The sequence below is a fragment of the Candidatus Limnocylindrales bacterium genome (assembly GCA_035626395.1).
Taxonomy (GTDB): domain Bacteria; phylum Desulfobacterota; class Binatia; order UBA1149; family CAITLU01; genus DASPNH01.
The window spans coordinates 514,591-571,942 of record DASPNR010000007.1; the positions used below are offsets into that span (position 1 = coordinate 514,591).

The window sequence follows — 57,352 nt, forward strand, 5'->3', positions numbered from 1 at the left end:
CTCAAGTCTGCCAAGGAAGACCTCGAGCGCACCGCGCACAAGCTGGCCGAAGCCATGTACAAGAAGGCGCAGGCCGAGCAGGCGGGCGCCGGTGGCGCACCGCATGATGGCGACGGCATGGGCGGCGGCATGGGTGGTTCCCAGAGTGGAGCCGGCGGCGCTGCCGGACGCGGCGGCGACGACGTGGTGGACGCCGACTTCGAGGAAGTGAAGCCCAACTGATTGAACGGCGGGCTCCGGTCACACGATCGGGGCCCGTCGTTTTTGAGCCGGGCGGTCCCGCCACGCACCGACAGGGACGGGTGTGAGAGCGGGACCAGGGATAGGAATGGGATCGGGTGCTGAATCGGCGAGTCTTCCACCCGCGGATTCAGAACCCGACTCCGAAGAAGCAGCGGGAGCGGTACGGTCTTGGCCAGGGACTACTACGAGATTCTGGGTGTCGCTCGCGATGCCTCCACCGACGACATCAAGAAGGCGTACCGCCAGTGTGCGCTGAAGTACCATCCCGACCGCAATCCGGACGACAAGGAAGAGGCCGAGCGCAGGTTCAAGGAAGCGAGCAAGGCCTACCAGGTCCTGTGCGATCCGGAGAAGCGCGCGCAGTACGACCGCTACGGTGAAGCCGCCTTCGAAGGCGGGGCCGGTGGCTTCGACTTCTCGTCCGCCTTCGCCAGCGGAGCATTCGAAGACGTCCTCGGCGACCTGTTCGGCGACTTCTTCGGCGGCGGGCGCCGCCGAAGCGGCGGCCGGTCGCGCGGCGACGATCTTCGCTACGATCTGGACATCACGTTCGAGGAAGCTGCGCGAGGCTGCGAGAAGCAGATCTCGATTCCCCGCACCATCACCTGCGACACGTGCTCGGGCAGCGGTGCCAAGCCCGGCACGTCACCGGAGACCTGCCCCGCCTGCCGTGGCGCAGGTCAGGTCCGTTTCCAGCAGGGGCTGTTCCACATCGCCAAGACGTGCGGGCAGTGCAACGGCGAAGGCAAGATCAATCGCACGCCGTGCCCGACCTGCCGCGGCCGCGGCCGCAACCGCACGATGCGCGAGATCAAGGTCAAGGTGCCGGCGGGCGTCGACACCGGCTCGCGCCTGAAGCTGCGCGGCGAGGGCGAGGCCGGCGTCCGCGGCGGCCCCTCCGGCGATCTCTATGTTCTGCTGACCGTGCGCCCGCATCCGCTGTTCCAGCGCGACGGCGCCAACATCGTCTGCCAGTGCCCGATCTCGATGGTCGATGCCGCCCTCGGCGCCGAGATCGAGGTGCCCACGCTGGACGGCATGGTGAAGCTCAAGATTCCCGCCGGCACCCAGCACGGCAAGATCTTCCGACTGGCCGGCAAGGGCGTGCCCGACCTTCGGCGCACCAACAGCAACGGCGATCAGTACGTGGTCGTGCAGGTCGAGATCCCGACCAAGCTCACCAAGAAGCAGAAGAAGCTGCTCGAGCAGATGCGCGAGGATGGCCCGGCCGAGGAGCACGAATCGCTGGTGACGCAGTTCGCCAACAAGGTGCGCGAGCTGATGAGCTGAAAAGCCGCGGCCGCCTTCGCGACTCCGCGCCCGCCGGATGCGAACTGCTTCGCAATCCGCTTCGTCTCCGTCGACGGAACCCGACGGGCCTCCCGCTCCTGGTGAGGCACTCTGCCGAGAGCGGGCGTGCGCCCGCGCGCTCGGGCGCTACTGCTGAAGAAGGCTTTCGATGGCCGCGCCGATCGCCGACGACGTCTGCGCCAGCGCCATGGTGGTGAACGCTGCAATGATGTCGCCGTGGCTGGACGTGTTCGAGCAGCCAGAATACGTGGCGCTTTCATCGAAGGCGACGTTGACCAGCGTGATGCTCCCGTCGTGTGCGAAAAAGAACTCATACTCGGAGAGATGATCGACCATTTCCCATTGGGCGGTGCACGGCGGGACGAACGGCGAATCGATCGGCACCGAAGACGAGAGGTCCGATCGCACGCTGACCCGCAGCTTTCCCTCGGCAAGCCAGGAAGCGTCCACGGAGTCTATCGACATGCTCACCGCACAACCCGGCGTGCACGCGCCGTCGTTGAGGTAGCAGAACTCGGAGCCGTTGATTTCCGCGCGCGGCACACAGTGCGGCTGCGCCGCCGCTTCCGCGACCTCAGCGGGCAGCAACGAGAAAACCTTCGCCTCCTCGATGCACCGCGACTGCCAGCACAACTCTTCTTCGGCGCAGCCCTGGTAGCTGGAGCAGATCGGAGCAGCACAGGGGCCGACCGCGATGCCGTCCCGACACACGAGCTTTGCGCCGGTGTCGCCTGCGATTGGCGAGTAGGTGCACGCGCCGGCGGGAAACTCCGTGCAATGTCGACTGGTGACATTGCCGTTGGTGACTTCGTAGTTGACGAGCACGCTGTCTGCAGGTGCACCCGCGCCGATAAGATCGAGCATCCGTTCGCCGAGCCCCTTGGCCTTCAGAGTCAGCAGCCTGCCGGGTTTCACGATGGCCAGGCTGGTCTGCGTCGGTGCGAGCGGCGCCTGGGGGTTGAGAAACTTGGCGACCGTCGCATCGTTGACCCGCCAGCCGGTAGCGCCCGGCGGCACCTCGAGCTGGCCGGCGGCAGCGGTGTAGTCGATCACCAGGCGAACGCCGATGCCGGCCGGATTCGTTGCCGAGCCCTTGGTGATCGACCGATCCTTCGCCTTGAAGAGAACGGCGGCGGTCCCCGAAGTCGCGCGCTTGTCGAGAACCACGAGCTTTTTCGCACGTACGGGAATGTCGGCCGCTTCGACGATCGGTGCAGAAAGAAGGAGGATGGCGAGCATCAGTCGTAGGATCATACGATAAGCCTCCGGCCGGCGAGCGGCGCAGCGAAAGGACGGCGGTAGGGCGACAGCCGCGGAGTTGCGGAGGTACGAAGGCGCCCGCAGCCGGATGCGCCGTCCAACCCAAGCCTAGCGTTCGTTTCCCCGCGCAGGTAGACCGTCCGCGGCGCCGGCAGCAGAGGGCGGCTTGCGGCCCGACGGGCGATCGGCGAAGGCCCTTGGCCGCACGCCTCGGGTTCATCGGGCAGACGATTTTCGCTAGGAGCCACGCGTGAACGTTTTCATTGCGGGCGGATCGGGAGCCATCGGCCGCTACCTCGTTCCGATGCTCGTCGCTGACGGCCATCGCGTCACGGCGATGACGCGCTCGGCGGCCAATGCCTCGCGGCTGCAGGCCGCGGGCGCCGATGCAGTCATCGGCGACGTGTTCGATGCGAGAGGACTGACCGAGCTGCTCTGCAGGTCGGAGCCCGAGATCGTCATCCATCAGCTTACTGCGTTCGGAGCCACGGATGCCGATCCGCTCGCGGAGACGATACGGATCCGAAAAGAGGGCACCCGCAATCTGGTCGCGGCTGCGACGGCGGCCAGGGCGCGGCGGCTCATCACCCAGAGCATCTCGTTCATCTGCAGGCCGGTCGGCGACGGGCTGACGGACGAGGACACGCCTCTTCACCTCGATTCCTCTGCAGCGATCCGCCCTCTGGCAGAGGCCGTCTCCGAGATGGAGCAGCGTACCCTACAGAGCGCGATGGAGGGCATCGTCCTGCGCTATGGATGGTTCTACGGTCCAGGAACCAACTACGACCCGAGCGACGCGATCCCGCGTGCCATCAAGAAAGGCAGGATGCCGATCGTCGGCGAGGGTAACGGCACCTATTCCTTCATCCATCTCCAGGACGCGGCGGCGGCGACGATGAAGGCCCTGACGGGCGCAGACGCCGGCATCTACAACATCGTCGATGATGCTCCGGCCAGGCTTCGCGACTGGTTGCCTGCCGTTGCGCGGATGCTCGGCGCTCCGGCACCGGCCGTGATGGACGAGGCGCTGGCGCGACAGAAGCTCGGCGACATGATGGTGTACGTCTTCAACGAGCAATCGGGCGCATCCAACCGTAAGGCGAGGAACACGCTGGAATGGGAGCCTTCGATTCCATCGTGGAACGTGGGTTTCCCGCGTATGTACGGCGCCGCCTGAGTCCGACAGCGGCCATTCACTGGCTCACGGCCAGCGTCCTGCTCGGCACTGGGGAGCGCCGCGCTTTCATGGATACGCCGGCATGACCCCGTCCTCATCGGACGCCTGGCCGGCCGGCGGCGCCGCCTCGCGGTCGCCGAACTGACCGTAGACGTCCGGGAGCACTTCGAGCCGCCCCTGCGCATCCACCTGCGCCGGGATGTAGACGAGGTGCACCGGCATGGGCCGAGGAAGCTTCACCTCTTCGGTCGCGCCCGAGTCGATGGCCGACTGCAGACGCTCGCGTGTCCATTGCGGATCGCCCTTCATCACATACTCGGCGAGCTCGAGGGGCTGCGCCACACGGATGCAGCCGTGGCTGAGCGCGCGCCACGATGACTCGAAGTGCCGCTTGGCCGGCGTGTCGTGCAGGTAGATGTCCTCATCGTTCGGCATCATGAACTTGATGCGGCCCAGCGGATTGCGCGGCCCCGGCTTCTGGCGAAGCTTGCCGTCCTCGGTCACCTCGATCCCTTCACGCTTGAAATAGCCGGGATCCTTCTTGCGCTTCGGCTTCAGTTCCGCGTCGGCGATCGTATCGGGGATGCGCCACTCCGGATTCAGGACCAGATACTCCAGGCTCTCCGACATCTGCGGCGTGGGCCAGTCCGGCTGGCCGACGACCACCGGCATCCGCATCACTTCGCGCTGCCCTTCATAGACTGCCAGCTCGAATGCTGGGATGTTGACCAGCACGTAGCTGCCTGTCAGCTCGCCCGCCTTCTCTCGCCATCGCTGCAGCGCCTGATCGATCGTCTTCAGCAGATCCTGCGGGCTTTCGTGGAGACGCTCCAGCGTTCTAGCGCCAACTTCGCCGTCTACCTTGAGGCGCCGCGATGCCTGAAAGCTGCGAACGGCGTCGACGAGCGCGCCTTCATATCTGCACTGGCCGGCTGCCGGCGCTGCCGCCGGCGGCTGCGCTGCGGCGGGTGCCGCATCGTCTGCGCCCTCGAAGCCTTCTGCGGCGAGACGCTGCCGTAGCGCGTCCAGCCGCGCGCAGTCGTACGACGAGCCCGGTGACATCGTCTCGCCGCCGGAAATGCGCGGCAGAGCGCTGCCGCTGTCAGCCATCTGCTGATAACGCTTCTGCGCCTCGAGCAGCTTCCCGTACTGCTCGTTCCCGGGCGGGCCCGCGCCGGCGGTCTGCGTCGCTGCCTGAGCTGCGGCATCCGCTGCGGGCGCACTGGCGGGCTGCGCCTGCGCGAGGCCTACGCAGCCGAGCACGAGCAGCGCGGCCGCGGCGACCTCGACGCGGCGGGTAAGCCCCATGGAGGCGCTGCGAGTCGTGAGTTCGGATGGGATAGCGATAGCTCGCTCGTCGGCATTCATGCCGTCAAGCGTAACCTCCGGATGTTCGGTGAGGTAGCGTGTTGCCTACCACCGCAGCCGCGCCATCGCTCACACGCCGAGCACGGCCGCTGCGATCCTGACGAGACCCCCGATGCTGACGACGAACGCGACTGTGCGCAGGTAAGGCACGCCGGCGATGTACAGAACCCCGTGGGCGATGCGTGCCCACAGGAAGATCGTTGCGCCGAGGAGCACGGGCACCTGCGGCGCCTGCGCGATCTGCGCCGCCAGCACCAGCGCCAGGAAGACCGGGAGGTTCTCGATCATGTTGCGGTGCGCCCGCAGCGCCCGCCCTCCCCACGCCGGCAGCTCGGGAACGTCATCCCGGTTGTAGAAGCCGATCTTGAGACCGCCGGCCATCATGAGAGCGATGGTGCCCGGAAAGGTGAGCAGCACGGTCCAGATCGCCAGATACACGATGATCGCCGAAAGAGTCATGGACGCTCCTGGGACGCGATGACCGAAGGATCCCGGGACATTCCGGGCTCTGCTGTACCCGCTACCGCCGCCCCCGCCGCGCGCGAACAGCCGCGAAGTCCACGACCCTGTCGCGCACATCGCCGGAGGCCTGACGCTCGACCGGCGCCACGCCGGTCGCCGCGTCGTATCTCTGCGCGCTGCGCGCCGTCACGGGCCGCGCCAGATGACGGAGAATGACGTCGGCTTCTTCGGCGGTGATCGGCCGTCCGAACACCGCCGTTCCCTGCTCGCCGGCAGTGTTGGCCCATTGGCTGAATTCGCGCGCCGTGGGCTTGCGGCCGAGCTCCAGGGTGCAGCGTCGTACGACGAAACCGATTGCGATCTTCGGCAGGCGCGCCATGCGGGGAGATTGCGGTGCCGACGCGGTCAATTCAACCGGCGATGACGTGCTGTGCCGACCCCTCGTCGTCAGTTCCGAGCCGCTGGTCGGGGTGTCGCCGCAGGCGGGGCGTTTCGGCTACAGTGGCCGGAATGGGCCCGCTGCCGATCTTCATCGTCCAGCTCTGGTGGTTCGTCCTGGCGTGGTCGTTGATCGTGTATCTGGCGATCTGGCCGTGGTCGCGGCGGCTCTCGACGGACGCCCGGCTCTCGCTGTGGATCGCGCCGCAGATGTTTCGCATGCTCGGTCTGGGTCTGCTCTCGCCGGTGATCTCGCCGGGGATGCCTCGCGACTTCGCCGTTGCGACCGCGGTGGGCGACGGGGTGACGGCCACGCTGGCAGTCTTTGCGTTCCTCGGTCTTCATCGCGGCTGGCGCTCGGCAAGGCCTCTTACCTGGACCTGCGCGATCGTTGGGGCCGCCGATCTCCTGATCGCGTTCCCTCATGCCAATCACAGCGGCGCCATCGGTCACCTGGCGGGGCAATGGTACGTTCCCGTCTTTGCCGGGCCCATCATGGTCGTCGCGCACGCCGCATGTTTCGTCGAACTGTCTCGAAGCACCTGTTCCTCCGATGCGTGAGATGGACAGCGACGCCGGTACTGGTTGAGAGACTGATGGACTCTTTGCAAGCACGCGACCTGACGTGGTTTCATCCTCGTATTGCCGTAGCAGGGCGATGGATGTTCTCGCTCATTTTCTTTCTCTCCGGCATCACCCACTTCACCGACATGCAAGGGTACGTGCGTTTGATGCCGGAAGCCGTTCCCTTCCGCGCGTTTTGGGTCATCGTGTCCGCCATCGTCGAGCTGGCAGGAGCGATGATGATCGTCAGCAATCGCTTTCCCCGTCTCGGCGGCTGGCTGATCGTGCTGTTCCTGGTCCCGGTGACGATCGTGGTTCATGGGGTGGCCATGGTCACCGCCGCCGATCCGGCCACGCAGCAGGCGCAAATTTCATTCTTCCTGAAGGGCGTGGCGATGTGCGGGGCCGCTCTTCTCATCACGCAACTCGGCGTGGCGGCGCGGCGGCAGTGAGTCGAGCACGCAGTCGCCGAGACTACAGGATCGGCGAGAACCCGACGAAGGTGCGTGCCGCCTTCAGCACCGCCCAATAGGCTGCAAGCGCCGTCCACTCCTCGGGCGTGCAGTGGTCGCGCGGGCCGTAGGCGATCCGGACCTCTCCGTCATCGTCTCGCATGGCTCGACCATCGGCGTCACGCTGGATGCGGTATTCGAACACCTCCGGCTCGCCTCGCGCGATCAGGCTGCGCGCCTGCTCCTCGACGAGCGCCGCCAGCTCGCCCGACCACGTCACCGCCATGACTTCGCTGTTGAGCCGCATGCTGACGGGATCGAGGTTGTAGGTGCCGAGCATCGTCAGCACGCCGTCGAACGTGATCCCCTTCGTGTGAAGGTTGTGCCGCCCGCCGGCGACGATCAGCCGCAGCGTCGGCACACGCGCCATGATCTCCGGCCACTGCTCCAGGAAGAACGCCTGGCTCAGTGCATTGTCGCTCGAGACCGGACTGTTGGTCACGATGGTGATGGCAACGCCGCGGGCGGATGCCTCCTCGAGAGCCTGCACGCCGTCTTCGGAGAGAACGACGTACGGCGTCTGCACGAACACCTCGCGCTCGGCCGTCTGCACCAGGCGAAGGACGGCGTCGGTGATGGGATCGGCGGCGGCGGTCCGGCGAGTGTGGCTGTCGAGGATGCGCGTTTCGCCGCGCACCGGGCGGGGCGGCGGCGACTGCAGCGCGCCGAACAGCTGCGGGTAGGATCGAAGCTCGCGCAGCCACGGCGGCTCCGTCCCGCTCTCGACCGGCGTCGCCTCGGTCCCGTGCAGCCACTGGTCCATCGCCTCGTACGCGTGCAGCAGCTCCCGGCGAACCTCGCTGCCGCTGTCCCAGTCGCTGGCGGGCACCGCATCCTCGCTCTCGAACTGTCGCTCGAACGCGCCTGTGAGCGCCTCGGCGATGCGCGGGCTGTCGATGCGCAGATCGGCGTCGCGAAAAGCGCGATTGCCTGGCGCCGGCTGCTCGAAGTACTCGGCGGCGATGTTGCGTCCGCCGATCAGGCTCCTGCTGCGATCGATGACGAGGATCTTGTCGTGCTCGCTCGCCATGATGGCGCTCGCACGCAGCGTCAGCAGGCCCTCGGTCCAGCGGCGCCACAGCGGACGATACTTCCTCACCGTCACGCCGCGAGTGGCTGCCAGCTCTTCGAGATGATCGTTGCCGCCGATCTCCCGCAGCATCCTGGTGCCGTAGGCGTCGAGCAGGACGCGCACGGAGACGCCGGCCTGGGCGCGTTCGAGCAGATGTCCGAGGAATGCCAGCCCGAACACGTCCTCGTGAAGCAGGAAGTAGCTGACGTCGATCGCGTGCTGGGCGCTCTGCAGGAGCCTCCAGCGCTCGGTCCAGGCCTGGGTATTGTCGCCGTAGAAGCGAAGCGCCGCGACGTCGGGAGGATCGGCGAACGTCTCGAACGTCTGCCGCAAGGTGGCGGTCGCGGGCGGCGCAGCGCGCACCGGCGAACCGCCGGGCCGCTCGGCTCGCACGGGCCACAGCCCACAACCTGCAACCAGGGTGATGGCGGCGAGCATCGCAGCTGCCGCGGTCGTGCGCCGCCGCAACTTCATCCTTGGCCGCGATGCCGTCACACGCCTGCGAGCACGGCCGTGCGACCCCAGGCCGGACAGCGCGCGCTGCTCGGAGAATGGCAGGGCCACGCACTGATGATGCCCGTTGCCGCGGCGTTCGCCCAGACTGCGGCCGGAATCCGGAGCAGCTGGGCAGCCATGGTTTCGCGCGCTGTCGCCTCGCGGGCGGGTCGTGTTTTGCCGATGACGCGGCGATAGTTGCGCCCATGGCGAGCCGGCGCATGCAGCAGCCCTCGGCAAACGGCGAGCACGATTTCCTCGAGGGCATCCGCGGTCTCGTCGACGGTGGCGGTCGCGGCGGCGGCGTTCTCGTGGGTATCGGAGATGATGCGGCCGTCGTACGCACGAGTGGCCTGACGGTGCTGACCACCGACACCGTGATGGAGGGCGTGCACTTTCGTCCCGGCTGGCTGCGGCCCGGCGAGCTGGGCGTGCGCGCCTTCCGCGCCGCCGTCTCCGACGTCGCGGCAATGGGCGCGCGGCCGCGATACGTCCTTCTCTCGCTGGAGGTCCCGGTGCTGGCGCCGGGGCGTACGCGCTTCGATCCACGATTCGCGACCGCGCTGATCCGCGGCCTTGCCCGTGATGCCCGAGGCGCCGGCGCCGCGCTGGTCGGGGGTAACATCGCCGCCGCATCGTGCTGGGCCCTGACCGTGACGGTCGTCGGTGAGGCGCGCACGAAGCCGGTGACGCGAGACGGCGCGCGCGCGGGTGACGTCGTCGTGGTCACCGGAGAGCTCGGCGGTGCGGCAGCAGGCGTGGCCGCGCTCAGCGGCGGCGGCGCCTCGCCCGCTCTGACGCGCGGCTATCGGAATCCACCCACTCGTGTCGAAGTCGCAGCCGAGCTGGCCGAAGCCGGGTTGCTGCACGCGATGATCGATGTCTCCGATGGTCTTCTGCAGGACCTTGGACACCTCAGCCGCCGCTCGAGCGTCCGCGTCGAGGTCGACACCGATGCGGTGCCCATTCATGCGGCCGCGCGGCGGCTGACGGCAACGCGCGAGGCTGCGCTGGCGCTCGCCGTTACCGGAGGCGAGGACTACGAGCTCGCAATGACGGTCGCAGCCAGGCACGTTCCCGCGATCACTCGCATCGCCGCGCGTCATCGCTGCCGAGTCAGCGTGATCGGCCAGGTTCGCAGCGGTAAGCCGGCCGTGGTCGACGTCACCGGCAGGAAATGGCCGCAGGCGGGTTTCGACCACCTGCGTGCAAGGCGCCGGCGCTGATGGATCTCGACTGGCTACAGTGGCCGGCGATGGTGGTGACGGTCGCCGCCGCCTGGTTCGTCGGCTCCCAGCGCAAGTTCAAGCGCAACTACGGCTTCTGGCTGTTCCTGCTCAGCAACGTGCTGTGGGCGGTGTGGGGCTGGCACGACGGCGCGTGGGCGCTGATCGTGCTGCAGATCTGTCTGGCCGCGCTGAACCTGCGCGGCGTGCGCAAGAACACGACGTGAGCGCATTGCCGCTGGTGACGATGCGGGGCGCAGTGCGCGTGATCGGCGCCGTTCATGCCGGTCGCAGCGGTGACCGTCGATAGCGCTGGTACAGAGCGGCAGGATCTCGATAGACGGCACGCGCGCCTCGCAGGCTTTCGTTCGTCCAGCCGCCGCACCGGAATGCGATGACGGCAACGCCGGCGCGCCTGGCGGCCTCGACGTCGTAGGGAGTGTCGCCGATCATCAAGGCGCGTGCGGGAGCGCTGCGTCCCTTGCGCAGCGCCGCCTGAACGATGTCCGGGTCCGGTTTGGAATGCTCTGCGTCATCGGAGGATGTGGCCTTGTAGAGGAACGGCCGCGCGCCGGCGATCTCCAGCAGCGACTCGAGCTCATCGTCGCGCGCACTGCTGGCAACCACCAGGCGCAGTCCCTGGTCGCGCATGCGGTCGAGAAGCTCGCGCACGCAAGGGAAAGGGCGGATCCTGGCCAGGTAGCGCTCGCGAAAGATCTGCACGCGCCGCTCCAGGATCGCTCTGCCTTCGTCGGACTCGGGATCGAGACCGGTCAGAAGCGGCAGCATCTTGTCGCCGCCCATGCCCACCATCCGCCGGGCCTTGAAGTAGAGGCCCGGCCGTCCGTTTTCGGAGAGTGCGTCTGCCCACGACGACGCGTGCGCAGCGTTGCTGTCGATCAACGTGCCATCCACGTCCAGGAGCACGCACTCGATGCGCAGTGGTTGGTTCACCGACAGTCCGGAAGAGGAGTACGGGTGGCCGCACCGCACTCGGTGCGTAGGACCGAAGCAAGGAGCGGCCGCCGCCGTGGCAGCGGCCGCTCCTCACAGGCGCGCTAGCGGTGGCCGCGTCCAGATTTGCTGCTGGACCGGCTGCGCGACGTCTTGGATTTGTTCTTGGCGGCCGACGATCCGGACTTGGCGTTCTTGCCGCGCGACGAAGACTTGGGAGAGGCGCCTTTTGCCGCCACCGATGCCGAGCGAGGCGAGGTGGAGCGACCGGACCTGGCGGATTTGCCGGAGGTCGCCGACTTGCGCGAGCGACCGCCGGTACCGCCCTTCGACCCGGACTTGCCGGTGGAGCCGGATTCGCCGGAGCCGGTAGCCGCCACCGAGCGTGAACGCGAGCGCCCGCCGCCGCCCATCATCTTGTCCATTCCCGACTTGGCCGACAGCGCCGAGAGCAGCTCCTTGGGGCTCGGGATCCAGCCCTCGCCCTCGCTCTGAAGCTCACCCTTGCGCGCCTGGATCTGCGCGCCCAGCTCCTTGAGCTGCGCGGCGTCCATGGCTTTGCGGGCCTTGGGGAACATCGACTTCTCTTCCTCGCTGGCGTGGTGCTCGATCAGCTCCTTGAGCACCTTGCCCTTGGCCGAGAACTCCTCGGACTGCGCGTCCACGCCCTTGATTTCGGTCAGCACCACGTCGGCGACGTGATGCTCCTCGATCGCCTCCTGGTAGAGCTTGGCGTCCTGCTTCTTGGTGACGGCGTCGCGATAGGCAGGGTAGAAGATCTCCTCCTCGATGGTCGTGTGCATCTGGATTTCCTGCTCGAGCTGCGCGAGCAGCTTCTGGCGCTGGTCGCCGGAGCGCTCGGTGGTCTTCTCGAGCTTGGCCAGAAGGCCCTTCACCTTCTTGTGATCCTCCTTGAGCAAAGCGATGGCGTCCTTTCTGTTTCCTCGATTGGGCATGAGACCTCTCCTGTTCGAGTTGGTTGTTGGCTCGCGTCGCCTGCGCAACGTGAAGACGTGTCTGTGCGCCAGCATGGACACGAAAAGCGCATGTCGTACAGACGAAAGGCCGAGGCAGATGCATTCCCTGCGCCGCATTTGCACTCGTGGGGGCCACGTGAGTCCTCGATGCGGGGACAATCCGGTCATGTCGTGGCCGAATCGCGCTCGCGGGCGTTCTTGTTCCGTGACGGCTTCCGAGCGAGCGTGGTGGAGAAGACACGCCTCCAGCATCACCACCTGAGCAAAGACACGCCCCGAGGACACGTCCGATGACAGCAAAGATCGGTTACGCCGCGATGCTCGAACAGTTTTCGCCGAGCGAGATGCTCGAGCTCTGCGTTGCCGCCGAGGCCGCCGGCTTCGAGGGCATCATGGCGGCCGATCACCTGCAGCCATGGGTCCCGCAGCAAGGCCAGTCGGCGTTCGTGTGGGCCTTCATGGCTGCCGCCGCCGAGCGCACACGCGGCGACATAGGGCCGGGCGTGACCTGTCCGTCGTTTCGCATGCACCCCGTGATGGTCGCACAGGCCGCGGCGACGATGGCCGCCATGTATCCGGGAAGGTTCTGGCTCGGCCTCGGCTCAGGCGAGGCGCTCAACGAGCACGTCATCGCCGGCTACTGGCCCGAAGCGGTCGAGCGCACTCATCGCATGTTCGAGGCGGTCGACATCATCCAGCGCCTGCTGACGGGCAAGCAGATCCGGCACGACGGCCGCTTCTTCAAGATGGAGACGATCCGCCTGTGGACGCTGCCGCAGGAGCCCCCGCCCATTTACATCGCGACGGCTGGCCCGCTGACGGCGCACCGTACGGGAATGATCGCGGACGGGCTCATCACGGTGGGTGCGCCCGTGGAGAAGGTCGCAGGGATCCTGGAGAAGTGCCGCGAAGGCTGCCGCGAGGTCGGCAACGATTGCGACCGGTTCCGCTTCACGCTGCAGCTGCATCTGTCGTGGGCGCCGACCGACGAGGAGGCCATGCGCAATGCCATCGTCGAATGGCCCAACGGCGCAATGAAGTTTCCGAAGCAGGACATCCGCTCGCCGCACGACTTCGAGCAGATCGCCAGGATGGTCGGGCCCGAGGACTTCCAGGGACGCATGGTGATCAGCTCCGATCTCGAAGCGCATCGCAAGGAGATCCAGAAGTTCCTCGACCTCGGCTTCCACCAGATCTACCTGCACAACGTCGGTCGCAATCAGCGTCAGTGGCTCGAAGCGTTCGGGCGCGAGGTGCTGCCGGCGCTGCACGCGTGATGGGCGGAAGGATTCATGCTGGCGTGGAGGGGATGAACGGCGAGACGATGGTTCGAGTTGAGCCGAGGATCGGCTTGGGCAAAGAACACCGCATGACGCCCCAGCTCCTTCGAGATCTTCTCGAGCGCGTGGCGCGCGGCGAGCTGGGCGCCGAGCAGGCGCTGGAGCAGATCCGCCATCTCCCGTTTCGTGACGTCGACGCCGGCCGCATCGACCACCACCGCGAGCTTCGCACCGGCATCCCCGAAGTGATCTTCGGCGCCGGCAAGAGTGCCGAACAGATCGTGGCCATCGCCCGCGAGATGGCCGATCGCGGCAGCGGGCTGCTCGTCACGCGAATCGAGCAGGGGCCGGCCGCCGCGCTGATGTCGGCCGTCTCGGGCGTGGAGTACTTCCCGGCCGCGCGCCTTGCGATGCGCAGGCGCAGCCACGCCATCGAGGGTGTTGCTGCGTCGATGCGCGTGGCGGTGGTGTCGGCGGGAACTTCCGATGCCGGGGTGGCCGAGGAAGCGGCGCTGACGCTGGAATTCCTCGGCATCCAGGTGCGGCGTCATTGCGACGTGGGCGTGGCCGGCATCCATCGGCTGCTCGCCGACCGCACCGCCATCGGTGAAGCGACGGTCGTGATCGTGGTCGCGGGCATGGAAGGCGCGCTGCCCAGCGTCGTTGCCGGCCTGATCGACCGGCCCGTCATCGCGGTGCCCACCAGCGTCGGCTACGGCGCCAGCTTCGGCGGCCTGGCGGCGCTGCTTTCGATGATGACCTCGTGCGCGCCGGGCATCACCGTCGTCAACATCGACAACGGCTTCGGCGCGGCCGTGGCGGCTGCGGCGATTCTGCGTGCGATCGGACGGGGCGGCGCCTGAACGTCAGCCGGCTGCCGAGGCGTCCTCGAGCAGCTTCCATTCCAGCTCGTAGGTGCGAAGCGAGCCGGTGGCGAAATCCCGCACCAGGATCTTGGTAGGGCGCGGCCTCGAGCCGACCATGACGTGATCCTTGTCGGTGCGGATGCGCACGAGGTTGCTGAAGCTGTCCTTGTAGAACTTGATCATGCGCGGGACGAGCTTGGCCTTGTCGAAGCTGATCACGTACAGCGAGTACGGCTGGCCCTTGCCCGCGTAGAGCGACACCGTCTTCTCGTGCGGGTTCTCGTCCGAGATGAACGCGCCGGAATAATCGGTCTTCCAGAAGGGAAAGAAATCGAGCCCGCGCAGGTCGGTGCCGGCCAGAGGGTCATCGACACCGATGGCATGCTCGGACGCTCCGGTCTTCTCGACGACCTTGCCCTGCTTCCACGCCAGAGGGGTCTGCGACTTCCACCCCGTTTCTTCCTGCGTGAAGACCTGCGTGCCGCCGCCGGCCGGATCCAGCACCAGGACGGCCTTCCTGCCCGCGCCTTCGCCATCCTTGACCGTGATGGTGGCCTGCACCTTCTCGTTCACCGTCGCCATGCGCTCGGCGCGGTCGAGGAACGCGACGAGATCATTGATGTCGGCGCGGGCGGAAGACGCCGCGGCAACGACAATGGCAACGGCGGGGACGGCGAGAAGACGCACGTGACGGATTCGCATCGGCCTAGGCTGCTGCCGGCCCTGGCGGTTTGCAAGCAGCCGGCCCATCTGCGCCGCACTCCTAGTCAGCGGTCGTGCTAACCGAGGTTCGACAATCGATGTTGCCGCCGCGCCTGGCGCACGGAACGCGCAGCGCCGTCAGGCACTCGCCGCTGCCGGCCTCGCCGAACAGAGCGGATACGTTGACCCGCTCCTGTTCCTCGAGCGCCGGGATCTCACTGCCTTTCATCTTGAACGTCAGCCGGGCCAGGCCTGCGGTTTCCGAAAGGCTGAGTGTCGCCGATGAGATCCCGTTGGACGTGCTCGTGGCCGCTTCCGCATCGCGGAAGCGGTGGCGCCGGCCGTTGATGCGACCGCTCCAGTTCGCTGCCTGCAAGCGCGCCTCATAGATGCTGGCGCCCCCATCGTCGAGCACCGCAATGATGACTCCGGTCATCGACGGATCACTCGTGACGAGGCCGAGGGGCAGATCGATGCGGCCCTTGAGCCTGTCGTTGGTGTCTCCCGAAGGCATTGCGGCGGCCAGCGACGCTGCCGTCGCATACGCGCTGCTGTCGGTCATGCAGTCGCCGTGGTCGCAAGTGCCGGGTGCGGTACAGTAGTCGGCGTCGTTGCAGGCGCCTCCGGTCAGATCGGCATGGACGCAGCCGGTAGAAGCATTGCAGAGATCGTCGGTGCACTCGTTGTGGTCGTCACAGATCGAGTCGAGCGGCTCGTGCTGGCAGGCGCCGGCCTGGCACGTGTCGGCCGTGCACGCGACGCCTTCCTCGCATGAGACGACGTGGATGCAGCGGTGCAGGACCGGGTCGCAACGGTCCAGCGTGCAGCCGGCGCCGTCGTTGCAGAGGGCGGTCACCGGGTAGCCGGGGCTTTCGGCGAGGCAGCCTTCGTCCTGGCAATCGTTCCTGCAGCCGTCGCCGCTGACGGTATTGCCGTCGTCGCAGCTCTCGCCCTCGTCGATCTCGCTGTTGCCGCAGACCGGGCAGCCGTCGAGGGTGGGGTTGACCGCGAGTGATGGGGCCGGAGAGATCACGCCGTTCAGCAGCGGCGGCTTGCCGGGATCGCGATAGGTGATGGTCGTGTTGTCGCCGACACCGTCGGTGAGGATTCTGCTGCCGGCAGCCGCGACCATGCTTTCGCCGACGGAGATGTCCACGCCATCGTTGTCGGGATTGGGAGAGCCGAAAGATGCATCGATGCGCGCCGTACCGGCGAGGCGCAGACGGCATGCATCGATGAGCTGGTCGTCGTCGCTTCGCCACGCCGCGCCGGCGCGCAGTTTGCCGGCAATGTCGATGTCGGTACCGATGACGACGAACTGGCCATTGCTCGGATAATCGTACTCGCCGGCCGGCTGGGTGGCGCGGACGTCGATTTCGCCGTCGATGCTAACGGGCCCGAGCGATTCCAGCGCCACATACCCTCCGCCGATGAGCGACGCGGTGTGGACGAGTGCACCTTGCGCCAGTGTGATCGATTCCTCGCTGTAGATCCGAATGCCGCCGCCGCCGGCGCCGCCGTCTCCGCTCTGCTCGGGCGGCGGCCCCTGCGCGCGAACTTCACCGCGGACGTCCACCTTTCCGTAGGCGGAGAGGTAGATGTAGCCGCCGGAAGCGCCCGGGCCGCCGTCGCTGTGCAGGCGCGCGCTCGGGCCGACGAGTATGTCGCCGATAGCCCGAAGATACTGATAGCCGCCGTAGCCTGACTCCCAGTTCAGACCGTAACCGTAGCCGTAGCGTTCCAAGCGGCCGCCGCCGTCGGTGCTGATCTCCTGCAGCGCCTCGCCGTCGGCAGTCTGCACGACGAGGATGTCGCGGCCCGCCGACAGCTCGACCCGGCCGCCGTTGGCGTAGGCGCCGTCACCGGCAGCGCCGCGAATGCTGGCACCGACCGTGATGTCGCGGCCGGCATCGAGCGTGACGCTGCCGCCCCATGCGGTGCCCAGGGCATCGATTCCCCCGGAGACATCGACATCCACGGCGGCGCGGATCTCGATGCTGCCGCCGCCGGAGGTGTCGTAATCGTAGTTGGTGCCCGGTGCCGTCGCGATGGTGATGGGTCCCGTGGCAACGACGGATCCACCCGAGAGGATCTCGATGTCGGCCGCGTAGGCACCGGGCGTCGTAGCCGAGAAGTTCAGTCGCCGCTGGAGGATGATGTCGCCTCTGGCGCGTATGCTGGCGCTGCCCGGGTTGCTGCCCGAAGCGCCGATGCGGCCGTCGCCGAGGATCGATCCAGGATCGACGTCGATGGCGACGGAGCCTCCGTTGCCGCCGTCGCCTTCGATCACCGGATAGGCCGTCGCTCCCGTCTGGAGCTCGAGCTGGCCGCACGTGATCGAGATATCGGGCTGGCCGCGCAGCCGCGCAGGTCCGGTAAGGCGTACCGTGCGCTCGCCGAAGTCGAGCGGGCCGGTGACGTCATAGGTTGCTGAGATGACGCAGGGGTCGGTGCCTGGCGAGCAGATGTCGTCGGCGCTGGCGGCGGTCAGGGCATGGGCGCTGGTCGCGGCAAAGGTCGCGGAAACGAGCAGAATCACCGGCGGCCACGCATTCACGTTCATCGTTGCCCTCTCTTCCTGCGGTGGCCGACGTCCTTGACGCCGTTGGCTTGCGCGACGATCCCCTCGATGTTCGGCTCGCGACCGGCGAGCAGGAAGCCGTAGCCGCCGTTGCCGACGGCCGAGGAGCCGCGCAGGTCGTTGCGCATGCCGGTCACGACGATTCCATGCTCGCGGTTGTCCTGTGCCCGCCCCTGAAGGACGACGTCGTTCGCGAGCACCCGCAGCCCGGCGCCCGCGTTGCCCACGGCCTCGACGCCGATCATGCGGCCGCCCTGCCCCGAGATGCGGATGCCGTCGGCACCGTTGCTCGCGGCGCGGACGTCGATGACCAGGGTGCCTGCAGAGCGCAGGTTCAATCCCTCGTAGACCTGTCCGCGGACCTCGACGTGCTGAAGCCGGCGCACGGCGCGTGGGGTACGGGACTTGAGGCCGACGGCGAAGCCGACGATCTGGCCGCGGCGGCCCTCGGCACCGCCATTGATCAACGCACCGTCATTGCCTCCCGCGTCGACGTCGATGCCGACACCCGAACCGCGGCCCACGATGGCCAGCCCCGCCAGATCCAGAACGATGGTTTCGGCCAGCTCGCCGGCACGCACGATCAGGCCGTCTCCGCGACACCGCCCCGACACCACCGGATCGCCGGCGCGAAGGACGGTGTCGGAGACGACCGTATCGCCGCAGGCGCAGGGGACGCGGGCGCCGCCGACGTCGTCGCCGCAGGCTTTGGCAAATGTGGGTACGGGCAGCGAAAGGTGGGCCAGCCAGACCGACGCGCCGAGCAGTGCAGTCAGCGCGGGTCGGCGGCGGCCCTGAGACACGACGCGACCCTAGTGGGGCAGCGGACGCTATGTCAACGCCCCATCGGGGCGTCCAGGCTCATGCGCGGACCGCGCAGACGGTACCGCCGCCGCCAAAAACGAGCCTCGACCGGCAAACCTCACGTTGCGCCAACACAGGGTTTTCCAGTACATAGGGACATCGTTCTTGCGCGGGGGGCCGTCTGGACAGTGGGCTTGCGGCTGCGGGCCGACCGATCAGCGCGTTCGCGCTTTTGTGGCTCTATCGAGCCAGGAGGTTTGTCGTGAAAATCGAAGTGGGAAGAGCATTGCTCGCGGCGCTGGTTCTGGGGTTGGCCGGCGGCGGGCAGGCGTGGGCCGATGGAGTGGAGGCGGAGACGCCGGGGACGGGCAGCATCGTCAACGGCATCCCCACCAACCTGCAACCCACCACCGGTGCGCTGCTCTTCGTCGGGCCCGATACCAAGAACCAGTTTCTCGACTGCTCCGTCGTCCTGATCGGCTGCCGCACCGCCCTGACCGCCGCGCACTGCATCTGCAAGGATTCCAACAACGCCGAGCTGTGCGAGGCCAGGGAGATCGCCAACCTCGGCGAGGAAGACCTGCGCGTCTTCTTCCAGCACAGCGGCATCCATCACGTCCGGGACGTCTTCATCAATCCCGAGTACGAGCGCGGCAAGCGCGGCGACATCGCCGTGCTGCGCCTGTCGGAGAAGGTGACCGGCGTCGAGCCCGCGCGCGCCAACCTCAAGGACGGCATCGCCGTGCAGCACGGCACCGAAGGCATCATTGCCGGCTTCGGAAACAGCGGCGACGACAGGCTCGACGCCGCCATCAAGCGCGTCGGTGAGGTGGTCACCGACAAGTGCCCCGCCGGCATCATCGAGCCGGCCAACATCTGCTGGAACTTCATCGAGCCGATCGAGGCGCCCGGAAGCGAAGCCAACGTCTGCTTCAAGGATGACGGCGGACCTCTGTTCGTCGACTTCGGCTCCGGCCCCGTTGTCGCGGGAATTCACGCCGGCGGCAGCGACACCTGCGAGGAGTTCGCGTTCGCCTACGACACCAACGTCTTCAAGAACCATCAGTGGATCATGAACGTGGGCGGCGTCGACATCGGCCGCGAGCAGTGCAGCCTCCTGAACGAGGTCGGCGAGAACAACGTCGTCGTCAAGGGCGCCTCCGGCAAGCTGCCGAAGTCCGAGGACGAGGCCCGCTTCGTGTTCGACATTCCGCAGGACACGATCCTGCTTCGCGTGACCGTCAACGGCGACACCGAGCGCGAAGGCGACTACGACCTTTTCGTGGGCCTCGACGAGGCGCCGACCAAGTTCGACAACGATTGCCAGTCGCGCGGAGTGGGCCAGTTCGGCGTCTGCGAGATCGCCAATCCGGACGCCGAGAAGGTCAGCGTCCTGATCAAGCACGTCTTCCAGGGTCAGGGCCGCGGTCGCAGCCGCTTCCAGGTGACCGTGACCGCGTTCGGACCGCCGCCCGACGGGCTGCTGCCGCCGGCGCCGCGGCAGCTGCGCTACGAGAACCGCAGCGAGATCCTGCGCCGCTTCATGTGGCTGGACGAGTCGTTCAACGAGGAAGGCTTCCAGATCCAGCGCAGCCTCGGCAGGTTCACCGACGACTTCGTCACGCGCGGGCAGGTCGCTGCCGACAAGGACTTCTTCCTCGACAGCACCAATCCCGACAACATCTACACCTACCGCGTCCGCGCCTTCAACGAGTCGGGCTTCTCGGAGTGGAGCAACGACTGCATCGTCAACGATCCGGGCCCCACGCCGCCCAACCGCCTGCGCGTCGAGGAGATCACCGACAACAAGGTGGTGCTGCGCTGGAACGACCGCAGCGACGACGAGACCGGGTTCGAGCTGCAGCGGCGGGTCGCCGGTGCGAAGCGCTGGCGGCAGGTTGCCATCCTCAACGCCGACGATGAGCGCCATGCCGACCGCAGCGTCGACGGCGACACGGCTTACGAGTACCGCGTGCGGGCCAAGGGGCGCTTCGTCAACTGCATCAAGGACTCGAAGTTCAGCCCGAAGCTCCTCGTGTCCACCCCGTAGCCTGCAACGCAGGATCGGGACCGAATCCAGGACGGGCGGCCGAGAAATCGGCCGCCCGTCTTCGTTTGGCCGGTCGAGCCGGCCTCTCCCGACGCGCCGCGCTCCCGCCGCATGCGGCCAGCGACCGCGGTGCGCCGATGTGCGCCGATGTGCGCTGGCGGTGCGCTGGATGTGCGCGAACCGTGCACGAGCTGTGCGCAAGCCTGTGCACCGGCGAATCGATGCCACCGATGATCTTGCGTGCCCGCTGCAGGCCGCTAAAACCGCAGCAGCATGCGCTTCCTTCACACCTCGGACTGGCACCTCGGCCGCAGCCTCTTCGTCGCGCCGCTGCTCGAGGACCAGGCGTTCGTTCTCGACCAGCTCGTGACGATCGTGCGAGAGGAGGGGATCGAGTGCGTGCTGCTGGCCGGCGACGTCTACGACCGCTCGATTCCTCCCGTCGATGCCGTGCGTTTGCTCGACGACGTCCTGCTGCGCATCGTCGTGGGCGAGCGCGTGCCGGTGATCGCGATCGCCGGCAACCACGACAGCGCCGACCGGCTCGGCTTCGGCGCGGGGCTGCTGTCGGGCGGCGGGCTGCATGTCGTCTCCGGCTGCGCGCGCGTGGTGACGCTCGGCGATGCGCACGGACCGGTCGACGTCGTGGCCATTCCGTATGCCGAGCCCGCCGTGGTGCGCACGCGCCTCGGAAACGAGGGCGTCGTCGATCACGACTCGGCACTCCTGGCCGACCTGTCCCACGATGGCGCCAGGCCGGCGAAGGGCAGGCGCACCATCGCCATGGCGCACGCGTTCGTTGCCGGCGCCACCGCCAGCGAATCGGAGCGGCCGCTGTCGGTGGGCGGCACCGGCAGCGTGCGCACGACCTGCTTCGACGGCTTCGGCTACACCGCGCTCGGCCACCTGCATCGGCCGCAGCAGGTGGGGCGCCCCGAGCTTCGCTACAGCGGCTCGCTGCTGAAGTACTCGTTCGCCGAGGCCGACCATGCCAAGAGCCTGACGATCGTCGACATGGACGCACGCGGCACGTGTTCGATCGAGCAGGTCTCGCTGCGGCCAAGGCGCGACGTGCGCGTGATCGAGGGCGAGATGAACGAGCTGCTGCGCGCGTCGGCGTCCGATGCCGGGCGCGACGACTACATCCTTGCCATGCTGACCGATCGCGGCGCGATCCTGGATGCCGCCGGCAAGCTTCGCCAGGCCTACCCCAACTGCCTGCACGTAGGCAGGAAGTCCTTCGCTGCCGACCCCGTCGAGGCTCAGCGCCGCGACCCGCGCCGCCACACCGAAGCCGAGCTCTTTCGCGCGTTCTTCGAAGAGGTCACGGGCGAGCAGCCGACGCTGACGGAGGCCGGAGTGTTCGAGGCCACGGTGACGCAGGTCCGCCGCCGCGAGCAGGAGGCGGCGTGAGTCCGTTGCCGCGGCGGCGATGAGACCGCTGCGACTGACGATGCGTGCCTTCGGTCCGTACGCGGACGAAGTCACGCTGGATTTCTCGGAGCTGCGCGGCCGCTCGCTCTTCCTGATCCACGGTCCGACCGGCGCCGGCAAGACGACGATCCTGGACGCGATCTGCTTTGCCCTTTTCGGCAAGGCCTCCGGCGAGGACCGCAGCGCCGACGCGGTCCGCAGCGATTTCGCCGACGCATCCGTGCGCACCGAGGTCGAGCTGGATTTCGCCATCGGCGAGCGGCTCTACCGCATCCACCGCGCGCCGGAGCAGGACCGACCTGGTGGCAAGACGAGGCGTCCGGCGGCGGCAACGCTGTGGCGTCTTTCGTCGCGCGGCGGCGGCCAGGAAGAAGTGCTGGCGAGCAAGAGCCGCGAGGCCAGCGACAGGATCGTCGAGCTTCTCGGCTTCGAGGCCGATCAGTTCCGGCAGGTCGTGCTGATCCCGCAGGGCGAGTTCCGCCGCGTCCTGGTCAGCGATTCGAAGGAGCGCGAGAAGATCCTCGAGACGCTGTTCGGCACCGAACTGTACCGTCGCATCGAGGAAGCCCTGCGCGAATCGGGCAGCCGACTGCGTGCCGACATCGAGAAGGAGCGACGCGTCCTTGCGGCGCTCGTCGAGCAGAGCGGAGCGGAGAGCCTGGACGACCTTCGCGCGCGCTGCGAGCAGGCCGAGCAGCGCATGAGCGAGCTGCAGGATCGGGAGACGCGTGCGCGAGCGGCCGACGCCGTCGCGACGCGCGCGCTCGAGCAGGCGCGCGCCGCGGCGGCGGCGCTGGAGGAGCTTGGCAGCGCGCGCGCTGCGCGTGCCGATCTGGAGCGGCAGGCCGACGTGCACACGGGCTGGCGCCGCGAGCTGGAAGCCGCTCGGCGCGCGCAGCACGTGGAATCGGATCGCACGCGTCTGGAGCTGGCGAACAGGCATGCCGACGCCGCTGCGGCCAGGCTCGCCGCTGCGCGTGAGCATGCCCAGCGGTCCGTCGATGAACGGCGCGACGCGCAGGAGACGCTCGCACGCGAGACGCGGCGGGCGGGCGAGCGGGCGGCCGCGGCCGAGCAGGTGCGACAGCTCGAGCAGGCGCTTGCTCAGTCCGAGCGCGTCGCGGATCTGACCGCTGCGCTGCGAAGCGCCGAGGTGGGCTTCGCCGACGCCGACGGCGCCGCCAGGCGCAGCGAGCGCGAGATCGGGTTCGCACAGGCACGGTGCGAGGTCCTGTCGCGAGAGCTCGAAGGCGTTCGCGCCGTCCGCGACCAGCTCGAACGAAGAAGAGTTGCCGCCGCCGAGGCCGCCGAGCGAGTGAAGAAGCTCCAGCAGCTCGCCGAGGCGCGCTCGCTGCTGCTGAAGCAGACGGTTGCTGTCGGCGGCGCGCAGGCCCGCTGCGAGCAGAGCGCGAAGCGTCTTGCCGACGCCGTCGCCCACGAACGGGATGTGCTGGCGGCGTGGACGGCCGGGCAGGCGGCGGTCCTGGCGCGCATGCTCGAGCCTGGCCAGCCGTGTCCCGTTTGCGGCTCCGGCGAGCATCCTCATCCGGCCGTCGCTGCCGGCGCCGTGCCGACTTCCGAAGAGTTCGACGCGGCACGCACTGCGGTCGAGGAGGCGCGCTCGGAGCAGCACGCGGCGGCCGCCGCTCTGTCGCAGGCGCGAGAGGAGGCCGGCGTTCTGCGCGAGCGACGCGATGGTTTGGAGCGCGAGCTCGGCGAGTGGGCGGAAGCGACGCTCGAGTCGGTCGCGGCCGCGCTGGAAGCCGCGCGCCGGGAGCTGGTCGAGGCCGGCAAGGCCGACGTCCGATGCCGCGCGATCGAAAAGGAGATGCGCGAGCGCCGCGAGGCGATCGAGGAAGCTCAAGCCGACCAGGCCTCGGCGCAGCAAGCCGCTGCCAACGCGAGGATCGAGCTCGAAAAGATCAAGACGCTGCTGGAGGAGCTGGCGCGCGAGCACGGCCCCGTCACCGACGTTGACGCTCTGACGCGCCAGCTCGCACAGGCGCGCAAGCGACGTGACGAGATGGAAGCGGCGTTCGAGGCCGCCAAGGAGCGCCAGACGCGCAGCGAGCAGGCGTTGCTCTCGTCGCAGCGTGCGGTTGCCGACTGCGAGGCGGAGGCGGAGAAAAGCGCGGAGGCAGCGCGCACCGCGACCGCCGATCTCGATCGGGCGCTGGCGGCGCAAGGTTTCGACAGCGCCGCCCAGGCCCTTGCCGCGCGTCGCAGTGCGGCCGCGATGCGCGAGCTCGACGAGGCGCTGTCGCGCTACGACGCCGCCGTGCATGCCTCCGCCGAGCGCCTGGCCCGCGCCGAAGCATCGGCTGCGGGCATCGCTGCTCCCGATCTGGATGCGCAGACGCAGCAGGCTGCAGCGGCCAGGAATGCGCTGGAGCAGGTCGTCGCCGAGCGCGCACGCATGGCCGAAGCGGCGCGTGCCCACCGGCAGGCGCTGGCCGCATTGACGGCGGCGCACGAGAAGGTGGTTGCGCTCGAAGCCGAGTACGCCACCGTCGGCCGCGTCTCCGACGTCGCCTCTGGCCGCAATCCCGCGGGGATCTCGCTGCTGCGCTTCGTGCTCGGCGCGCTTCTCGATGACGTTCTGGCTGCCGCCTCTCAGCGGCTGCGGCGCATGAGCCACCAGCGTTTCGCCTTGACGCGCTCGGGCGAGCGGCGCGATCGCCGCACCAGCGGCGGCCTCGACCTCGAGGTGTTCGATTCGCACACCGGCACCTGCCGTCCTGTGGCCACGTTGTCGGGCGGCGAGAGCTTTCTGGCGTCGTTGTCGCTGGCGCTGGGACTGGCTGATGTCGTGCAGGCGTACAGCGGCGGCATCCACCTGGAGACGATGTTCGTCGACGAGGGCTTCGGCACGCTCGACCCCGAAGCGCTGGATCAGGCCATGAGCGCGCTCGAAGAGCTGCAGGCCGGCGGGCGCCTGGTCGGAATCATCTCGCACGTGCCCGAGCTCAAGGAACGCGTGCAGGCGCGCCTGGAGGTCATACCTGGACCGCGCGGGAGCACGGCGCGGTTCGTCGGCTGAGGCTGAGTGATCGTTGCCCGAAACGGCATGACGGCCGGGCGCTGCACCAACCATGATCGTTGCCTTCTACGGCTTACGACGGCGCGGCAGAAAGGCACCGGCATGACGGCCGAGGCATGTCCTTTTCGTCATCGCGCTGGGTACATGGGTCCCGCGGCGGGGCGTGGCGACGCCATGCGTCGAATAGTCACGGCCGAAACTTGACTTAAAAGTCCGGTATTCCTACGGTCATCGTCATGCACATCACGGCGCAGGAAGAATACGGGCTGCGATGCCTCTTGCGGGTGGCGAAGCACGCGTCGGACGACCCGATTCGCACCCACGAGGTGGCCACGGCCGAAGGCCTCAGCCTCGAGTACGCCGCCAAGCTGATGCGCGTGCTCAAGAACGGCGGTCTCGTCGTCAGCACCCGTGGCGCGGCGGGGGGCTATCTGCTGGCGCGGCCCGCGAGCGAAATCAGCGTCTGGGACGTCCTGTCGGTGCTGGACGGCCCCCTATACGAAGAGAAGTTCTGCGCGAGCCACACGGGCTCGCAGACCGACTGCGCTCACACCACCGACTGCTCGGTGCGGGCGGTGTGGCGCAACGTCAACAACATCCTGCAGACGGCGCTGTCGGCCATCTCCCTGGCCGACCTTCGCCGCGACGAGCGCTCGACTGTTGCATGGCTGACGCGCGAGCTTGCCGGCGCCGGTCGGGCGGAATCGTCGTCGGCACCGGCTGTCGGCAACGGCTCGGGCTCCGTCTCCGAGCGTGAGAGGCTGGCATGAGCGGCACCACCGGACCCGACGCTCGCGAGCTCGTCGAGAGCGGCGAGTACAAGTGGGGCTTCATCACCGACATCGAAAGCGATGTGGCACCGCCGGGCATCAACGAAGAGATCATCCGCTTCATCTCGGCCAAGAAGAACGAGCCCGAATTCATGCTCGAGTGGCGGCTGAAGGCATTCCGCGCGTGGTCGAAGATGGCGCAGGCGCAGGGCGAGCCGAAGTGGGCGCACGTCCGCTTCGCCCCCATCGACTATCAGGGCATCAGCTACTACGCCGCACCCAAGCAGAAGCCGAAGCTCTCGAGCATGGACGAGGTGGATCCGGAGCTGCTCGATACGTTCGAGAAGCTCGGGATTCCGCTCGAGGAGCGCAAGCTGCTGGCGGGCGTGGCGGTCGACGCCGTGTTCGACAGCGTCTCGGTCGCGACCACGTTCAAGGACACCCTGGCCAAGGCCGGCGTGATCTTCGGCTCGTTCACCGAGGCGGTGCAGAACCATCCCGAGCTGGTGCGGAAGTATCTGGGCTCGGTGGTTCCGATCACGGACAACTTCTACGCCGCGCTCAATTCGGCGGTCTTCACCGACGGCAGCTTCTGTTACGTGCCCAAGGGCGTGAAGTGCCCGATGGAGCTGTCGACGTACTTCCGCATCAACGCCGCCAACACCGGACAGTTCGAGCGCACGCTCATCGTCGCGGACGAAGGCGCCTCGGTGAGCTATCTCGAGGGCTGCACGGCGCCGATGCGCGACGAGAACCAGCTCCACGCGGCGGTCGTCGAGCTGGTCGCGCTCGACCGCGCCGAAATCAAGTACTCGACGGTCCAGAACTGGTACCCGGGCGACAAGCAGGGCAAGGGCGGTATCTACAACTTCGTGACCAAGCGCGGCAAGTGCGCGGGCGCGTATTCGAAGATCTCGTGGACGCAGGTCGAGACCGGCTCGGCCATCACCTGGAAGTATCCAAGCTGCATCCTGCAGGGCGATCACTCGGTGGGCGAGTTCTACTCGGTGGCGGTGACGAACAACTACCAGCAGGCCGACACCGGCACCAAGATGGTGCACATCGGCAAGGATACGAAGAGCACGATCATCTCCAAGGGCATCAGCGCCGGCCACGGGCAGAACAGTTATCGCGGCCTGGTGCAGGTAGGCCCGAACGCCGACCGCGCGCGCAACTATTCGCAGTGCGACTCGCTGCTGCTCGGCGACAAGTGCGGCGCCCACACGTTTCCTTATATCGACGTGCGCAACTCGACCGCGCAGGTCGAGCACGAGGCGTCCACCTCCAAGATCGGCGAGGACCAGCTCTTCTACTGCCAGCAGCGCGGCCTTTCGGAAGAGGACGCGGTCTCGCTGATCGTCAACGGCTTCTGCAAGCAGGTCTTTCGCGAGCTGCCGATGGAGTTCGCGGTGGAGGCACAAAAGCTCCTCGGCGTCACGCTGGAAGGAGCGGTGGGATGAGCATGCTCGAGATCGACAACCTTCACGCCGAGGTGGAGGACAAGAAGATCCTCAACGGCCTGTCGCTCTCCGTCGGGGCCGGCGAGGTGCACGCGGTGATGGGGCCCAACGGCTCGGGCAAGAGCACGCTGGCCCAGCTTCTGGCCGGCCGCGAGATCTACACGGTCACCGAGGGCAGCGTGACCTTCGATGGCAAGAACCTGCTCGAGATGGAGCCGTACGTTCGTGCGCGCGAGGGAATCTTCCTGTCGTTCCAGTACCCGCTCGAGCTTCCGGGCATCGCCAACTCCTACTTCCTCAAGGCGGCGGTCAATGCGGTGCGCAAGCACCGCGGACAGGACGAGCTGGACGCGGTCGACTTCCTGATGGCCGCTCGCGCCAAGATGAAGCTGGTCGGCCTGGACGAGGCGTTCCTGCATCGCGCCGTCAACGAAGGCTTCTCCGGAGGCGAGAAGAAGCGCAACGAGATCTTCCAGATGGCCATGCTCGAGCCGCGCCTGGCCATTCTCGACGAGACCGATTCGGGGCTCGACGTCGATTCGCTTCGCACGGTGGCCCAGGGCGTGAACAGCCTGCGCGCGCCGGACCGCGCCATCATCGTCATCACGCACTATCAGCGGCTGCTCGACTATATCGTGCCCGACCGCACGCACGTGCTTTCGGGCGGGCGGATCGTCCGCTCCGGCGGCCCCGAGCTGGCGCGCGAGGTCGAGGAGCGCGGCTACAAGACGATCGCCGAGCAGGCGCAGGCGTAAGGAACGAGGCGAGTGAGCACGGCTGGCGACATCACCGGGCAGTTCGAGCGCGTGCGCGCGAGGCTGTCGGGACGCGGCGCCGGGTGGCTGGACGCGCTGCGCACGCGCGGGCTCGCCCGCCTCGCCGAAGCCGGCTTTCCCACGGTCAAGCACGAGGACTGGAAGTACACGAACGTCTCGCCGGTGCTGCGCGACTCGCTGCGGCCGGTCCTGGCCGATGAGGTGAGGATCGAGGAGGCGGAGGTCGCGGCGGTGCTGGGTGGCGTTGCCGGCCTCGACGGCGACTCGCCGCTGCTGGTGTTCGTCGATGGCCATTATCGCGCCGCCTCGTCGCGGCACGGCAGGCTGCCGCGCGGGCTTCGCGTCAGCAGCCTGCGCGAGCGCCTCGAGCGTGAGCCGGCCACGCTCGAACCGTGGCTGGGCAAGTACCTGCCGGTGGAAGCGCACGGCTTCGCAGCCATGAACACCGCTTTTCTCGACGATGGCGCAGTGATCGAGATCGACGAAGGCGCGATCATCGAGACGCCGGTCCACGTGGTGTTCCATTCGACGTCGCGCGCCGAACCGTTCGTCACGCATCCTCGCAACGTCATCGTGGCCGGCCCCGGCAGCTCGGCGCTGATCGTCGAGCACTACGTCGGCACCGCCGGCGCGCGCTACCTTACAAACGCGGCAACCGAGATCGCCGTCGGCAGGAGCGCGGCGCTCGGCCACGTGCGCGTGCAGCGCGAGCCGGAGAGCGCCTACCACGTCGGCCGCGTGCAGGTGGACCAGGAGGCCGGCAGCTCGTTTTCCTCGCACAGCTTCGGGATCGGCGCCGCGCTCTCGCGCGTCGAGCTTCCCGTGCGGCTCGGCGGCGATCACGCCGAGTGCACGCTGTCGGGACTGTGGGCGCTGCATGGCGCGCAGCACGCCGACCATCACATCCAGATCGACCACGCCTGTCCGTGCACGCGCAGCCGCCAGCTCTTCAAGGGTGTCCTGGAAGACAGCGCGCGCGGCGTCTTCACGGGCAAGGTCCTGGTGCGCTCGGGCGCGCAGAAGATCGAGGCGCGGCAGAACAACGCCAATCTCGTTCTCGGGAACGGCGCGGTGGCCGAGACGCGCCCGCAGCTCGAGATCTACGCCGACGACGTGCAGTGCACGCACGGCGCCAGCATCGGCCGTCTCGACGACGACGCGCTGTTCTACATCCAGCAACGCGGCATCGATGCGCGCGAGGCGCGCCGTCTGCTCGTGTACGGCTTCGCCATCGAAGTGGCCGAATCGGTCGTGCCGCCGACGCTTCGGCAGGGCATGGAAGCGATGGTTTCGGAGCGCGTCGCCGGCCTGGCACGGCAAGGAGAAGCGAAGTGAGCGCAACGGCGCGACCGCAGCCCGTCCGCGATTCGTCGGCGGCGGAGTACGACGTCGAACGGATCCGGAACGACTTCCCGATCCTGTCGCAGAGCGTGCACGGAAAGCCGCTCGTCTATCTGGACAATGCCGCCACGACGCAGAAACCACGCGCCGTGCTGGACGCCGTCAATCGCTACTACGAGCACGACAACGCCAACGTGCATCGCGGCGTCCACACTCTGAGCGAGCGTGCCACCATCGCCTACGAGGACGCGCGCACGCGAGTCGGCCGCTTCGTCGGCGCAGCCTCCTCGAGCGAAATCGTGTTTCTTCGCGGTGCCACCGAGGCGCTGAACCTGGTCGCGCACAGCCTGGCCCAGACCGAACTGCGCGAGGGCGACGAGGTCGTCGTCTCGTACATGGAGCACCACTCCAACATCGTGCCGTGGCAGATGGCCTGCGCTCGCACCGGCGCCAGGCTGCGCGTGGCGCCGGTGGACGAGAACGGCGAGCTGATGCTGGAGGAGCTGGCGGCGCTGCTCGGCCCGCGGACGAAGATCGTCGCCGTCACGCACGTTTCCAATGCGCTCGGTACCGTCAACCCGATCGCTCGCATCGCACAGGTGGCCCACGATGCCGGCGCCAGACTGGTCGTCGACGGCGCGCAGGCGGTGCCGCACATCCCTCTGGACGTCGACGCGCTCGGCTGCGACTTCTACGCATTCTCCGGCCACAAGGTGTACGCGCCGATGGGCATCGGTGCGCTGTGGGGACGCCGCGAGCTGCTCGAGAAGCTGCCGCCGTATCAGGGCGGCGGCGAGATGATCCTGTCGGTGACGTTCGAGCAGACCACGTACAACACGGTGCCGCACAAGTTCGAGGCGGGAACTCCCGACGTCGCCGGCGCCGTCGGGCTGGCGGCTGCTCTGGACTATCTGGACGCGCTCGGCCTGGAGAACGTGGCGGCGCACGAGCAGGACCTGCTGGCGTATGCGCGCGAGGCGCTGCTTTCGGTGCCGGGGTTGCGCATCGTCGGAAACGCGCGCGAAAAGGCCGGCGTGCACTCGTTCGTGCTCGAGGACATCCATCCGCACGACATCGGTACGATTCTCGATCACGAGGGCGTCGCGATCCGCACCGGGCATCACTGCGCGCAGCCCGTGATCACGCGTTTCGGACTGCCGGCCACGGCTCGCGCTTCCTTTGGCCTGTACAACTCGCGCCAGGACGTGGACCGCCTCGTCGCCGGCCTGCAGCGCGTTCGGGAGATGATGGGCTGATGTCGGATCTGCGCGATCTCTACCAGGAGCTGATCCTGGATCACGGCCGCCGCCCGCGGAACTTCGGCCGCCTCGGCGAGGCCACCCATCACGCCGAGGGCTACAACCCGCTGTGCGGCGACAAGATCATGCTCTACCTCGAGCTCGACGGCGACAGGGTGCGTGGCGTGAGCTTCGAAGGGCAGGGGTGCGCGATCTCGCAGGCTTCAGCGTCCCTGATGACCGAAGCGGTCAAAGGCAAGACCACCGCGCAGGCGCTGGCGCTCTTCCGCAAGCTGACGGCGCTGGTGACGGCGCGAGACGAGGATGTTGCCGCCGAGACCGACACCGAGCTGGGGAAGCTGGCGGTGTTCGAGGGAGTGCGGCAGTACCCGCTGCGCGTCAAGTGCGCCACCCTGGCGTGGCATACGTTGCACAACGCGCTCGAAGGCAAGGCAGAAGAAGTCGCGGTGACCGAATGAGCCACGAGCACGAACACAAGAATCAAACGATGAGCGCAGAGCCGGAGGCCGGGATGGCAGCAAAGCCCGCTGCGAACGCACCATGGGAGCGGCATGATGCCGCTGCCGCTGCGGGTCAGCAGCCTGAAGTCCGCAACGTTCCCGTGCCTGACGCCGTCATTCAGCAGACCGGTCAGGAGCAGCCGGTGACTCTCCCCGACTCCGTCGCCAATGCCTCGGCGCCCGTCGCCGATGCCGGTGCGGCATCCGAAGCCGGCGGCGAGCTCGACATCGCCGAGATGGAAGAGCGCATCGTCGAAGCGCTGCACACGGTCTTCGATCCCGAGATTCCGGTCGACATCTACGAGCTCGGGCTGATCTACGACCTGCGCATCCAGCCGGACGGCCATGTCGACATCAAGATGACGCTGACCACTCCCAATTGCCCCGTCGCCGGATCGATGCCGGGCATGGTCGAGCGCGTCACCGGCATGGTCGAGGGCGTCAAGTCCGTGAACGTCGAGCTGGTGTGGGAGCCGATGTGGGGCCCGCACATGATGACGGAGGCCGCGCGGCTGCAGCTCAACATGTACTGAACGACTTCCCGCTTTCCGCAGCTCGTCGGCGGAGCCGCCGTCGGGCAGCCGTCACGCCACCGCCCGGCCACGAGGCGTCAGCTCCGCACCCGATACCGCACCGGCATCGTCTTGAGCCCGCCTACGAACGTCGTCGCCATCGATTCGGCCGGCCCCGTCAGCTCGATCTCCTCCAGCCGCGGCAGCAGCTCCCGGAAGAACGCCTCCACCTCCATGCGCGCAAGGTGAGCGCCGAGACAGAAGTGCACGCCGATGCCGAAGGCGAGGTGCTGATCCGCGTTGGCGCGCCGGATGTCGAACCGCATGGGATCGTCGAAGACGGTCTCGTCCCGATTGGCCGACAGGTACGACATCATCAGCCAGTCCCCCGCCTTCAACTTCGTGCCCGCCAGCTCGTAGTCGCCCTGCGCCTGCCGCATGAAATGCCGCACCGGCGTCACCCAGCGGATCATCTCGTGCACGGCGTTGGGAATGAGCGAAGGGTCATCCTTCAGCGCACGCAGCTGCTCGGGGTTTCGAATGAGCGCCTCCAGGCCGCCGGCCAGCGTGCTGGAGGTGGTGTCGTGTCCGGCCGTGGCGACGATGGAGTAGTAGCCGGCGGTTTCGAGCTCGCCGAGCGGCAGCCCGTCGATCGTGCCGTTGGCGATCGTGGAGGCGAGGTCGTCGGTGGGGTGGGCGCGGCGGTCGGCGGTGATGCGCGCAAAGTACATGGCCATGTCGTTGAGGGCAGCCTGGAAGATCTTGACCGGCTCTTCGCCTTCAGCGCCGCCGACGTCCGGATCCTCTCCGCCGAAGATCTTCTGCGTCAGCTCGAGCATGCGCGGCTCGTCGCTCTCGGGCACGCCGAGGATGCTCAGGATCACGTGCAGCGGATAATAAAGCGCGATGTCGCGCACGAAGTCGCACTGGCCGTCGAAGTCGAGCATGCGGTCGACGAAGCGCCGCGCCAGCACGGGAAGCTGTTGGCCGACGTTGCGACGCAGGTTGGCCGGCTTGAACCAGTCGTTCGTGATCAGCCGCGTGTTGCGATGCTCGGCGCCGTCCATGTGGATGAGCGTCTTGATGTCGAGGCCGGCGGCGCGCCCGCTCTCGACCTGGCTGCGCGGCAGGAGCACCGAGTCTCGCGTGTTCCAGAACAGCAGGTGATTGCGCTCGACCTCGGCCAGGTCGGCGTGACGAGTGACGACTCGGAAGGGAACGTATCCTTCGACATCGACCAGCGGCAGCGGCTCGGAGCGGCGCAGGCGGCCGGCAGCGGCGTGCCACGAGTCGAGGTCGGCGTAGGCGGTGCGGTCGATGAAGATGCGCGCATCGCCGAGGTGCGAGAAGTCCTGCATGCCAGCGGTCTAGCAACCGACCCCGCGAAAAAAAAGGCAGCACCGCACGTCGCCGACGATGACGCGCGGCGCCGTTGCACGTATCGCCTGCGGAACCACGGCGCGTCAGCTGGGCCGTGGTCCCGCTTCCGTTCTTCGCCGACCGACTCTAAATAGCCGGGCCGCCGCTTCGGCCGCCACCCGCTTGATGTTCGAACGCATCGCCAATCTGGCAACCACGCTGTTCCCGCTGTGGGTCGTCCTTGCCGGCGCCGCGGCGCTGTATCACCCGCCGTTGTTCACCTGGTTCTCCGGGCCGCTCATCGTCTGGGGCCTCGCCATCATCATGCTGGGAATGGGCATCACGCTGTCGGTCGACGACTTCCGGCGCGTGGCGACGATACCGGGTGCCGTGGTTGCCGGCGTGGTTGCGCAATTCCTCATCATGCCGCTCATGGGGTGGGCCAGCGCGCACGCCTTCGCGCTGCCGCCGCCCCTGGCGGTCGGCGTGATCCTGGTCGGCTGCTGCCCGGGCGGAACGGCATCCAACGTCGTCAGCTACCTCGCGCGAGCCAACGTAGCGCTGTCGGTCTTGATGACGATGTGCTCGACCATCGCGGCCGTCGTCATGACTCCGCTGCTCACGAAGGCTCTGGCTGGGACGCTGGTGCCGGTGGACGCCTGGGGTTTGTTCGTCAGCACCTTGCAGGTCGTGCTGATTCCGGTCTTGCTCGGTATTGGGCTCAACCATGCCGCGCCGGGCCTGGTGCGACGCGTGCTTCCGGTGGCCCCGTTGATCTCCGTGCTGACGATCGTGCTCATCTGCGCAAGCATCGCCGGGCAGAGCCGAGACGCGCTTTTCGCTTCGGGCCTGGGCCTGCTCGCGGCCGTCTTCATGCTGCACGCGGGCGGCTTCGGGCTCGGATATGTCTTCGGCCGCGTCGCGAGTTACGGCGAGACGATCAATCGCACGATCTCGATCGAGGTCGGCATGCAGAATTCCGGCCTCGGTGCAGTGCTCGCGCGCCAGCATTTCCCCGACCCCGCCACAGCACTGCCGGCCGCAATCTCCGCGACGGTCCACTCGCTGATCGGAAGCATCCTGGCCGCGTACTGGCGAACCCGCGAGCCCGAGGACCAGGCGTGAGCTCCTCCGCCGACGTGATCCTGTGGAGCGGACGCGAGGGCGCGACCGCACGGTGGACGGCGCACGCGTCGGAGGATTCGGGCGCTGCGGTGCTGGTCGAGCCCGACTCGGGCGCCCTGCGGTTCGACTTCAACCTCGTCGGAACCGGCAGCTGGGCGATCGCGCGCCTGGAGATGCCGGTGACGCTGCCGGAGCACTACGCGGCCGTAGCCAGGCTGCGCGGGCAGATGCAGCCCAACGAGCTGCAGCTCAAGCTGATCGATCCCAGCTTTGCCAACGTTTGGTGGTGGAGGCTCGGCGCCTTCACGACCACCGGAGAGCCGCAGACGCTGGTGCTGCGCCAGCCTGCGCTGCAGTTCGCATGGGGCCCGCGCAGCGGCGGCGAGCCGCGCCAGCTCGGAGCGGTCGAGCTGGCAATCGCGATCGAGCGAGGCGGCGCCGGCACGCTGTGGATCGACGAGCTGCGGCTGGAGGCGCGCGATCCATGGGCGGCGAGGCCGACCATCCACGGGCTGCGTGCGTCGAGCAGCGCGCCGGGAAGGGACATCGAGTGCATCGGGCGCAACGACGACGCGCGCTGGCGCCCCGCCGCCGACGACGCCGATCCCTGGATCGAGATCGATCTGGGCCGGCACAGCGAGATCGGCGGCGTGGTCATCGATTTCGGAGGCGCGGCGTTCGACGCGCCGTCGGCGCGGCTGTTCGGTTCCGAAGACGGCGCAGCATGGTCGCTGCTCGCGCAGCAGCCGGCCAGCCCGAGCCCGCGCGTGTGGCTGCGCACGGATGAAGGCGAAGCGCGCCACCTGCGAATCGAGCTGAAATCGAGGGAACCGATCGAGGTGACGCGCATTGCCGTCGTTCCGCTGGAGCTGGCGGTTTCACCGGCGCACTACATCCTCGGCGAAGCTGCGCACGCGCGCCGTGGCATGTATCCCCGCCACTTGCTGCGCGAGCAGACCTACTGGGCAGTGGTCGGCGGGGACGGCGACGAGCGCAAGGGATTGCTTGCCGAGGACGGAGCGCTGGAGGTGACGGCGGAGTCGTTCAGCATCGAACCGTTCCTCTACGTCGGCGGCCGGCTGGTCACGTGGGCCGACGCCGAAATCACTCAGTCACTGCTGGACGGCCACCTGCCCATCCCCTGCGTCGAATGGAACATCGCCGAGCTTCGCCTGCGCATAACGGCTTTCGCCACCGGCGAGCCGGGGCTGGCGGTTCTGGTTGCGCGCTACGAGATCGAGAACCTCACCGACGAGGACTGCGCGCTGCGGCTGTTCCTTGCGGTGCGTCCCTTCCAGGTCAATCCGACCTGGCAGAGCCTGAACATGATCGGCGGCATCGCCCCGATCCGTCGCATCGAGCATCTGGGCAATACGGTGCACATCAACGAGGAGCATGCGGTGATCGCCGTGACGGCGGCGTCCGCCTTCGGCGCTTCCGCCTCCGAGCACGGCATCGACGCGCTGGAGACGGGGCAGTCGCCGCCGCTCGATCACATCGACGACCCCGTCGGCTTCGCCACCGGCGTTCTTGCCTACGACCTGCGTCTCGCTGCGCGCGAGCAGGATGTCGTCGTGGCGGCCGCCGTGCCGCTGTACGAGACCTCCCCGCTGCCGCCCTCGGCGCTGTCGCGCGACCAGGCCATTGCATGGGTGGATGCGCGCATGCAGGAGACGGCAGCGGCGTGGCGCGAGCGCCTGGCTCGCGTGCCCATCGCTCTTCCTGCGTGTGCCGACGAGTTCCTGAATTCGGTCCGCGCGTCCATTGCCTGGATTCTCGTCAACCGCGAGGGACCTCGCATACAGCCGGGCCCGCGCAACTACCGTCGCTCCTGGATCCGGGACGGCGCCATGACCGGCGGCGCGCTGGCCGAGATGGGGTTCGCCGCCGAGCTCGAGGCGTTTCTGCGGTGGTACGCGCCTCATCAGCTCGAGGACGGGCGCGTGCCGTGTGCGGTCGATCGGCGCGGCGTCGATCTGGTGGCCGAGCACGACAGCCACGGACAGCTCATCTGGAGCATCGTCGAGCTGTACCGGCTGACGGGCGACCCGGCGCTCCTGCGCGAGATGTGGCCGCGCGTGCAGCGGGCGGCCTCGGCCATCGCTTCGCTGCGCGCGCAGCAGACCAGGGAAGAGCTGCGTGGCAGTGGCGCGTTCGGTCTGCTGCCTCCCTCGATCAGCCACGAGGGCTACTCTTCGCAGCCCGTGCACTCGTACTGGGACGACCTGTTCGCGCTGCGCGGCCTGCGCGATGCCGGCTATGCGGCCGGCGTGCTCGGGCGCCACGACGACAGCCGGCGCTTGCGCGAGCTCTACGAAGCGATGCGCGCGGACTTCCGCGACTCCGTCCGGCGGATCATCGCCGAGCACGGCATCGACTTCATTCCCGGCAGCGTCGAGCTCGGGGACCTCGATCCCGCCTCCACCGCCATCGCCTTCGATCCCTGCCAGGAGGATTCGCTGCTGCCGCGAGCCGAGCTTGCGCGGACGTTCGAGCTGTTCTGGCAACGGTTCCAGCAGCGCCGTCAGGGCGCGGTCGATACAGGCAGCTACAGCGCCTACGAGGCCCGCAATGCGCTGGCGATGATGATGCTCGGCATGCGCGAGCGCGGGTTCGAAGCGCTGCAATGGTTCGTCCGCGACCAGCGCCCGCAGGCGTGGCGGCAATGGCCGGAGGTGAGCACGGCCGATCCGCGCGAACCGCGCTTCGTCGGCGACCTTCCCCATGGCTGGATCGCCTCCGGCTTCGTCCGCATCGTGCGCCGCATGCTCGCCTTCGAGCGGCTCGACGACGACGCCTTGATCCTGGCTGCCGGAGTTCCCGCCGACTGGCTGGCCGAGGAGCCCGGCGTACAGGTGAAGGGGATGCCGAGCTACTACGGCCCCATCGAGTACACGATGAAAGCCGCCGGTGACGGCGCGATCCGCGTGACGCTGGGACCGCTTCGGCGCTGGCCGGCAGCGGGCGTCATCCTGGAGCCGCCGCTGACGCAGCCCCTGCGGCACGTCACCATCGACGGCCGCCGCACCGACGCGGCCGATGCCAGGCGAGCCGTGCTTCGCGAGCCGGCGCGCGAGGTCGTCCTGGAGACGTGATGCGGCCATGTCGTGGCGCGGCGCGCGGCGAAGCGACCGCCGACGCCGGGCAGCTGCGCACGGCGCACGCTGCGCTCAGGCCACTTTCTTCTTCTTGCCCGCCGGTCCCTTCCCCGTCTCGGCATCGATGAGCTTCCAGGAGCCGCTCGTGTCGAGTTGCAGAATGCGCTGGTGGAACGGAATCAGCGTGTTGCGATGGCCGACGCTGATGAAGCCGCAGCCGGATTCGATCAGCAGCTCGTACATGCGCGTCTGGTTCTCCTCGTCGAGCGCGCTGGTGGCCTCGTCGAGGAACGCGAAGCGCGGCTTGCGAAGCAGAAGTCGGGCGAACGCCACGCGTTGCTGCTCGCCGATCGAAAGGACGTTGGTCCAGTCGACCTTGCTCTCGAGGTCGCCGTTGACGCGGTCGAAGACGTCGGAGAGGTTGACCTTGTCGACGACCTTGCGGATCTCGTCGTCCTCGATGCGGCTGTGCGGATACGGGTATAGCAGCTGGTCGCGCAGCGTTCCCTCGATCATGTAGGGCCGCTGCGGCAGGAACATCAGCTCCGAGAGCGCGGGCCGCTCGAGTGACCCCATGCCGCTCGGCCACAGACCGGCGATGGTGCGCAGCAGCGAGCTCTTGCCCGTGCCGCTCGGGCCCATGATCAGGACGCTCTGCCTTCGCCGCAGCTCCAGCGACAGCTCTTCGACGAGCCGCTTCTGGTCGGCGTCCGGCGTCACCACCGTCAGGTCCTGCAGCCGGATGATGCGGCTGTCCTCTTCGATCTCCAGCTGCGATTCCTTGATGATGCGCTCTTCCTCGGCGTCGAACGCGTCGAGGTTCTCCCACAGCGCGCCCAGGCGCTGGACGTTGGCCAGGTAGGCACTGAGCTGCTCGAACTGCGTGATGATGAGCGAGACGGCCGCCAGCACTTGCGCGAACGCGCTGGAGGCCTGCGTGATGACTCCGAACTCCACCTCGCCGCGCATGTACAGCGGCGCGACGATGATCACCGGAATGGCCAGCGCCGCGTAGTTGTAGCTGTTGGTGAAGAAGCCGAGATTGCGGTTCCATCCGATGATCGCCACCGTGTTGCGCACGGCGTTGAGCAGCCGCATGAGCAGGTCGGCCATCTCGCGGCGCTCTCCGCGATAGAACGCGATGGACTCGGCATTGTCGCGCACGCGCACCAGGCCGTAACGAAGGTCGGCCTCGCGAGCGTACTGCTTGTAGTGCAGCTGCACGAGGCGGCGCCCGATCAGGATGCTGCCCGCCGTTCCCGCCACGGCATACAGGAACAGCACGCTGACGAGCAGCTTCGAGATCGTCCACAGCACGCCGATGAAGGCGATGACGGTGACGGCGGCGTTCAGGATGATGAGCAGGAACGTCAACGACTTGGACGTGAACAGGCGGACGTCTTCGCTGATGCGCTGGTCCGGGTTGTCGATGGCGTCCTGGCCGCGCAGCCGATAGTAGGCGCGGTTGTTGAAGTAGCGCTCGATGAGATGCTCGGCCAGCGATTCGCGCCAGAGCAGCGCCAGGCGCTCTTCCATCCATCGATAGTAGACGCCGATAGGGACGGCCAGGGCGAATGAGGCGAGATAGAGTCCGAGGTACCTCCAATAGCCCTCGACGTCCTTCTTCGAGATGGCCGTCATGAAGTCGCGGCCGGCGTAGCTCATCAGGACCTGCACGCCGCCCACCGCCAGCGCGAACGTCAGCGTCAGGATCAGGAAGTAGCGCGCCTTGCGCCGGTGCTTGGACTCGACGAAGAACGCGCGTCCGATGCTGATGAACTGCCGCAGCGTCTTGCGGATCGGCGTCTTGTCGCGCTGGGCCGCCGGCTTGCCGTCTTTCTGCGGCGCCTGCGCCTCATTGGGGGAAGCCATCCGTTGAAAGGCTAAGCGGCCTTCGCATTGTCAGCAATGCGTGCCCCCGACGGCGGGCCTGTCAGCGCAGCTTGAGCACGGCGAGGTGCTCGCGAAAGCGCGTACGCGCCGCGATGCGGTCCTCGTGCGGGAGCTGCAGCTCGCTGCAGATGCGGCTGATCTCGTTGTCTTCGGTCTGCGAGATCGATTCGTCCGAGGAGCTGACGGCGAACAGGCACTCGAGCAGCGACAGCTTCTGTTCGCGCGTCGCCAGCTTGTTGAACTCGCGCGTGACCAGGAAGTTTTCGGTGCCGCCGAACAGCATGTTCTGCGTCTTGGCCATCTGCACGACGAGCACCGCCTGCTCCTCGGGAAGGCCGCCGAGCTTCGTGACGATCTCCTCCATCGCCTCCTGCTCGTGCTGGCTGACGTCGAGGTCGGCGCGCGCGACGCGGCACAGGATGAACGCGAAGGCTGCGACGTACTTGGCCTGGTCCGCATCCATCGAGTCCAGGGCAGCGACGATCTTGCGGACGGTTTCGGTCTCCGCGGAGGAGGCAGCGGTCTTCTTGCGGGACAGGCCCAGGAAATCGGCGATCGGCATGCGCGTGTTTTGCCGTGACCAGCCCCGAACTCCAGCCGCTGGCGCGACGACGGTGGTGCCGCCGTCGGCTCGGGCGGCGCCGGCCGCCCCGCGCGCCGCCGGTCGCTGCGGCGCTGCCCGCCGGCGACGGACGTGTCTCGGTAGTGGCAGCGCGGCGGCGGCCGCCGCCGGTTGATTCGTGGAGTTTCTCTAACTATGGAGAATCTCCATGGCCGCTTCCTCTATTCATGGTGATGCAGCGGCCGGCCCGGCCGCGGGCGCGGCCGAGCCCGAGGAAGGCCGCCGCAGCCGCCGCCGGCGCGAGCTGCACCAGAGGATCTTCGACACCGCCCGCGCCCTGTTCCTGCAGAAGGGCTTCGAGGCCACCCGCGTCGAGGACATCGCCGCCGCGGCCGACATCGCGCCGGCGACGTTCTTCAATCACTTCCCGAGCAAGGAGGCTGTCCTTCGCGAGATGGCCGGCGAGGTGTTCACGCGCTTCCATTCACTGGTGCGCGAGCAGCTCGCGCGCGACGTGTCCACGCGCGATCGCCTGATCGGATTCGCCGACACCGCCGCGCGCCTGGTCGAGCGCGGTCCGGAGCTGACCCGGCGTGTGCTTCTCGAGGTGCACAAGGCCGTGGGCCCCGGCCAGGCAGGAGCGGAGCTTGCCGGCCTGGAGGCCGAGATGGCCGCCGTCGTCCGCGCCGGCGTCGAGCGCGGCGACGTCCGCAGCGATGTCGAGGAAAGCCTGCTGGCCGAGCTGGCCGTCAGCGCGATCATCGGCGTCATGACGCGCTGGATTCACGACGGCGCCTATCCGCTGCGCGAGCGCATGCGGCAGGCCGCGTCTTTTCTCGCCGAAGCCTTCGCGCCCGGCCGTCCTCAGACCTGATTCCCGAAAGGAGCGAACATGCAGACCGAGCTTTGCAGGAAACTGGGCATCGAGTTCCCGATCTTCGCATTCACGCACTGCCGCGACGTGGTCGCTGCGGTGAGCAACGCAGGCGGTTTCGGTGTGCTCGGCGCCGTCGGGTTCTCGCCCGAGCAGCTCGAGGTCGAGCTGAAATGGATCGACGAGCACGTTGGCGACAGGCCTTACGGCGTCGACATCGTCATCCCGCAGAAGTACGAAGGCATGGGCGAGATCGATCCGGACGCGCTCGAGACGATGCTGCGTGCGCAGATCCCGAGCGAGCACCGCGAGTTCGCCAGAAAGCTGCTCGCCGACCACGGCGTGCCCGAGCTGCCGCCCGAAGAGAAGACGCGCGAGCTGCTCGGCTGGACCGAGGCGACGGCAGGGCCGCAGGTGGAGACGGCGCTGCGGCACGAGAAGGTGCGCGTGATCGCCAACGCGCTGGGCACGCCGCCGCGCGAGATCATCGAGCACATCCAGTCCACCGGCCGCATGGTCGCCGCGCTGTGCGGCAGCCCCAAGCAGGCGCTCGCGCACAAGGAGGCCGGCCTGGACTTCATCATCGCCCAGGGCACCGAAGGCGGCGGACACACCGGCGAGATCGGCAGCGTCGTGCTGTGGCCGCAGGTGATCGATGCGGTGGCCCCTCTTCCCGTGCTCGCGGCCGGCGGCATCGGCACCGGCCGCCAGATCGCCGCGGCGCTGGCCATGGGAGCGCAAGGCGTGTGGACGGGGTCGATCTGGCTGACGGTGACGGAGGCCGATTCGCCGCCCGAGCAGAAGGAGTCGTACCTGAAGGCCACCAGCCGCGACACGATCCGCTCGCGCGCGTGGACCGGCAAGCCCTGCCGCATGCTCAAGAACGAGTGGACGGAGGCCTGGGAGGCCCCCGGCAATCCCAAGCCGCTCGGCATGCCGCTGCAGTTCATGGTCACGGCCGATGCGGTCTCGCGCACGCATCGCTATGCGAGCAAGGCGCAGAAGGTCGCGTTCAATCCGGTCGGCCAGATCGTTGGCACCATGAACGAGGTGCAGCCGGTGCGCCGCGTGATGCAGCGCCTGGTCGAGGAGTATCTGGACTCGGTCGAAAGGCTGCAGGGGCTGCTGCCGCAGGCATAGCGGGCCGAGACTCAAGCCCTGCGCGTCTGTGGCGCGCCCCTCGGACCGTTTCAGCGAACCTCGTTGCGAATCGTGCCGGCGCGCTCGACGTGGATGACCACGCGGTCGCCGCGCCTGAGATAGATGCCGGCGCTGCGCGCCTCGCCGATGTAGCGCTCGATGGCGTGCGATGGCACGCCGCGGCCCCAGCCGCCCAGGATCCAGTCGAGCACGCCGCCGAGCTTCTGCGCCATGGTGACGCCCTCGAACACCGTTCCGCTCGGCGTGCCCGCCATGATCAGCGTGCGCTCGGGAATGACGCCCTCGGCCATGCCCGGCAACGCCACGCGCGTGCCGCGGTGCTCCCACGTCGTCTGCTGACGAGCCCACGTCTGGGCGAGGATCTCGTCGAAGTCCCAAACCATGAGGCTCGCCGGCGACTGCTGGCGCACGGCCTCGTTGACGTAGAGCCGAAGCTCGAGCCCGGTGGCGAAGCTGCGAAAATCGCGCGGGATCACGAACAGGTCGCCGACGGGCAGATAGCCGTCGAAGCTCTTGCCGGTGGCGAAGCCGTCGCCCGACTCGGGCTTCCACGGATCGACGTGCCGGAGCAGCGTGGCACGGTCGGTGTAGTCGTTGCACAGCATCACGCCCATGTGCGGCGGCGTCGCGCCCTTCGCGAGCGGCTCAAGCGTGACCCACGCAACCTCGACCTCGTAGTCGAGCAGCGCATCTCCGGCATCGACCGGCGCGCGCGGCGGCGTGGGAGCGACGAGCTTGGGAAACAGGAACGGACCGTTTTCGACGCCGGCGTCGGAGGCGTGCTCGGGATAGTTGGTGCCCGCGGCGATGTGCGCATCGCGCAAGTCGAGCGGCTGGACGAGGTCGGCCGCCGCAACGGTCACACGCGCCGCCGGCGCAGCGCCGTCGATGGCATGCTGCAGGCGCTCGTAGCCGTACTCGCGAAACAGCGCCACCGGATCATTTGCGTCGCGCTGCAGCGCGGCCGACAGATCGACGGCGTCCACTTGTCCTGCCTCGTACCGCTGCACCGCCAGCACGCGATGGTCGTCGCCGGTGCGGATGCGCGCGAACGTCAACGCCTCGCGCGTGGGGGCGATGGTCACGGAGTCGAACAGCGCGGCATCGACGGCCGTGCCAGTCTCCGCTGGCGGCGGGGCCGCACAGGCGCTCACGAAGGCTGCTGCCGAGATTGCCAGCCGCATGCCGGTTCTCATGCTGCCGAGCATGGCGCATCGTCCGCAGCGCCACCATGCGCGGCGACTTCCGCTGCAGGCGACGTTCCGACGATCGCCGCCATTGCATGCGTGATGGCCGCGCGAGGGTCGGCCAGGCCGGTGTGGCAACGAAAAGCGATGTGCTGATCGGGACGCACCAGCAGCACGCCGTCCTCCTCCATGCCCGCCGTGCCGCTCCACCAGCGTTCGGCATCGGAGAAATCGCGACCAACCTCCAGGCAGCGGATGGCCGGATCGAGGCAGCGTGCAGCGTCGATCCATCCCGACCCGGACGGCCCTGCGATCAGTGTCATGCCCTGCAATGCCACGAGGTCGAGCGTGGAGATCGCGCGCCCCTGCCGCTCGACCCAGCCGTGCGGCAGCCGTGAGCCGGGACGGGTGCTCGGCACGAAGTCGCGCACCGGATCGATCGCGGGCGCGCCATCGCCGTCGGATCGGCCGGCGGAAGCGCGGCCATCGCCGTCGATGCTCCCGCCGCGAGCAACGCCATCGCGGCCAAGGCGCGCGGTGGCGAAGGGATCGGCATCTGGCGCGTCGCCGGCAATGGCGCCGGCCGCGTAGCAGAACCCGAGCTGCAACCCGAGCATGTCGAAATGTTCGGCCTGGTTGGCGATCGCGGTCTCGACGGCGGCGCGACCGGCAGCGTCGGCGAGCGTGCGCTGCATGGCCGCGGCGGCATCGGGCGGATTGCCGAGCGTCCCCAGGGCCTGCGGCACCTCGAGCAGTCGCATCGCATTGGCCAGGCTCTGGTCGGCGTTGTGCCGGGCCACGCTGCGCCGCTCGACCTCGTAGGTCTGGAGCAGCGTCTCGGCGGCTTCGCCGTTGAGGACGGCCGCGATCTTCCACATCAGGTTGTGCGCGTCCTGCACGCCGGTGTTCAGGCCGAGACCGCCGGTGGGAGGAAAGCGATGGGCCGCATCGCCAACGAGAAAGGCACGACCACTCCGATAGCTGTCGGCGACCTGCGCCGTCATCGTCCACGCCGAAATCGTCGCCACGCTGATGTCGGCGTCGCCGTCGCGCAGCGCGCGCCGCACCAGCCTCTCGCACCGCGCGCGGTCGTAGCTCTCCAGCGTCTCGGCGTCCGGATCCCAGGCGTGCATGTAGACCCACTCGCTGTCGATGTCGTGCGCGACCAGCGTTCCGCCCGCATCCGGATCGCAGATCCAGTACAGAACGCCGGGACAGCCGGCGACCAGTCTGCGAAGGTCGGCGCGGAAGTGGATCATGATGAAGCTCTGGATGCGGTCCGGGCCCTGCATGGCGATGCCGAGCCACTTTCGAACGCGGCTGCCGGCGCCGTCGCAGGCCAGCAGGTAACGGCTGCGCACGCGATAGGATTCGCCGCTGTGCAGCGCCTTCACCGTCGATGTCACTTCGGCAGCGCTCTGCTGCGCCTCGCACCATTCGTGCGCGTAGCGTGGCGGCGGCAGGCCGGCGGCGGCGAGCGAGTGGGCGAGCACCGGCTCGAGCCGGTGCTGCGAGATGTTGCGCAGCGGCGTCGGCGTCACCGCAAGCACCTCGGCGCCCTGTCGCTCGAAGGGAAGGTGGCCGAGGACCTGACCGCCGAGCCGGTCCACCCAATACACGCGGCCGGCATCGGCAGGATCCTTGCTGACGGCCGCGATGGCATCCATGTCGACCCCTGCCTGCCGGAAGATCTCGAGCGTGCGCGCGTTGACGACGTGCGCCGCCGGTGCGCGCTGAGGTCCGGGCCGCCGCTCGACGATGGCGGCGGTGATACCCATTCGACCAAGCAGCATCGCCGCAGTCAGGCCCACCGGGCCAGCTCCCACGATCAGCACGTCGACGTCCAGCTGCTTCATGGTGCCTCCCTCAGGTCAGGCCGGGATAAGTGCCGCCGTCAAGCTGCAGGTTCTGGCCCGAGATGAAGCCGGCGCGCGCGCTGCACAGGAACGCGCAGGCATCGCCCACTTCCTCGGGCCGTCCCAGCCTCTGCGCGGCGATGCCGGCGCGCATCTCTTCGTAGGCCTGCTCGACGCTGTGCCCGCGCAAGGCAGCGGTCAGCTCGGCCATGAAGCGCTGGCGGTCGGTGTCGATGCGCTCGGGCAGCAGGTTGTTGATGGTGACGTTGGCGTGCGCGACCTCGCGCGAGAGGCCCTTGCACAGCGACGTCAGGCCCGACCGCGCTCCCGAGGACAGACCCATGGCCGCCACCGGCGCCTTGACCATCGCCGAGGTGATGTTGACGATGCGTCCGAAGCGGCGCTCGACCATGCCGTCGATGACGGCACGGATCATCAGCGCGGGCGCGAGCAGGTTGGCCTCGAGCGCGGCCAGCCAGTCGTCGCGGTCCCAGTTCTGGAAGCGCCCGGGCTGCGGTCCGCCGTTGTTGTTCACCAGGATGTCGGGCTGCGGGCACGCGGCTAGCAGCGCCTGGCGCGTTGCCTCCTCGGCGATGTCGCCGGCCACCATCGCCACCTCGGCGCCCGTCGCCGAGCGGATCTCGTCGGCAGCCAGCGCCAGCGTCTCGGCATTGCGCGCGTTGATTGTGACGGCCACGCCTTCGCGGGCCAGCGACATCGCGCACGCCTTGCCGATGCCTCTGCTGGCGGCGCAGACGATGGCCTTTCTTCCGGTGATTCCCAGGTCCACGTCGTGCTCCTCAGAAGTCGAGATCGGGCGGCGGCTGCGGGCCCCACTGGCTGAGCGCGTTGAGCAGATGATGCGAGGCGGGCGCGGCGGCGGCCGGGAGCAGATCGCTGTCGGTCCAGTGCTCGACGGTGAAGCCGAGCGGATCCTTCCAGTAGTCGAAGATCTGTCCGCCGAGCACGTGGCGCCCGATGCCCCAGTAGTGCCTGCCCTGTCCGGTCATCTTCAGGTGCTCGTGTCCCACCATCAGGTCGTCGAAGTCGGCAATCTCCCATGCCGCGTGTCCGAGCCGGCTTTCACCGGTTTCCAGGATGAGCAGCGTGTGGTGGTCGACCGGGCGGTCGCCGCAGTCGCAGCGCAGGAAGCGCCCGATCGGCTGGTCCGGACCTTCCACGAAGATGTCGTCGGACGTCAGCAGCCCCAGGTGCTCGTGGTACCAGGCGGCCAGCCGCGGCAGGTCGGCGGTCTTGATCGCCGCGTGCCCGAAGCGTTTGACCTGCGAGGGGCCGGGGCTGACGCGCTGCAACTCGCCGATGCGCACGCGTTCGCTGCCCGTGTTCATCGGCGGATGCGCGCGCAGCGGCAGCGGCGGGGCCGCCTCGATGCCGAAGACCACATCGACTCGGCGGCCGTCCGGATCCTGCAGCCGTACCACGTCGCCGCCGCCCGGCTCCCCCAGCGCCTCCACCGGCCGACCGGTGGCAGCGGCCAACCGTTCGAGATCGGCAGCCGAGGCCGCTTCGAAGGCCATGCCGACGAACGCGGCCGGTCCAAGGTGGGTGACGTGCACGTGGTGACGGCTGTCGGTGCCGCGCATGTACAGGGCCGTGTCGGTGCGCGCAGCGCGCTGCATCCCGAAGGCGAGCAGGAACGTCTCCATCACGTCGAGGTCGGGCGCGGAAAATCGGGGAAAGACGGCGTCGGTGCAGCGGATGATCGGGCCTGCCATGGGATCTCCTTGCCGGTCGAGGTGAGCCGATCCTAACGATGCCGCCGCCGGCTTGCTTGGCGCGGCGAGCCAATGTTCTTTGCCGAACGAGCCACGCCTTGACCTCGACCGAACGACGACAGCCCGCGACGCTGGCCAGTTGGAGCGCCACGCTGATTCGCGCCCTCGACGCGCACGGCATCGCCGGCGCCGAGCTCGCGCGCCGGGCGGGGATCGATCCGGAGTCGCTGCGGGCGCCCGAAACGCGAGTCGCCCGAGCCTCGCTGACGCGGCTGTGGGAGCTGGCCGTGCAGGCCACCGGCGACCCCTGCTTCGGCCTGACCGCGGCGCGATACGTGCAGCCCACGACGTTTCACGCGCTCGGCTATGCGGTGCTGGCCAGCGCGACGCTGAAGGAAGCGCTCGAGCGCATCATCCGCTATCGGCGGCTGATCGGCGACATCGTCCGCCTCTCGCTGATCGAGGAGGGCGAGGAGGCGCGTTTCGTCATCGACGTCTCCTCGGGTCCGGGCGTGCCGTACGAAGCCGTCGATGCGTTCACGGCGGTGTGCGTGCGCCAGACGCAGCTCCTGCGCGGTGAAGGCGGCGCACCGCGCGCCGTGCTGCTGCAGCGTCCCGAGCCGGCGGAGCCGGACGTCTTCACGAGGGCGATGCGTGCACCGGTGCTCTTCGAGCAGCCCGTCAACGCGATCGTCTATGCGCGCGCGCATCTGGAAGCGCCGCTGCCGGCGGCCAATGCCGAGCTGGCGCGGCAGAACGACGAGGCGGTCGCGCGGTATCTGGCGCGTCTCGACGACGGCACGGTGATGCACAAGGTGCGTCAGGCACTGCTGGAGGCGCTGCCGCAGGGAGCGCCGAGCAAGCAGGCCATCGGCCGCAAGATCGGCATGAGCGCGCGCAACCTGCAGCGACGTCTCGACCAGGAAGGGACGTCTTTCAAGCAGTTGCTCGAGGATGCACGGCTGGAGCTGGCGCGCAGCTACATGGACGAAGGGAGATACTCGATCACCGAGATCGCGTTCCTTCTCGGCTTCTCCGACACGAGCTCGTTCTCGCGCGCCTTCAAGCGGTGGACGGGAAGTTCGCCGCGGGCGGCGCGAACGAAGAACGTGACGGACAGGTGAAGCGCGGCGTCATGAGGAGTCGCCGCCGGCGGAACAGTGCAGCGGTCGCGTCTGGTCGCCGCGCGCTCAGCGCGTGCGGGCGATGAAGTCGGCGACCACGCGCGCCAGCTCTTCGCCCTTGTCTTCCTGCAGGAAGTGGCCGGCCCCGACGATGGTCGTGTGCGGCTGGCCGTTGCAGCCTGGGATGCGCGCCTGCAGCACCTTGTCGCCGCCGGCGGTGATGGCATCGCTGTCGCTGAAGGCCGTCAGGAACGGCTTGTTCCAGCGCTCGAGCACCTTCCACGCGGCGCGGTTGGCATCGGATGCCGGATCGGCCGGATGCGTGGGAACCAGCATCGGGAACGCACGCGCGCCCGCCTTGTAGGACTCCTCAGGGAATGGCGCGTCGTAGGCGGCGACGATCTCGGGAGCCAGGTTGTCCACGCAGCCGCCGCTGACGATGCGGCCGGTGGGGAAGTCAGCAACTTCCTGGGAGAACTTCTGCCAGCTCAAAAACGCCTCCGAGGGCTTGCCTTCGCCCGTGGGAAGAAAGGTGTTGGCGGCGACGATGCGATCGAATCGGTCCTCGTTCTCGGCCGCCAGGCGAAGGCCGATGAGGCCGCCCCAGTCCTGCCCGACCAGCGTGATGCCGCGTAGGTCGAGGCGATCGAACAGCAGCTCTCGCATCCACTCGACGTGACGTCCGTAGGTGTAGTCGGTGCGCGAGGAAGGCTTGTCGGAGCGGCCGAAGCCGATCAGATCCGGCGCGATGCAGCGATGCCCCGCCTGCACGAGGATCGGGATCATCTTGCGATACAGGTAGCACCAGGACGGCTCGCCGTGCATGAGCAGCACCGGCGCGGCATCGGCCGGCCCTTCGTCGAGATAATGCGCGCGCAGGCGGCCGCCTTCGGGATCGGCGACTTCCGCGTAATGCGGAGCGAACGAGAAGCCGGCGAGACGGGCGAAACGGTCGTCGGGAGTGCGCAGGATCTTCATGGGGGAACGGTAGGTTCGAACAGGCGCCCGAGCAACCGGCAGTCCGGCGCCGTTGACGCCTCGAAGCGGCGGGCGTAGCGTCCGCTCGACACGACAATTCGTGATTGGAGGACGCTCATGGCCACGAGTGCGACGGTGCAAAGCTCCACCAACCTGCCGATTTCCATCAAGCCAGGCCGGCTGTTCCTCGACGGCCAGTGGGTCGATGCCGTCAGCGGCAGGACCTTCGAGACCATCAATCCCGCAACCGAGGAAGTGCTGGCCGTGGTGGCCGAGGGCGACAAGGCCGACGTGGACAGGGCGGTAGCGGCGGCTCGGCGCGCGTTCGAGTCGGGGCCGTGGCCGCAGATGCGCGCTCGTGATCGCGGACGTCTTCTCTACAGGGTCGCCGAGCTCATCGAGAAGAACGCCGAGGAGCTGGCGCTCCTGGAGACGCTCGACAACGGAAAGCCGATCAACGAGACGAGCACCGTCGACATTCCGCAGGCGGCCGAGGTCTTCGCGTACTACGCCGGCTGGGCCGACAAGGTGTACGGCGAGACGATTCCGGTCGGCGACTCCTTCTTCACCTACACGCTGCGCGAGCCGCACGGCGTGTGCGGACAGATCATCCCCTGGAACTTCCCGCTGCTGATGGCGGCGTGGAAGCTGGCACCGGCGCTGGCGTGCGGCAACACGAGCGTCCTGAAGCCCGCCGAGCAGACGCCGCTGACGGCGCTGCGGCTGGCCGAGTTGATGGCGGAAGCGGGCATTCCGGCGGGTGTCGTCAACGTGATCACGGGCTTCGGCCCGACGGCCGGCGCAGCCATCGCCGAGCATCGCGGCGTCGACAAGGTCGCCTTCACCGGCTCGACGGAGGTCGGCCGCATCATCCAGCGCGCGGCGGCGAGCAATCTGAAGAGCGTGTCGCTCGAGCTCGGCGGCAAGTCGCCGAACATCGTCTTTGCCGACGCCGATCTGGAGCAGGCGGTCAAGGGCGCGATGCAGGGCATCTTCTTCAACCAGGGCGAGGTCTGCTGCGCCGGCTCGCGCCTGTTCGTGGAGGAGTCGGTGCACGACGAATTCATCGAGAAGCTGGCCAATCATGCCAGGACCATCAAGGTCGGCGATCCGCTCGACCGCAGCACGCAGATGGGCGCGCAGGTCAGCGAAGAGCAGCACACCAAGATCCTCGGCTATATCGAGGAAGGCCGCAGGAGCGGCGCACGGCTGGTCACCGGCGGCGATCGTGCCGGTGAGAAGGGATACTTCGTGCAGCCGACGGTCTTCACCGGCGTGCGCAACGACATGAAGATCGCGCGCGAGGAGATTTTCGGTCCGGTGGTTTCGGCTCTCACCTTCAAGAGCATCGACGAGGCCATCGAGACGGGCAACGACACCAACTACGGTCTGGCCGCCGCCGTCTGGACCAGGGACATCCAGAAGGCGCACCGCGCGGCTCGTGCACTCAAGGCTGGCACGGTGTGGGTCAACACCTACAACGCCTTCGACACCGGAGTTCCGTTCGGCGGATACAAGGAGAGCGGCATCGGCCGCGAGCTCGGACAACACGCCCTGCAGCTCTACACCCAGACCAAGGCGGTCTGGGTTGCGCTGTAGCCAGGACGGGCGCCAGGCACCTTCACGGCACGAGGATGTGCAGGATGCCCTTCTTCGTGCAGATGGAGCAGTTGCAGTCGGTGACGTCCGCGATCTTCGCACGCACTCGGAAGCGCACGCGGCCGCAGTGACACCCACCTGTCGGGCTCTCCCCTTCGTGCACCCGAGGTTGCGCGCTTTTGTCGTCAAGACGCCTGAAAGGGGCGGCGCAACCGGTGTCAAGTTCGTTGACAGCCGCGGCATTGCGGCGCAGCGTTGACGCATCAAGTCTGGCGATGGAGGCAGAAGAGAATGCGACACGACAGGATCATCCGGATTATGGGCGCGATTGCGGCGGCCGTCGTCATTGGCCACGGCTACTCCGGCATTGCCGCAGCCGATCCGGAAGGGCCGATCGAAAAGACCGGCGAGGCGATCGAGCGCGGCGTCGAGAAGACGGGCGAGGCCATCGAGAAGGGCGCGCGCAAGACAGGCGAGGTCATCGAGCGAGGCGCACGCAAGACCGGCGAGGTGGTCGAGCGCGGCGCCGAGAATACGGAGCGCGGCGTCCGTCGCGCGGCGCAGGAGACGGAGGAAGCGGTCGAGGAGACCGATGATGCGGTCGAGCGCGGCGCACGGCGCACCGAGCGTGCAGTCGAGAACGCGGACGACGCGGCCGAGCGCGGCGCGCGCCGCACGGGTCAGGCCATCGAGCGCGGCGCCGAGCGAACCGGTGATGCGGTGGAGCGCGGCGTCGAGAAGACCGACGATGCGGTCGAGCGCGGTGCGCGCCGCACCGGCCAGGCCGTCGAGCGCGGCGCCGAGGAGACCGGAGAAAACATCGAGCGCACGGCAGAAGAAGCCGGCGAAGAGATCGATGAGGAAGTGAATCCCTGACGCGGGATGCGCGCGGCGCGTCGGCATTGAGCCAGGGCCCGGCCGCCATCGATGCGGCCGGGCCCTTTTTTTAGATCATTGCCGGTGCTTGCGCCTCAGCCGATCGCGGCAGGCGCGATTCAGGGCAGCGTGACGGTGGACGTGCTCGCGCCAACGGTCGTCGTGGTGGTCCCGGTTCCGCGCAACAGCGAGAACGTGCTGGCGGCGATGTCACCGACGATGCCCTGCAGCGTCAGACGGTCGCCGACGGCCGGGCAGCCCTTGGCATCGGCCTTGTTCCAGGACTTCAGGAGCTTTTCTTCGTGCACAGCCAGGCAACCGGGGTCGACGTCCTGCGACGAGGCGGCCGCGGCCGCGTAGCAGCGAAGATAGCCTGCGCATTCCTTGCCGAGCGCCGCCATCTTGATCCCGGCGCATTTGCCGCCGTCCAGCCCCAGCGCGCTGGCGATGGACGCGACGTCATCGGCAAAGCCGTCGACGACGTCGCCGGCAGCACCCTCGACCAGGCACGTGCTGAGCGCTTCCAGCTCACTGTATATCGGCGCCAGGCGAGCGCCGTGCGTGGAAACGCAGGCCGGATCGACCGCGCCGCCCTTCTTCATGGCGACCGTGTAACACTTCGCGACAGCCTTGCAGACGTTGCCGGCTCCACGGAGCTGGCCGGCCAGACAAAGCTGCGCCGTTTGTGCCGCGCCCATTTCGGCCGTCCCCACGATGGCCGCCGACGCGACGAATGAAACGATCGCGAAACCGCGCATCCAGTTGCGCATTATCGATCTCCCCGAGATGAAGCTTCCCCGCTGCAGCTCGATTGTTGGTAGTGACCGAAACGGACCCGCATTACGCGGCTCCCCCGACCCCGCGCGAAATGTAGCAGGAATCGCACGCGGCGGTAGAGGAAAAGCCGCCGCGTCGGTGGATCCCATCATTCTATGTAGCCGCTGCCCCTCGCGTCGTGCGCCGACGGCGGAACATCTTCCCATCGAAGCAAAACTGAACGCATGCGAAAAAATCGACGATGCCGCCGCTTCGTTCATGACGACTCTTCGAGCAGATGCGCGTGCGCCGGGGCAGACACGGATGCCAGAGTCCTGCGCATCGCAATGCGCGCGCGTTCGAACACCGTGGCATCGCCGTGGAGCTGGTAGGCCCAGTTGGCCTCCTGAAGGAAGGCGTGCAGCTCGAAGGCGATCTGACCGTCGTCGGTGTCGTGCACAATGTGGCCCCGTCGCATCGCCTCGCCGACCTCGGCGCGCATCGCCCCGAGCCAGTCGGTCGTGAGCGCCACCAGACGATCGCGGATGCGGCCCGGACGATCGTCGTATTCGGCACAGGCCGCCGAGAAGAAGCAGCCGCCGCGGAAAACCGGGTGCTCGACGTGCCGCAGCCACGCCTCGACCAGAGCCAACAGCCGCGGCAGCCCGCGGGGCGCGGGGCGGGCAGGCTCGATGACCTCGCGTGCGAACACCTCCCAGGCGGTCTCGAGGACCGCCAGCTGAAGCTCCTCCTTGGACCCGAAGTGCGCGAACAGGCCGCTCTTGCTCATCCCGAGCGCTGAGGCGAGCCGGCCGATGGTCAGCGACTCGAGGCCTTCGGCGGACGCCAGATCCGCCGCCCGCAACAGGATCTGCTGGCGCGTTGCCGTGCCCTTGCCGCTGGTGGCGGGAGCCATGGCCCTGTTTTAGCACGGTCGTTCGGCCAGCGGCGAATAGTACGATCGTGCTTTTTGGTTACGGTCGTCCCGTGAGAACGGAGCGGCTCGCCGGCAAATGCGCGATCGGACAGATCCGCCAGTGTTTCCGCCGCAAGGCGCTGGACTGTTGTCGGAATCCGCGGCGACGGCTTCAATGCGGCCATGGAAAACACCAGGCGGCGGACCCTTGGCGTACTGCTCTTTCCCGGCTTCGAGGTGCTGGATGTGTACGGCCCGATCGAGATGGTCGGCAATCTCAAGGGCATGGTCGACATCGTCACCGTTGCCGAGCATGCGGGCGCGGTCACGAGCTCGCAGGGACCGCAGACGGTTGCGGCCGAAGGCTTCGCCACAGCGCCCCCGCTGGATCTGCTGCTGGTTCCCGGCGGCATCGGCACTCGCCGGGAGGTCGCCAATGAATCCCTGCTCGAATGGCTGCGCGCCGCCGCGGCCCGCGCCGAGATCGTGACTTCGGTATGCACCGGCGCCGCGCTGCTGGCCAGGGCGGGTCTCCTCGACGGCCGCCGCGCCACCTCCAACAAGTTCGCGTTCTCGTGGGTGATGGAGCAGGGCCCGCGCGTCCGCTGGGTCAAGCAGGCAAGGTGGGTCGACGACGGCGACCGAGTCACGTCGTCGGGCGTCAGCGCCGGCATGGACATGTTGCTGGCCCTGGTCGAGCGCTTGTACGGCAGCGAGCTTGCCACGACCATCGAGCAGCGAGCCGAATATGACCGCCATCGCGACCCCACCTGGGACCCATTCGCCAGGCTCTACGGGCTCGTCGACTGACGGCTGCCGCACGGGGTGCGGTGTTGCGAAGCCTTGGCGCTCCTTCCAGCCTGCGTCCAGGGCCTCTGCGCAGGCCGAGCGGCGTTCCGAGTGGCGCGGCGTTTCTTATACTATTCCGCGCCCGGGTTGCCGATGAGTGCCACTGCTTCCACCCCCAGCACCGACGGGCTGATCAAGCTCTTCAGCTACTACCGCGACGCCGAGATCCGCGGCGCCACGCTGCTCATGAAGATGATGCAGCGCGAGAAGGACCCCGAAGCCGTCGTCCTGTTCACGCGCCACATCAGCGACGAGATGCGACACGCGTGGCTGTGGACGAAGCGCATCCGCCAGCTCGGTGGGTTCCCGGTCGCCGTGCCAGACGGCTACCAGCGCCGCATCGGCAAGGCGCTCGGCATTCCGGGAAGCGTGCTCGACCTCTTCACCCTCACCGTGGTCGTCGAGGAGCGGTCCGAAAGGCGCTACGGCGAGCACGCCGCCAGCCCGTTCTGCGATCCCGACACGCGCGCGGTGCTGGAGGAGCTGACCAAGGACGAGAAGTGGCACATCTCCTGGATGGAAGACTGGATGCTGCGCCTGTCGCGCAACCACGGTGGCGAGGAGAAGGTGCGCGCCCAGCTCGCGCACTACCGCGCGGTGGAGCAGGAGATCTTCGAAGCCTTCAAGGAAGAGGAACGCCGCTGGCTCGGCTTCTCCTTCTCCGATTCCCGCGAGTCTGCCGCCGTTGCTGCGGGGTAGGCTCGACCTCGAGGACCTCGGTCCTGACACCGGGCTCGTCGGCATTGCCGGGTCGCGCACTCAGTTGACCACGCCCGCCCTCGTCCTGGACCTCGACCGGCTCGAACAGAACATTGAAACCATGGCCGAGCACTGCAAGAGCCTGGGGCTCTCGCTGCGGCCGCACGCCAAGACCCACAAATCGCTGCGCATCGCCAGGCTGCAGATGCAGGCCGGCGCCGTGGGCATCTGCTGCGCCACCGTCGGCGAAGCCGATGTGATGATCGCCGGCGGCATCCCCAGCGTCCTGGTCACCTCGCCGGTGGTGCAGCCTGCCAAGATCGAGCGGCTGGTGACGCTCAATCTCGCAGCGAGCGAGCTGATCGTGGTCGTGGACAATCCGCGCAACGTGGCCGATCTGGGCGTTGCTGCCGGGGCGGCGCCAAAGCCGCTCAAGGTCCTCGTCGACCTGGACGTGGGCCTCGGACGCACCGGAGTCGCCAGCGTCGAGGACGGCGTGCTGCTCGCGCGCATCGTGCGGGACACCGGTGGCCTCGAGCTGGCGGGCGTGCAGGCCTACTGCGGACATGCGCAGCACATCGAAGGCTTCGACTCGCGGGCCGAGGTCTCGCTCGAGCAGCTCCGGCGCGTGACGGCGCTCGTATCAGCGCTCGAGAAGGATGGAATGAAACCCAGGATCGTCACCGGCGGCGGCACGGGCACCTACGACATCGACCATCGGGCCGGCGTCTTCACGGAGCTGCAGGCGGGCTCCTACACCGTCATGGATGTGGAGTACGGTGATGTGGAGCTGAAGCAGGGCGCCAGCACCTCGCCGTTCGAGCCCGCGCTGTTCGTCCAGACCACGGTCATCAGCAACAACGCGCGCGGCATGGTGACGACGGATGCGGGGCTCAAACGATTCGCCACCGATGGGCCGAAGCCTCGCATTGCCAGGGGCGCGCCCGCGGGCGCCGTCTACGGCTTCTCCGGCGACGAGCACGGCTGCGTCATCTTTGCGGATCAGGATCAGACGCTGCCGCTCGGTGCCATCGTCGAATGCATCGTGCCGCACTGCGACCCGACCGTGAACCTGTACGACCACTACCACTGCGTGCGAGGAGACGAGCTCGTCGCGATCTGGCCGGTCGACGCCCGCGGCGCGGTCTGAGCGCCGGAGACAGACGCCACCTTGCGGCCGCGATACGGCCTTGCGCTTCTGCTCGCCGCGCCCGCCTTCGTCTGGACGTTCGACCTCCTGACTGCCACGCCGCCGCTGATTCTGGCAGCCGCGACGTTGCCCGCGCTCGTCGCAGCGGCGCTGATCGTCGCCGTGCAATGGCCGGCGCGGCGGCCGCTGAGGTTGCTTGCTGCGGCGTTTGCCTGGGGCGCGATCGGCGCCGCGTTCCTGGCCACCTCCAGCAACGAGATCGCCCGCGCGTGGATGAACGTGCCGGCCGGCGACGCCGGCCGCCTCGTGATGGCGACCCTCATCGCACCGGTGCTGGAGGAATCTGCCAAGGCATGCGGCCTGGTCCTGTTGTGGATGCTGGCTCCGCACGCCCTTCGCACTGCGGGCGACGGCGTCGTCTACGGCGTCCTCATCGGCATCGGCTTCGTGTGCACGGAGAACTTCCTCTACCTCGGCATTTCGATGCTGCAGGGTGGACAGGCGGGAGTGACGTCCGCGTTGTACATGCGCGGTGTCCTCTCGAGCGCAGCGCACGCGACGTTCACCGCATGCAGCGGAGCCGGCCTCGGCGCATCCATGCAGAGGGCGGGCAAGGTGAGCGCGGTTGCCGCAGCGGGCCTGCTTGCGGCGGTGCTGCAGCATGCGGTGTGGAACGGGATCGCGGCGCCGGCCCTCGTCGACACCGTCTGCGGCACTGCCGATGCCGCCGCGTGCGCCGCGGGAGCTGCGGAGGTCTGGCGCATTCCTGCCGCGACGGTGGTCGCGGCGGCCTTCCTGGCGCCAGGCATCGCGCTGGTGAGTGCACTGAGCGGAAGGACAGGGTGGCGAAGACGACGGTGATGGAGTGGACGTGCGCAGGTTCGAGCAATTGGAACGTCTTCATCGTTCCTTGCGCGGCAGCTTGCGCACGCCGATGTGGCGCTTGCCCGCTTCCCTGGCGCCACCCACCGACCACGCCACGCTCTGCACGCCAAGCTGCGGCAGGAAGCCCGAGACGATGCGCAGCTCGACCTCGTCGGCCGCGGGCGCCGCGAGCGCGAAGCGGAGCGGCCGCTTTCCGCTGGCGCGGCCGGTTCCCAGCGCATCATAGACGACGCTGCCGCTGCGCACGGCGCGTACCGAGATCAGCAGCTCGTCGACGGCCAGGCGCAGCGATGGAACGATCTCGAACGCCGTGGCGGTGACCTGGTCGCCGTCGAGGCTGGACAGGCGGCACGTCATCATCGGCACGGCGGCGGGCCAAGGGCCCGCTCGCGCTGCGCCTGCGGCACTCCCGCTGCTGCAGACGGCGCGCACCGGCGTCCCCGAGATGCTCGGCGATCCGTCGTCGAGCGCCTTGGTCTCGTTCTCGCCGTCGCCGTCCATGATCTGCACCCGCAGCGATTCCTCGGGCAACGCCTCCAGGCCCTGCATCCGCTCCGAATCGGGAGTCACCGGCGCGGGCGCCACTGCGCAGACGGCGTAGGCCTCTCCTTCGTACAGCCGCTGCGCGCAGTCCGGCAGCGCAGGCGAGCGCGGATCGAAGATCGCGTGCGTGGCCGCTGCGCGCACCGCTTCCTCGAACGCTCCCCGGCGCGGATCGCCGGCGAGCGTCGCCGCTCGTGCACGCAAACGTGCTTCGCCGCGCTCGCGCGAGCCGGCGAAGACGACGGTGGAGCGATCCAGCGCGGCCAGCACGTGCCGGCCGGTCAGCGCCGGCAGCCGCTCCGAAAGCTCGGGCGCCGCCGCGATCACCGCGTCGCGAGGCAGCGCTCGCACCGCATGCATGGCCGCCACGAACCCGGCGTCGGCCGGCTGCACCACGCGCGCTGCTCTCTGCGCGCTCATGCGCTGGGCCGCGGTAGCGATCAGCGGCGGCGTGGCCAGGACCAGGATCGCCGCCAGCGCGGCACCCTCGTCGAAACGCAGCGCCTTGCGCGCCTCCGTGACGGCGAATGCCGCCAGCGCCGCGAACGGCACCATCCACAGCGCGCGGTATACCATCCACGGCGACAGCAGCGCGCCCGCCGCCACGGTCAGCGGCGGAAAGAACGCGACAGCGGCGCCGGTCAGCGTCGCCGTCAGCAGATAGTCGCGCGAGCTGCCCTTGCGCAGCGCGA

Annotated in this window: 50 protein-coding genes and 1 pseudogene (2 of these 51 running past the window's edge); 30 read left to right on the plus strand and 21 right to left on the minus strand. The window is 68.2% G+C overall.

Features of this window, described 5'->3' with window-relative positions; translation table 11 throughout:
- Positions 1-222, plus strand: a pseudogene (dnaK, locus tag VEC57_05620) (molecular chaperone DnaK) (it extends 1,734 nt beyond the left edge of the window).
- 189 nt (positions 223-411) lie between these two features.
- Positions 412-1,533 carry a molecular chaperone DnaJ gene (dnaJ, locus tag VEC57_05625; protein ID HYB98597.1) on the plus strand — a complete coding sequence of 374 codons (1,122 nt, stop codon included), beginning with the start codon at positions 412-414 and terminating at the stop codon, positions 1,531-1,533.
- 147 nt (positions 1,534-1,680) lie between these two features.
- Here dnaJ and VEC57_05630 read toward each other — a convergent pair whose 3' ends face one another.
- Positions 1,681-2,793: a hypothetical protein gene (locus VEC57_05630; protein HYB98598.1), complete on the minus strand. Its 1,113-nt coding sequence runs from the start codon at positions 2,791-2,793 to the stop codon at positions 1,681-1,683.
- Between the two features lie 271 nt (positions 2,794-3,064).
- Between VEC57_05630 and VEC57_05635 the strand changes: the two genes are divergently transcribed.
- Positions 3,065-3,991, plus strand: a complete 927-nt coding sequence (locus VEC57_05635; protein HYB98599.1) for an NAD(P)-dependent oxidoreductase — start codon at positions 3,065-3,067, stop codon at positions 3,989-3,991.
- 66 nt (positions 3,992-4,057) lie between these two features.
- Here VEC57_05635 and VEC57_05640 read toward each other — a convergent pair whose 3' ends face one another.
- The 3 genes from VEC57_05640 to VEC57_05650 form a co-directional block, all read right to left on the minus strand.
- Positions 4,058-5,299, minus strand: a complete 1,242-nt coding sequence (locus tag VEC57_05640; protein HYB98600.1) for a L,D-transpeptidase family protein — start codon at positions 5,297-5,299, stop codon at positions 4,058-4,060.
- Positions 5,300-5,428: 129 nt separating this feature from the next.
- On the minus strand, positions 5,429-5,818 hold the full coding sequence (locus tag VEC57_05645; protein HYB98601.1) for an MAPEG family protein: 390 nt from the start codon (positions 5,816-5,818) through the stop codon (positions 5,429-5,431).
- A 61-nt stretch (positions 5,819-5,879) separates the two neighbouring features.
- Entirely contained in the window at positions 5,880-6,200 is a 321-nt protein-coding gene (locus VEC57_05650; GenBank protein ID HYB98602.1) for a hypothetical protein, read from the minus strand.
- 131 nt (positions 6,201-6,331) lie between these two features.
- Between VEC57_05650 and VEC57_05655 the strand changes: the two genes are divergently transcribed.
- Together VEC57_05655 and VEC57_05660 are read left to right on the plus strand one after the other, a co-directional pair.
- Entirely contained in the window at positions 6,332-6,820 is a 489-nt protein-coding gene (locus VEC57_05655) for a hypothetical protein (GenBank protein HYB98603.1), read from the plus strand.
- Positions 6,817-7,275, plus strand: a complete 459-nt coding sequence (locus VEC57_05660; GenBank protein ID HYB98604.1) for a DoxX family membrane protein — start codon at positions 6,817-6,819, stop codon at positions 7,273-7,275. The genes VEC57_05655 and VEC57_05660 overlap by 4 nt, the downstream gene beginning before the upstream one ends.
- Positions 7,276-7,297: 22 nt before the next feature.
- Here VEC57_05660 and VEC57_05665 read toward each other — a convergent pair whose 3' ends face one another.
- Entirely contained in the window at positions 7,298-8,845 is a 1,548-nt protein-coding gene (locus VEC57_05665; protein HYB98605.1) for a phosphatidylserine/phosphatidylglycerophosphate/cardiolipin synthase family protein, read from the minus strand.
- 263 nt (positions 8,846-9,108) lie between these two features.
- Between VEC57_05665 and thiL the strand changes: the two genes are divergently transcribed.
- Together thiL and VEC57_05675 are read left to right on the plus strand one after the other, a co-directional pair.
- Positions 9,109-10,128 carry a thiamine-phosphate kinase gene (gene thiL / locus VEC57_05670; protein HYB98606.1) on the plus strand — a complete coding sequence of 340 codons (1,020 nt, stop codon included), beginning with the start codon at positions 9,109-9,111 and terminating at the stop codon, positions 10,126-10,128.
- On the plus strand, positions 10,128-10,355 hold the full coding sequence (locus VEC57_05675; protein HYB98607.1) for a hypothetical protein: 228 nt from the start codon (positions 10,128-10,130) through the stop codon (positions 10,353-10,355). Before thiL ends, VEC57_05675 begins: the two co-directional genes overlap by 1 nt.
- 52 nt (positions 10,356-10,407) lie before the next feature.
- On the opposite strand, the gene VEC57_05680 is transcribed toward VEC57_05675, so the two are convergent.
- A complete protein-coding gene (locus VEC57_05680; protein HYB98608.1) occupies positions 10,408-11,082 on the minus strand; it encodes an HAD family hydrolase in 675 nt (224 codons plus the stop codon).
- Between the two features lie 104 nt (positions 11,083-11,186).
- On the minus strand, positions 11,187-12,038 hold the full coding sequence (locus VEC57_05685; GenBank protein HYB98609.1) for a hemerythrin domain-containing protein: 852 nt from the start codon (positions 12,036-12,038) through the stop codon (positions 11,187-11,189).
- A 311-nt stretch (positions 12,039-12,349) separates the two neighbouring features.
- Between VEC57_05685 and VEC57_05690 the strand changes: the two genes are divergently transcribed.
- Complete coding sequence (locus tag VEC57_05690; protein HYB98610.1) at positions 12,350-13,336, plus strand: TIGR03557 family F420-dependent LLM class oxidoreductase; 987 nt, start codon at positions 12,350-12,352, stop codon at positions 13,334-13,336.
- A 92-nt stretch (positions 13,337-13,428) separates the two neighbouring features.
- On the plus strand, positions 13,429-14,202 hold the full coding sequence (gene larB, locus VEC57_05695) for a nickel pincer cofactor biosynthesis protein LarB (protein HYB98611.1): 774 nt from the start codon (positions 13,429-13,431) through the stop codon (positions 14,200-14,202).
- 3 nt (positions 14,203-14,205) lie between these two features.
- Here larB and VEC57_05700 read toward each other — a convergent pair whose 3' ends face one another.
- From VEC57_05700 to VEC57_05710, 3 genes are all read right to left on the minus strand, one after another.
- Positions 14,206-14,907, minus strand: a complete 702-nt coding sequence (locus tag VEC57_05700; GenBank protein ID HYB98612.1) for a hypothetical protein — start codon at positions 14,905-14,907, stop codon at positions 14,206-14,208.
- A 61-nt stretch (positions 14,908-14,968) separates the two neighbouring features.
- Positions 14,969-17,470: a hypothetical protein gene (locus tag VEC57_05705; GenBank protein HYB98613.1), complete on the minus strand. Its 2,502-nt coding sequence runs from the start codon at positions 17,468-17,470 to the stop codon at positions 14,969-14,971.
- Positions 17,467-18,291 (minus strand): right-handed parallel beta-helix repeat-containing protein, encoded by an 825-nt coding sequence (locus VEC57_05710; protein HYB98614.1) that lies wholly within the window; start codon positions 18,289-18,291, stop codon positions 17,467-17,469. The genes VEC57_05705 and VEC57_05710 overlap by 4 nt, the downstream gene beginning before the upstream one ends.
- A gap of 263 nt (positions 18,292-18,554) precedes the next feature.
- Between VEC57_05710 and VEC57_05715 the strand changes: the two genes are divergently transcribed.
- From VEC57_05715 to VEC57_05760, 10 genes are all read left to right on the plus strand, one after another.
- Entirely contained in the window at positions 18,555-20,342 is a 1,788-nt protein-coding gene (locus tag VEC57_05715; protein ID HYB98615.1) for a trypsin-like serine protease, read from the plus strand.
- Positions 20,343-20,615: 273 nt separating this feature from the next.
- On the plus strand, positions 20,616-21,755 hold the full coding sequence (locus tag VEC57_05720) for an exonuclease SbcCD subunit D (protein ID HYB98616.1): 1,140 nt from the start codon (positions 20,616-20,618) through the stop codon (positions 21,753-21,755).
- 19 nt (positions 21,756-21,774) lie between these two features.
- Positions 21,775-24,816, plus strand: coding sequence for an SMC family ATPase (locus VEC57_05725; GenBank protein ID HYB98617.1), 3,042 nt, complete (start codon positions 21,775-21,777; stop codon positions 24,814-24,816).
- 236 nt (positions 24,817-25,052) lie between these two features.
- Positions 25,053-25,586 carry an Rrf2 family transcriptional regulator gene (locus VEC57_05730; protein HYB98618.1) on the plus strand — a complete coding sequence of 178 codons (534 nt, stop codon included), beginning with the start codon at positions 25,053-25,055 and terminating at the stop codon, positions 25,584-25,586.
- On the plus strand, positions 25,583-27,046 hold the full coding sequence (gene sufB, locus VEC57_05735) for a Fe-S cluster assembly protein SufB (protein HYB98619.1): 1,464 nt from the start codon (positions 25,583-25,585) through the stop codon (positions 27,044-27,046). The genes VEC57_05730 and sufB overlap by 4 nt, the downstream gene beginning before the upstream one ends.
- On the plus strand, positions 27,043-27,801 hold the full coding sequence (sufC, locus tag VEC57_05740) for a Fe-S cluster assembly ATPase SufC (GenBank protein ID HYB98620.1): 759 nt from the start codon (positions 27,043-27,045) through the stop codon (positions 27,799-27,801). The genes sufB and sufC overlap by 4 nt, the downstream gene beginning before the upstream one ends.
- Before the next feature lie 12 nt (positions 27,802-27,813).
- The gene (gene sufD / locus VEC57_05745) at positions 27,814-29,157 is read left to right on the plus strand and encodes a Fe-S cluster assembly protein SufD (protein HYB98621.1); all 1,344 of its coding nucleotides are present in this window, start codon (positions 27,814-27,816) and stop codon (positions 29,155-29,157) included.
- Positions 29,154-30,419 carry a cysteine desulfurase gene (locus VEC57_05750; GenBank protein ID HYB98622.1) on the plus strand — a complete coding sequence of 422 codons (1,266 nt, stop codon included), beginning with the start codon at positions 29,154-29,156 and terminating at the stop codon, positions 30,417-30,419. The genes sufD and VEC57_05750 overlap by 4 nt, the downstream gene beginning before the upstream one ends.
- Positions 30,419-30,880: an SUF system NifU family Fe-S cluster assembly protein gene (locus VEC57_05755; GenBank protein HYB98623.1), complete on the plus strand. Its 462-nt coding sequence runs from the start codon at positions 30,419-30,421 to the stop codon at positions 30,878-30,880. The genes VEC57_05750 and VEC57_05755 overlap by 1 nt, the downstream gene beginning before the upstream one ends.
- Before the next feature lie 143 nt (positions 30,881-31,023).
- Positions 31,024-31,455 (plus strand): SUF system Fe-S cluster assembly protein, encoded by a 432-nt coding sequence (locus tag VEC57_05760; GenBank protein ID HYB98624.1) that lies wholly within the window; start codon positions 31,024-31,026, stop codon positions 31,453-31,455.
- A 77-nt stretch (positions 31,456-31,532) separates the two neighbouring features.
- Here the strand turns inward: VEC57_05760 and VEC57_05765 are convergent, their stop codons facing one another.
- On the minus strand, positions 31,533-32,792 hold the full coding sequence (locus tag VEC57_05765) for a cytochrome P450 (protein ID HYB98625.1): 1,260 nt from the start codon (positions 32,790-32,792) through the stop codon (positions 31,533-31,535).
- Between the two features lie 187 nt (positions 32,793-32,979).
- Between VEC57_05765 and VEC57_05770 the strand changes: the two genes are divergently transcribed.
- A complete protein-coding gene (locus VEC57_05770; protein HYB98626.1) occupies positions 32,980-33,918 on the plus strand; it encodes a bile acid:sodium symporter family protein in 939 nt (312 codons plus the stop codon).
- Positions 33,915-37,013 (plus strand): discoidin domain-containing protein, encoded by a 3,099-nt coding sequence (locus VEC57_05775; protein ID HYB98627.1) that lies wholly within the window; start codon positions 33,915-33,917, stop codon positions 37,011-37,013. The genes VEC57_05770 and VEC57_05775 overlap by 4 nt, the downstream gene beginning before the upstream one ends.
- 75 nt (positions 37,014-37,088) lie before the next feature.
- Here VEC57_05775 and VEC57_05780 read toward each other — a convergent pair whose 3' ends face one another.
- Together VEC57_05780 and VEC57_05785 are read right to left on the minus strand one after the other, a co-directional pair.
- Positions 37,089-38,888 carry an ABC transporter ATP-binding protein/permease gene (locus tag VEC57_05780; protein HYB98628.1) on the minus strand — a complete coding sequence of 600 codons (1,800 nt, stop codon included), beginning with the start codon at positions 38,886-38,888 and terminating at the stop codon, positions 37,089-37,091.
- A 61-nt stretch (positions 38,889-38,949) separates the two neighbouring features.
- The gene (locus tag VEC57_05785) at positions 38,950-39,471 is read right to left on the minus strand and encodes a TerB family tellurite resistance protein (GenBank protein HYB98629.1); all 522 of its coding nucleotides are present in this window, start codon (positions 39,469-39,471) and stop codon (positions 38,950-38,952) included.
- Between the two features lie 208 nt (positions 39,472-39,679).
- Here VEC57_05785 and VEC57_05790 point away from each other — a divergent pair, with 208 nt between their 5' ends.
- Positions 39,680-40,345, plus strand: a complete 666-nt coding sequence (locus tag VEC57_05790; GenBank protein ID HYB98630.1) for a TetR/AcrR family transcriptional regulator — start codon at positions 39,680-39,682, stop codon at positions 40,343-40,345.
- Between the two features lie 18 nt (positions 40,346-40,363).
- Positions 40,364-41,485: a nitronate monooxygenase family protein gene (locus VEC57_05795; protein HYB98631.1), complete on the plus strand. Its 1,122-nt coding sequence runs from the start codon at positions 40,364-40,366 to the stop codon at positions 41,483-41,485.
- Between the two features lie 50 nt (positions 41,486-41,535).
- Here VEC57_05795 and VEC57_05800 read toward each other — a convergent pair whose 3' ends face one another.
- From VEC57_05800 to VEC57_05815, 4 genes are read right to left on the minus strand one after another with little or no spacing between them, the layout of a single operon-like run.
- Positions 41,536-42,690, minus strand: coding sequence for a fumarylacetoacetate hydrolase family protein (locus VEC57_05800; protein ID HYB98632.1), 1,155 nt, complete (start codon positions 42,688-42,690; stop codon positions 41,536-41,538).
- Between the two features lie 8 nt (positions 42,691-42,698).
- A complete protein-coding gene (locus VEC57_05805; protein HYB98633.1) occupies positions 42,699-44,549 on the minus strand; it encodes an FAD-dependent monooxygenase in 1,851 nt (616 codons plus the stop codon).
- Positions 44,550-44,559: 10 nt separating this feature from the next.
- Positions 44,560-45,339, minus strand: a complete 780-nt coding sequence (locus VEC57_05810; GenBank protein ID HYB98634.1) for an SDR family oxidoreductase — start codon at positions 45,337-45,339, stop codon at positions 44,560-44,562.
- Positions 45,340-45,349: 10 nt separating this feature from the next.
- Positions 45,350-46,285 (minus strand): hypothetical protein, encoded by a 936-nt coding sequence (locus VEC57_05815; protein HYB98635.1) that lies wholly within the window; start codon positions 46,283-46,285, stop codon positions 45,350-45,352.
- Positions 46,286-46,383: 98 nt separating this feature from the next.
- Between VEC57_05815 and VEC57_05820 the strand changes: the two genes are divergently transcribed.
- Positions 46,384-47,409: an AraC family transcriptional regulator gene (locus VEC57_05820; protein ID HYB98636.1), complete on the plus strand. Its 1,026-nt coding sequence runs from the start codon at positions 46,384-46,386 to the stop codon at positions 47,407-47,409.
- 66 nt (positions 47,410-47,475) lie between these two features.
- On the opposite strand, the gene VEC57_05825 is transcribed toward VEC57_05820, so the two are convergent.
- Entirely contained in the window at positions 47,476-48,387 is a 912-nt protein-coding gene (locus VEC57_05825) for a haloalkane dehalogenase (protein ID HYB98637.1), read from the minus strand.
- A gap of 117 nt (positions 48,388-48,504) precedes the next feature.
- On the opposite strand from VEC57_05825, the gene betB reads away from it, so the two are divergent.
- Positions 48,505-49,986 carry a betaine-aldehyde dehydrogenase gene (gene betB / locus VEC57_05830; GenBank protein ID HYB98638.1) on the plus strand — a complete coding sequence of 494 codons (1,482 nt, stop codon included), beginning with the start codon at positions 48,505-48,507 and terminating at the stop codon, positions 49,984-49,986.
- A gap of 291 nt (positions 49,987-50,277) precedes the next feature.
- On the plus strand, positions 50,278-50,862 hold the full coding sequence (locus VEC57_05835) for a hypothetical protein (protein ID HYB98639.1): 585 nt from the start codon (positions 50,278-50,280) through the stop codon (positions 50,860-50,862).
- A 119-nt stretch (positions 50,863-50,981) separates the two neighbouring features.
- Here VEC57_05835 and VEC57_05840 read toward each other — a convergent pair whose 3' ends face one another.
- Together VEC57_05840 and VEC57_05845 are read right to left on the minus strand one after the other, a co-directional pair.
- Positions 50,982-51,899, minus strand: a complete 918-nt coding sequence (locus VEC57_05840) for a hypothetical protein (GenBank protein HYB98640.1) — start codon at positions 51,897-51,899, stop codon at positions 50,982-50,984.
- Positions 51,896-52,534 (minus strand): TetR/AcrR family transcriptional regulator, encoded by a 639-nt coding sequence (locus tag VEC57_05845; GenBank protein HYB98641.1) that lies wholly within the window; start codon positions 52,532-52,534, stop codon positions 51,896-51,898. The genes VEC57_05840 and VEC57_05845 overlap by 4 nt, the downstream gene beginning before the upstream one ends.
- A 183-nt stretch (positions 52,535-52,717) precedes the next feature.
- Here VEC57_05845 and VEC57_05850 point away from each other — a divergent pair, with 183 nt between their 5' ends.
- The 4 genes from VEC57_05850 to VEC57_05865 all read left to right on the plus strand — a co-directional run bounded on the left by VEC57_05850 (position 52,718) and on the right by VEC57_05865 (position 56,093).
- Positions 52,718-53,344: a DJ-1/PfpI family protein gene (locus VEC57_05850; GenBank protein HYB98642.1), complete on the plus strand. Its 627-nt coding sequence runs from the start codon at positions 52,718-52,720 to the stop codon at positions 53,342-53,344.
- A 132-nt stretch (positions 53,345-53,476) separates the two neighbouring features.
- Positions 53,477-54,082: a ferritin-like domain-containing protein gene (locus tag VEC57_05855; GenBank protein ID HYB98643.1), complete on the plus strand. Its 606-nt coding sequence runs from the start codon at positions 53,477-53,479 to the stop codon at positions 54,080-54,082.
- Positions 54,083-54,146: 64 nt separating this feature from the next.
- Positions 54,147-55,232, plus strand: coding sequence for a DSD1 family PLP-dependent enzyme (locus VEC57_05860; protein ID HYB98644.1), 1,086 nt, complete (start codon positions 54,147-54,149; stop codon positions 55,230-55,232).
- Positions 55,233-55,253: 21 nt separating this feature from the next.
- Positions 55,254-56,093, plus strand: coding sequence for a PrsW family intramembrane metalloprotease (locus VEC57_05865; protein ID HYB98645.1), 840 nt, complete (start codon positions 55,254-55,256; stop codon positions 56,091-56,093).
- Between the two features lie 39 nt (positions 56,094-56,132).
- Here the strand turns inward: VEC57_05865 and VEC57_05870 are convergent, their stop codons facing one another.
- A protein-coding gene (locus tag VEC57_05870) for a DUF6077 domain-containing protein (protein HYB98646.1) crosses the window boundary here: on the minus strand, positions 56,133-57,352 show its 3' portion. 1,177 nt of this gene lie beyond the right edge of the window; 1,220 of the gene's 2,397 nt are visible here — the last part of the coding sequence; the start codon falls outside the window, past its right edge — the gene reads right to left on this strand; its stop codon occupies positions 56,133-56,135.

What these genes read in the sequence shown, in the direction of transcription:
- VEC57_05630 (HYB98598.1), bottom strand. Translation starts at nt 2,793, where the DNA reads ATGCTCGCCATCCTCCTTCTTTCTGCACCGATCGTCGAAGCGGCCGAC.
- VEC57_05815 (HYB98635.1), bottom strand. Translation starts at nt 46,285, where the DNA reads ATGGCAGGCCCGATCATCCGCTGCACCGACGCCGTCTTTCCCCGATTT.
- VEC57_05785 (HYB98629.1), bottom strand. Translation starts at nt 39,471, where the DNA reads ATGCCGATCGCCGATTTCCTGGGCCTGTCCCGCAAGAAGACCGCTGCC.
- VEC57_05790 (HYB98630.1), top strand. Translation starts at nt 39,680, where the DNA reads ATGGCCGCTTCCTCTATTCATGGTGATGCAGCGGCCGGCCCGGCCGCG.
- VEC57_05800 (HYB98632.1), bottom strand. Translation starts at nt 42,690, where the DNA reads ATGCGGCTGGCAATCTCGGCAGCAGCCTTCGTGAGCGCCTGTGCGGCC.
- VEC57_05780 (HYB98628.1), bottom strand. Translation starts at nt 38,888, where the DNA reads ATGGCTTCCCCCAATGAGGCGCAGGCGCCGCAGAAAGACGGCAAGCCG.
- VEC57_05650 (HYB98602.1), bottom strand. Translation starts at nt 6,200, where the DNA reads ATGGCGCGCCTGCCGAAGATCGCAATCGGTTTCGTCGTACGACGCTGC.
- VEC57_05655 (HYB98603.1), top strand. Translation starts at nt 6,332, where the DNA reads ATGGGCCCGCTGCCGATCTTCATCGTCCAGCTCTGGTGGTTCGTCCTG.
- sufC (HYB98620.1), top strand. Translation starts at nt 27,043, where the DNA reads ATGAGCATGCTCGAGATCGACAACCTTCACGCCGAGGTGGAGGACAAG.
- VEC57_05840 (HYB98640.1), bottom strand. Translation starts at nt 51,899, where the DNA reads ATGAACGAAGCGGCGGCATCGTCGATTTTTTCGCATGCGTTCAGTTTT.
- betB (HYB98638.1), top strand. Translation starts at nt 48,505, where the DNA reads ATGGCCACGAGTGCGACGGTGCAAAGCTCCACCAACCTGCCGATTTCC.
- VEC57_05640 (HYB98600.1), bottom strand. Translation starts at nt 5,299, where the DNA reads ATGGGGCTTACCCGCCGCGTCGAGGTCGCCGCGGCCGCGCTGCTCGTG.
- VEC57_05835 (HYB98639.1), top strand. Translation starts at nt 50,278, where the DNA reads ATGCGACACGACAGGATCATCCGGATTATGGGCGCGATTGCGGCGGCC.
- VEC57_05700 (HYB98612.1), bottom strand. Translation starts at nt 14,907, where the DNA reads ATGCGAATCCGTCACGTGCGTCTTCTCGCCGTCCCCGCCGTTGCCATT.
- thiL (HYB98606.1), top strand. Translation starts at nt 9,109, where the DNA reads ATGGCGAGCCGGCGCATGCAGCAGCCCTCGGCAAACGGCGAGCACGAT.
- VEC57_05755 (HYB98623.1), top strand. Translation starts at nt 30,419, where the DNA reads ATGTCGGATCTGCGCGATCTCTACCAGGAGCTGATCCTGGATCACGGC.
- VEC57_05725 (HYB98617.1), top strand. Translation starts at nt 21,775, where the DNA reads ATGAGACCGCTGCGACTGACGATGCGTGCCTTCGGTCCGTACGCGGAC.
- VEC57_05805 (HYB98633.1), bottom strand. Translation starts at nt 44,549, where the DNA reads ATGAAGCAGCTGGACGTCGACGTGCTGATCGTGGGAGCTGGCCCGGTG.
- VEC57_05825 (HYB98637.1), bottom strand. Translation starts at nt 48,387, where the DNA reads ATGAAGATCCTGCGCACTCCCGACGACCGTTTCGCCCGTCTCGCCGGC.
- VEC57_05705 (HYB98613.1), bottom strand. Translation starts at nt 17,470, where the DNA reads ATGAACGTGAATGCGTGGCCGCCGGTGATTCTGCTCGTTTCCGCGACC.
- VEC57_05675 (HYB98607.1), top strand. Translation starts at nt 10,128, where the DNA reads ATGGATCTCGACTGGCTACAGTGGCCGGCGATGGTGGTGACGGTCGCC.
- VEC57_05765 (HYB98625.1), bottom strand. Translation starts at nt 32,792, where the DNA reads ATGCAGGACTTCTCGCACCTCGGCGATGCGCGCATCTTCATCGACCGC.
- sufB (HYB98619.1), top strand. Translation starts at nt 25,583, where the DNA reads ATGAGCGGCACCACCGGACCCGACGCTCGCGAGCTCGTCGAGAGCGGC.
- VEC57_05645 (HYB98601.1), bottom strand. Translation starts at nt 5,818, where the DNA reads ATGACTCTTTCGGCGATCATCGTGTATCTGGCGATCTGGACCGTGCTG.
- VEC57_05850 (HYB98642.1), top strand. Translation starts at nt 52,718, where the DNA reads ATGGAAAACACCAGGCGGCGGACCCTTGGCGTACTGCTCTTTCCCGGC.
- VEC57_05845 (HYB98641.1), bottom strand. Translation starts at nt 52,534, where the DNA reads ATGGCTCCCGCCACCAGCGGCAAGGGCACGGCAACGCGCCAGCAGATC.
- VEC57_05770 (HYB98626.1), top strand. Translation starts at nt 32,980, where the DNA reads ATGTTCGAACGCATCGCCAATCTGGCAACCACGCTGTTCCCGCTGTGG.
- VEC57_05730 (HYB98618.1), top strand. Translation starts at nt 25,053, where the DNA reads ATGCACATCACGGCGCAGGAAGAATACGGGCTGCGATGCCTCTTGCGG.
- VEC57_05665 (HYB98605.1), bottom strand. Translation starts at nt 8,845, where the DNA reads ATGCTCGCCGCCATCACCCTGGTTGCAGGTTGTGGGCTGTGGCCCGTG.
- larB (HYB98611.1), top strand. Translation starts at nt 13,429, where the DNA reads ATGACGCCCCAGCTCCTTCGAGATCTTCTCGAGCGCGTGGCGCGCGGC.
- VEC57_05855 (HYB98643.1), top strand. Translation starts at nt 53,477, where the DNA reads ATGAGTGCCACTGCTTCCACCCCCAGCACCGACGGGCTGATCAAGCTC.
- VEC57_05685 (HYB98609.1), bottom strand. Translation starts at nt 12,038, where the DNA reads ATGCCCAATCGAGGAAACAGAAAGGACGCCATCGCTTTGCTCAAGGAG.
- VEC57_05690 (HYB98610.1), top strand. Translation starts at nt 12,350, where the DNA reads ATGACAGCAAAGATCGGTTACGCCGCGATGCTCGAACAGTTTTCGCCG.
- VEC57_05795 (HYB98631.1), top strand. Translation starts at nt 40,364, where the DNA reads ATGCAGACCGAGCTTTGCAGGAAACTGGGCATCGAGTTCCCGATCTTC.
- VEC57_05720 (HYB98616.1), top strand. Translation starts at nt 20,616, where the DNA reads ATGCGCTTCCTTCACACCTCGGACTGGCACCTCGGCCGCAGCCTCTTC.